Annotated in this window: 57 protein-coding genes and 1 tRNA gene (2 of these 58 running past the window's edge); 33 read left to right on the plus strand and 25 right to left on the minus strand. The window is 66.4% G+C overall.

Annotated elements, in window-relative coordinates:
- From AC6BOR_RS00335 to AC6BOR_RS00345, 3 genes are all read right to left on the minus strand, one after another.
- Positions 1–312 carry the beginning of a dienelactone hydrolase family protein gene (locus AC6BOR_RS00335; RefSeq protein ID WP_498059265.1) on the minus strand. 540 nt of this gene lie to the left of the window's left edge, so 312 of the gene's 852 nt are visible here — the first part of the coding sequence; the start codon lies at positions 310–312; its stop codon lies beyond the left edge, outside the window.
- 69 nt (positions 313–381) lie between these two features.
- Positions 382–1,650, minus strand: coding sequence for an NRAMP family divalent metal transporter (locus AC6BOR_RS00340; protein ID WP_498059266.1), 1,269 nt, complete (start codon positions 1,648–1,650; stop codon positions 382–384).
- Entirely contained in the window at positions 1,647–2,555 is a 909-nt protein-coding gene (locus AC6BOR_RS00345; RefSeq protein WP_498059267.1) for an acyl-CoA thioesterase, read from the minus strand. Before AC6BOR_RS00345 ends, AC6BOR_RS00340 begins: the two co-directional genes overlap by 4 nt.
- Positions 2,556–2,655: 100 nt before the next feature.
- Here AC6BOR_RS00345 and AC6BOR_RS00350 point away from each other — a divergent pair.
- Positions 2,656–2,732 (plus strand) — tRNA-Asp (locus AC6BOR_RS00350).
- 82 nt (positions 2,733–2,814) lie between these two features.
- Here the strand turns inward: AC6BOR_RS00350 and AC6BOR_RS00355 are convergent.
- The 5 genes from AC6BOR_RS00355 to AC6BOR_RS00375 form a co-directional block, all read right to left on the minus strand.
- Positions 2,815–3,150 (minus strand): chorismate mutase, encoded by a 336-nt coding sequence (locus AC6BOR_RS00355; protein ID WP_498059268.1) that lies wholly within the window; start codon positions 3,148–3,150, stop codon positions 2,815–2,817.
- The gene (locus AC6BOR_RS00360; RefSeq protein ID WP_498059269.1) at positions 3,147–3,386 is read right to left on the minus strand and encodes a DUF2842 domain-containing protein; all 240 of its coding nucleotides are present in this window, start codon (positions 3,384–3,386) and stop codon (positions 3,147–3,149) included. Before AC6BOR_RS00360 ends, AC6BOR_RS00355 begins: the two co-directional genes overlap by 4 nt.
- Positions 3,387–3,397: 11 nt before the next feature.
- A complete protein-coding gene (locus AC6BOR_RS00365) occupies positions 3,398–3,955 on the minus strand; it encodes a 5-formyltetrahydrofolate cyclo-ligase (protein ID WP_498059270.1) in 558 nt (185 codons plus the stop codon).
- A 212-nt stretch (positions 3,956–4,167) separates the two neighbouring features.
- Positions 4,168–4,476 (minus strand): cell division protein ZapA, encoded by a 309-nt coding sequence (locus AC6BOR_RS00370; RefSeq protein WP_498059271.1) that lies wholly within the window; start codon positions 4,474–4,476, stop codon positions 4,168–4,170.
- The gene (locus AC6BOR_RS00375; RefSeq protein WP_086117370.1) at positions 4,476–4,679 is read right to left on the minus strand and encodes a hypothetical protein; all 204 of its coding nucleotides are present in this window, start codon (positions 4,677–4,679) and stop codon (positions 4,476–4,478) included. Before AC6BOR_RS00375 ends, AC6BOR_RS00370 begins: the two co-directional genes overlap by 1 nt.
- Positions 4,680–4,875: 196 nt before the next feature.
- Between AC6BOR_RS00375 and tkt the strand changes: the two genes are divergently transcribed.
- From tkt to gyrA, 15 genes are all read left to right on the plus strand, one after another.
- Positions 4,876–6,840: a transketolase gene (gene tkt, locus AC6BOR_RS00380; protein WP_498059272.1), complete on the plus strand. Its 1,965-nt coding sequence runs from the start codon at positions 4,876–4,878 to the stop codon at positions 6,838–6,840.
- A 14-nt stretch (positions 6,841–6,854) separates the two neighbouring features.
- Positions 6,855–7,862 (plus strand): type I glyceraldehyde-3-phosphate dehydrogenase, encoded by a 1,008-nt coding sequence (gap, locus tag AC6BOR_RS00385; protein ID WP_498059273.1) that lies wholly within the window; start codon positions 6,855–6,857, stop codon positions 7,860–7,862.
- A 3-nt stretch (positions 7,863–7,865) separates the two neighbouring features.
- Positions 7,866–9,059 carry a phosphoglycerate kinase gene (locus AC6BOR_RS00390; protein WP_498059274.1) on the plus strand — a complete coding sequence of 398 codons (1,194 nt, stop codon included), beginning with the start codon at positions 7,866–7,868 and terminating at the stop codon, positions 9,057–9,059.
- 14 nt (positions 9,060–9,073) lie between these two features.
- Positions 9,074–9,988 carry a class I fructose-bisphosphate aldolase gene (locus AC6BOR_RS00395; protein WP_498059275.1) on the plus strand — a complete coding sequence of 305 codons (915 nt, stop codon included), beginning with the start codon at positions 9,074–9,076 and terminating at the stop codon, positions 9,986–9,988.
- A gap of 140 nt (positions 9,989–10,128) precedes the next feature.
- Positions 10,129–10,818, plus strand: a complete 690-nt coding sequence (thiE, locus tag AC6BOR_RS00400; protein WP_498059276.1) for a thiamine phosphate synthase — start codon at positions 10,129–10,131, stop codon at positions 10,816–10,818.
- Positions 10,819–10,908: 90 nt separating this feature from the next.
- Positions 10,909–11,706, plus strand: coding sequence for an inositol monophosphatase family protein (locus AC6BOR_RS00405; protein WP_498059277.1), 798 nt, complete (start codon positions 10,909–10,911; stop codon positions 11,704–11,706).
- Between the two features lie 125 nt (positions 11,707–11,831).
- Positions 11,832–12,209 carry an NADH-quinone oxidoreductase subunit A gene (gene ndhC, locus AC6BOR_RS00410; protein WP_086117378.1) on the plus strand — a complete coding sequence of 126 codons (378 nt, stop codon included), beginning with the start codon at positions 11,832–11,834 and terminating at the stop codon, positions 12,207–12,209.
- Positions 12,209–12,751 (plus strand): NuoB/complex I 20 kDa subunit family protein, encoded by a 543-nt coding sequence (locus tag AC6BOR_RS00415; RefSeq protein WP_094474089.1) that lies wholly within the window; start codon positions 12,209–12,211, stop codon positions 12,749–12,751. The genes ndhC and AC6BOR_RS00415 overlap by 1 nt, the downstream gene beginning before the upstream one ends.
- A gap of 5 nt (positions 12,752–12,756) precedes the next feature.
- On the plus strand, positions 12,757–13,401 hold the full coding sequence (locus AC6BOR_RS00420; protein ID WP_498059278.1) for an NADH-quinone oxidoreductase subunit C: 645 nt from the start codon (positions 12,757–12,759) through the stop codon (positions 13,399–13,401).
- Complete coding sequence (locus AC6BOR_RS00425) at positions 13,398–14,642, plus strand: NADH-quinone oxidoreductase subunit D (protein ID WP_498059279.1); 1,245 nt, start codon at positions 13,398–13,400, stop codon at positions 14,640–14,642. The genes AC6BOR_RS00420 and AC6BOR_RS00425 overlap by 4 nt, the downstream gene beginning before the upstream one ends.
- A complete protein-coding gene (locus AC6BOR_RS00430) occupies positions 14,639–14,971 on the plus strand; it encodes a nuclear transport factor 2 family protein (protein WP_498059280.1) in 333 nt (110 codons plus the stop codon). Before AC6BOR_RS00425 ends, AC6BOR_RS00430 begins: the two co-directional genes overlap by 4 nt.
- Complete coding sequence (locus tag AC6BOR_RS00435) at positions 14,968–15,336, plus strand: cupin domain-containing protein (protein ID WP_498059281.1); 369 nt, start codon at positions 14,968–14,970, stop codon at positions 15,334–15,336. Before AC6BOR_RS00430 ends, AC6BOR_RS00435 begins: the two co-directional genes overlap by 4 nt.
- Positions 15,333–15,926 carry an NADH-quinone oxidoreductase subunit NuoE gene (gene nuoE, locus AC6BOR_RS00440; RefSeq protein WP_498059282.1) on the plus strand — a complete coding sequence of 198 codons (594 nt, stop codon included), beginning with the start codon at positions 15,333–15,335 and terminating at the stop codon, positions 15,924–15,926. Before AC6BOR_RS00435 ends, nuoE begins: the two co-directional genes overlap by 4 nt.
- Entirely contained in the window at positions 15,926–17,233 is a 1,308-nt protein-coding gene (nuoF, locus tag AC6BOR_RS00445; protein WP_498059283.1) for an NADH-quinone oxidoreductase subunit NuoF, read from the plus strand. The genes nuoE and nuoF overlap by 1 nt, the downstream gene beginning before the upstream one ends.
- A gap of 214 nt (positions 17,234–17,447) precedes the next feature.
- On the plus strand, positions 17,448–20,132 hold the full coding sequence (gyrA, locus tag AC6BOR_RS00450) for a DNA gyrase subunit A (protein WP_498059284.1): 2,685 nt from the start codon (positions 17,448–17,450) through the stop codon (positions 20,130–20,132).
- A gap of 16 nt (positions 20,133–20,148) precedes the next feature.
- Here gyrA and AC6BOR_RS00455 read toward each other — a convergent pair whose 3' ends face one another.
- Positions 20,149–20,838 carry a lysoplasmalogenase family protein gene (locus tag AC6BOR_RS00455; RefSeq protein WP_498059285.1) on the minus strand — a complete coding sequence of 230 codons (690 nt, stop codon included), beginning with the start codon at positions 20,836–20,838 and terminating at the stop codon, positions 20,149–20,151.
- Positions 20,839–21,004: 166 nt separating this feature from the next.
- Here AC6BOR_RS00455 and AC6BOR_RS00460 point away from each other — a divergent pair, with 166 nt between their 5' ends.
- The 4 genes from AC6BOR_RS00460 to AC6BOR_RS00475 all read left to right on the plus strand — a co-directional run bounded on the left by AC6BOR_RS00460 (position 21,005) and on the right by AC6BOR_RS00475 (position 25,513).
- Positions 21,005–22,255 (plus strand): hypothetical protein, encoded by a 1,251-nt coding sequence (locus AC6BOR_RS00460; RefSeq protein WP_498059286.1) that lies wholly within the window; start codon positions 21,005–21,007, stop codon positions 22,253–22,255.
- A 124-nt stretch (positions 22,256–22,379) separates the two neighbouring features.
- Positions 22,380–23,870 carry an IMP dehydrogenase gene (gene guaB / locus AC6BOR_RS00465; RefSeq protein ID WP_094474050.1) on the plus strand — a complete coding sequence of 497 codons (1,491 nt, stop codon included), beginning with the start codon at positions 22,380–22,382 and terminating at the stop codon, positions 23,868–23,870.
- Positions 23,867–25,012: an RsmB/NOP family class I SAM-dependent RNA methyltransferase gene (locus AC6BOR_RS00470; RefSeq protein WP_498059287.1), complete on the plus strand. Its 1,146-nt coding sequence runs from the start codon at positions 23,867–23,869 to the stop codon at positions 25,010–25,012. Before guaB ends, AC6BOR_RS00470 begins: the two co-directional genes overlap by 4 nt.
- Positions 25,013–25,024: 12 nt before the next feature.
- Complete coding sequence (locus tag AC6BOR_RS00475) at positions 25,025–25,513, plus strand: tetratricopeptide repeat protein (protein WP_498059288.1); 489 nt, start codon at positions 25,025–25,027, stop codon at positions 25,511–25,513.
- A gap of 6 nt (positions 25,514–25,519) precedes the next feature.
- Here AC6BOR_RS00475 and AC6BOR_RS00480 read toward each other — a convergent pair whose 3' ends face one another.
- The 5 genes from AC6BOR_RS00480 to AC6BOR_RS00500 form a co-directional block, all read right to left on the minus strand.
- Positions 25,520–25,978 carry a GNAT family N-acetyltransferase gene (locus AC6BOR_RS00480; protein WP_498059289.1) on the minus strand — a complete coding sequence of 153 codons (459 nt, stop codon included), beginning with the start codon at positions 25,976–25,978 and terminating at the stop codon, positions 25,520–25,522.
- A gap of 32 nt (positions 25,979–26,010) precedes the next feature.
- Entirely contained in the window at positions 26,011–26,832 is an 822-nt protein-coding gene (rsmA, locus tag AC6BOR_RS00485) for a 16S rRNA (adenine(1518)-N(6)/adenine(1519)-N(6))-dimethyltransferase RsmA (protein ID WP_498059290.1), read from the minus strand.
- A 3-nt stretch (positions 26,833–26,835) separates the two neighbouring features.
- Complete coding sequence (gene pdxA, locus AC6BOR_RS00490) at positions 26,836–27,834, minus strand: 4-hydroxythreonine-4-phosphate dehydrogenase PdxA (RefSeq protein ID WP_498059291.1); 999 nt, start codon at positions 27,832–27,834, stop codon at positions 26,836–26,838.
- Positions 27,834–29,192: a peptidylprolyl isomerase gene (locus AC6BOR_RS00495; protein WP_498059292.1), complete on the minus strand. Its 1,359-nt coding sequence runs from the start codon at positions 29,190–29,192 to the stop codon at positions 27,834–27,836. Before AC6BOR_RS00495 ends, pdxA begins: the two co-directional genes overlap by 1 nt.
- A 167-nt stretch (positions 29,193–29,359) precedes the next feature.
- A complete protein-coding gene (locus AC6BOR_RS00500) occupies positions 29,360–31,657 on the minus strand; it encodes an LPS-assembly protein LptD (protein WP_498059293.1) in 2,298 nt (765 codons plus the stop codon).
- 116 nt (positions 31,658–31,773) lie between these two features.
- Between AC6BOR_RS00500 and AC6BOR_RS00505 the strand changes: the two genes are divergently transcribed.
- Both AC6BOR_RS00505 and ndk read left to right on the plus strand, forming a co-directional pair.
- Positions 31,774–33,252 (plus strand): leucyl aminopeptidase, encoded by a 1,479-nt coding sequence (locus AC6BOR_RS00505; RefSeq protein ID WP_498059294.1) that lies wholly within the window; start codon positions 31,774–31,776, stop codon positions 33,250–33,252.
- A 204-nt stretch (positions 33,253–33,456) separates the two neighbouring features.
- Positions 33,457–33,879, plus strand: a complete 423-nt coding sequence (ndk, locus tag AC6BOR_RS00510) for a nucleoside-diphosphate kinase (RefSeq protein ID WP_498059295.1) — start codon at positions 33,457–33,459, stop codon at positions 33,877–33,879.
- Positions 33,880–33,942: 63 nt separating this feature from the next.
- Here the strand turns inward: ndk and AC6BOR_RS00515 are convergent, their stop codons facing one another.
- The 5 genes from AC6BOR_RS00515 to AC6BOR_RS00535 all read right to left on the minus strand — a co-directional run bounded on the left by AC6BOR_RS00515 (position 33,943) and on the right by AC6BOR_RS00535 (position 39,798).
- Positions 33,943–34,977, minus strand: a complete 1,035-nt coding sequence (locus AC6BOR_RS00515) for an alpha/beta hydrolase (protein ID WP_498059296.1) — start codon at positions 34,975–34,977, stop codon at positions 33,943–33,945.
- A 34-nt stretch (positions 34,978–35,011) separates the two neighbouring features.
- Complete coding sequence (gene uvrA, locus AC6BOR_RS00520; protein WP_498059297.1) at positions 35,012–37,972, minus strand: excinuclease ABC subunit UvrA; 2,961 nt, start codon at positions 37,970–37,972, stop codon at positions 35,012–35,014.
- Positions 37,973–38,162: 190 nt separating this feature from the next.
- Complete coding sequence (locus tag AC6BOR_RS00525) at positions 38,163–38,570, minus strand: hypothetical protein (RefSeq protein WP_498059298.1); 408 nt, start codon at positions 38,568–38,570, stop codon at positions 38,163–38,165.
- A 79-nt stretch (positions 38,571–38,649) separates the two neighbouring features.
- Positions 38,650–39,006, minus strand: a complete 357-nt coding sequence (locus AC6BOR_RS00530) for a hypothetical protein (protein ID WP_498059299.1) — start codon at positions 39,004–39,006, stop codon at positions 38,650–38,652.
- An 81-nt stretch (positions 39,007–39,087) separates the two neighbouring features.
- Positions 39,088–39,798 (minus strand): helix-turn-helix domain-containing protein, encoded by a 711-nt coding sequence (locus AC6BOR_RS00535; RefSeq protein WP_498059300.1) that lies wholly within the window; start codon positions 39,796–39,798, stop codon positions 39,088–39,090.
- Between the two features lie 330 nt (positions 39,799–40,128).
- Here AC6BOR_RS00535 and AC6BOR_RS00540 point away from each other — a divergent pair, with 330 nt between their 5' ends.
- Complete coding sequence (locus AC6BOR_RS00540; RefSeq protein ID WP_498059301.1) at positions 40,129–41,676, plus strand: acyl-CoA carboxylase subunit beta; 1,548 nt, start codon at positions 40,129–40,131, stop codon at positions 41,674–41,676.
- A gap of 91 nt (positions 41,677–41,767) precedes the next feature.
- Here AC6BOR_RS00540 and AC6BOR_RS00545 read toward each other — a convergent pair whose 3' ends face one another.
- Both AC6BOR_RS00545 and AC6BOR_RS00550 read right to left on the minus strand, forming a co-directional pair.
- On the minus strand, positions 41,768–42,055 hold the full coding sequence (locus tag AC6BOR_RS00545; RefSeq protein ID WP_498059302.1) for an EF-hand domain-containing protein: 288 nt from the start codon (positions 42,053–42,055) through the stop codon (positions 41,768–41,770).
- Positions 42,056–42,109: 54 nt separating this feature from the next.
- On the minus strand, positions 42,110–42,934 hold the full coding sequence (locus AC6BOR_RS00550) for an NUDIX hydrolase (protein WP_498059303.1): 825 nt from the start codon (positions 42,932–42,934) through the stop codon (positions 42,110–42,112).
- Between the two features lie 102 nt (positions 42,935–43,036).
- On the opposite strand from AC6BOR_RS00550, the gene ispG reads away from it, so the two are divergent.
- From ispG to AC6BOR_RS00580, 6 genes are read left to right on the plus strand one after another with little or no spacing between them, the layout of a single operon-like run.
- Positions 43,037–44,167, plus strand: coding sequence for a flavodoxin-dependent (E)-4-hydroxy-3-methylbut-2-enyl-diphosphate synthase (gene ispG, locus AC6BOR_RS00555; protein ID WP_094472376.1), 1,131 nt, complete (start codon positions 43,037–43,039; stop codon positions 44,165–44,167).
- 6 nt (positions 44,168–44,173) lie between these two features.
- The gene (locus AC6BOR_RS00560; protein WP_498059304.1) at positions 44,174–44,503 is read left to right on the plus strand and encodes a hypothetical protein; all 330 of its coding nucleotides are present in this window, start codon (positions 44,174–44,176) and stop codon (positions 44,501–44,503) included.
- The gene (locus AC6BOR_RS00565; RefSeq protein WP_498059305.1) at positions 44,500–44,664 is read left to right on the plus strand and encodes a hypothetical protein; all 165 of its coding nucleotides are present in this window, start codon (positions 44,500–44,502) and stop codon (positions 44,662–44,664) included. The genes AC6BOR_RS00560 and AC6BOR_RS00565 overlap by 4 nt, the downstream gene beginning before the upstream one ends.
- On the plus strand, positions 44,648–44,809 hold the full coding sequence (locus tag AC6BOR_RS00570) for a hypothetical protein (protein WP_498059306.1): 162 nt from the start codon (positions 44,648–44,650) through the stop codon (positions 44,807–44,809). The genes AC6BOR_RS00565 and AC6BOR_RS00570 overlap by 17 nt, the downstream gene beginning before the upstream one ends.
- Before the next feature lie 47 nt (positions 44,810–44,856).
- Positions 44,857–45,330: a GNAT family N-acetyltransferase gene (locus tag AC6BOR_RS00575; RefSeq protein WP_498059307.1), complete on the plus strand. Its 474-nt coding sequence runs from the start codon at positions 44,857–44,859 to the stop codon at positions 45,328–45,330.
- The gene (locus AC6BOR_RS00580) at positions 45,327–46,727 is read left to right on the plus strand and encodes an NAD(P)-binding protein (protein ID WP_498059308.1); all 1,401 of its coding nucleotides are present in this window, start codon (positions 45,327–45,329) and stop codon (positions 46,725–46,727) included. Before AC6BOR_RS00575 ends, AC6BOR_RS00580 begins: the two co-directional genes overlap by 4 nt.
- A gap of 325 nt (positions 46,728–47,052) precedes the next feature.
- On the opposite strand, the gene ppa is transcribed toward AC6BOR_RS00580, so the two are convergent.
- A complete protein-coding gene (ppa, locus tag AC6BOR_RS00585) occupies positions 47,053–47,634 on the minus strand; it encodes an inorganic diphosphatase (RefSeq protein ID WP_498059309.1) in 582 nt (193 codons plus the stop codon).
- A 110-nt stretch (positions 47,635–47,744) separates the two neighbouring features.
- Between ppa and AC6BOR_RS00590 the strand changes: the two genes are divergently transcribed.
- Entirely contained in the window at positions 47,745–48,071 is a 327-nt protein-coding gene (locus AC6BOR_RS00590; RefSeq protein WP_498059310.1) for a DMT family transporter, read from the plus strand.
- Positions 48,072–48,115: 44 nt separating this feature from the next.
- Here the strand turns inward: AC6BOR_RS00590 and AC6BOR_RS00595 are convergent, their stop codons facing one another.
- The gene (locus AC6BOR_RS00595; RefSeq protein WP_498059311.1) at positions 48,116–50,035 is read right to left on the minus strand and encodes a M61 family metallopeptidase; all 1,920 of its coding nucleotides are present in this window, start codon (positions 50,033–50,035) and stop codon (positions 48,116–48,118) included.
- A gap of 90 nt (positions 50,036–50,125) precedes the next feature.
- Here AC6BOR_RS00595 and hisS point away from each other — a divergent pair, with 90 nt between their 5' ends.
- The 3 genes from hisS to prmC are packed head-to-tail and all read left to right on the plus strand — an operon-like array spanning position 50,126 to position 53,285.
- Positions 50,126–51,394, plus strand: a complete 1,269-nt coding sequence (gene hisS, locus AC6BOR_RS00600) for a histidine--tRNA ligase (RefSeq protein WP_498059312.1) — start codon at positions 50,126–50,128, stop codon at positions 51,392–51,394.
- Positions 51,391–52,455, plus strand: coding sequence for a peptide chain release factor 1 (prfA, locus tag AC6BOR_RS00605; protein WP_498059313.1), 1,065 nt, complete (start codon positions 51,391–51,393; stop codon positions 52,453–52,455). Before hisS ends, prfA begins: the two co-directional genes overlap by 4 nt.
- Positions 52,455–53,285, plus strand: a complete 831-nt coding sequence (prmC, locus tag AC6BOR_RS00610) for a peptide chain release factor N(5)-glutamine methyltransferase (protein WP_498059314.1) — start codon at positions 52,455–52,457, stop codon at positions 53,283–53,285. The genes prfA and prmC overlap by 1 nt, the downstream gene beginning before the upstream one ends.
- Here the strand turns inward: prmC and AC6BOR_RS00615 are convergent.
- On the minus strand, positions 53,253–54,926 hold the full coding sequence (locus AC6BOR_RS00615; RefSeq protein WP_498059315.1) for a serine hydrolase domain-containing protein: 1,674 nt from the start codon (positions 54,924–54,926) through the stop codon (positions 53,253–53,255). The two genes, prmC and AC6BOR_RS00615, sit on opposite strands and share 33 nt — an antisense overlap.
- 69 nt (positions 54,927–54,995) lie before the next feature.
- Positions 54,996–55,137: the end of a nucleoside triphosphate pyrophosphohydrolase gene (gene mazG, locus AC6BOR_RS00620; protein WP_498059316.1), read on the minus strand. Its footprint extends 650 nt past the window's final position; 142 of the gene's 792 nt are visible here — the last part of the coding sequence; its start codon lies off the right edge, out of view — the gene reads right to left on this strand; it ends in the stop codon at positions 54,996–54,998.

A 55,137-nucleotide genomic window follows, 5' to 3' on the forward strand; every position in this document is an offset into this window, starting at 1 on the left:
CGGCGCGATGGCGACATAGCCGGCCTGGGCAAAGCGGCGGCAGACATCCTGGATCCAGGCGTGCACGCCGAAAATCTCGTTCACCACGATGACGGCGGGGTGTTTGCCCTTCTTGGCCGGGCGCGCGACATAGGCGGGCAGACCGCCGGGCAGGGTTTCCCAGCCGGTGACAAGGCCAGTATCGGGCGTGCTGATCGGTTCGGCATTGGCCGCGATGTCAAACGCGGCATAGCCGGCCGCCAGCAGCAGCGCGCGGCGCGACAGGGCGAGATCGGCGGCTTCGGTGCCGTCCGGGCGGGTGAGCGTGGCCATGGTGAAATCCCCCGTGTTTGAGTCGAGGGCAAGATTAGGGCCACGGCCGGCCTGCGCCAATGGGATGCGTCACAACAGCAGCATGCCGGCGCTGGCCGCCGCCATCAGGGCGACCGCACCCCAGCCCAGCAGCGCCTGGCCGCCAGAGACGCGGAAACTGCCCATCACGCTGCGCCGGCTGGCCAGCAGCATGATCGCCAGCATCACCGGCACGGCGACAACGCCATTGGCCACCGCTGTCCAGAACAGGGCCTGCATGGCATCGATGCCGGCCAGATCAATCAGGAACGCGGCCAGCACCGAAACCGCGATGACACCATAGAAGCTGGCCGCCTCGCGCGGTTTCAGCTCCAGCCCGGCGCGCCAGCCCATGAGTTCGGCGAGCGCATAGGCAGCCGAACCGGCCAGCACCGGCACGGCGAGCAGGCCAGTGCCGATGATGCCGCAGGCAAACAGCGCGAAGGCGAATTCGCCGGCGATGGGCCGCAGCGCAGCCGCGGCATCGGCGGCCGTCGCGATCGGGTGGCCGGCGGCGCCGTGCAGCGTGGCGGCGGTGGCGGCGATGATGCACAGCGAGACGATCATGGTGACGAGGAAGCCCGCAGCGCTGTCGATCACCAGACGGTGGAGTTCATGGGCCGCGCCGCGCGGCCGGCGGGACAGCGGGGCGGCCCGGTGCAGCTGCATTTCCTCCAGTTCCTGCGCGCTTTGCCAGAAGAAGAGATAGGGGCTGATGGTGGTGCCCAGGATGGCGACGATGGTGGTGGCGCTGCCGGCCGGCAGGCTGGGCCACAGGCCGGCGGCAAATGCCGGCCACGGCACTCCGGCGACCAGCACCACGCCAACATAGGCAAACAGCGAGAGCGTCAGCCATTTCAGCAGCCCGACATAGCGGTGATAGGGCACGAACACCTGCAGGCCGAGCGACAGCAGGGCAAAGCCGGCCATGAGCGCCGTGCGATTGCCGCCCGCTACCAGCCGCGCGGCTTCAGCCATGGCGGCGATGTCGGCCGCGATGTTGAAGATGTTGGCGCCGAGCAGCAGCACCACCACCGCCCACACGGCGGCACGCGGCAGGCTGGCCTTCAGATTGGCGGCCAGGCCCTTGCCGGTGACGCGGGCGATTTCGGCGCAGGTGAACTGGAAGGCGGTGAGGAAGGGCCAGGCCAGCACCACAGGCCACAACAGGGCATAGCCATGGGTGGCGCCGGCCTGGGCATAGGTGGCGATGCCGGACGGATCATCATCGGCCGCCCCGGTGACCAGCCCCGGGCCCAGCGCCGACAGATAGGCCGGGCGCTTGAGCCGGTGGGCGAGGCCGGGGCGCTTGCCCGTCATGGGCGATAACGGATCAGCCCTTCCTGCATGACGCAGGCGATGGGGCGGCCGTTGATATCGTGCACGATGGCGCGGTTGGTACCGCGCCCGCCGGCGGCCATCGGCGAATCCTGATCAAACAGGTGCCATTGGTTCATGTCTGGCGTCTGGTTGAACCAGATGGCGTGATCGAGGCTGGCCGATTGCAGCGCCGGATTGGCCCAGCTGATGCCATGGGGGGCAAGGCAGGTGTCGAGCAGGGTCATGTCGCTGGCATAGGCGAACAGGCAGCGTTGCAGCACCGGATCGGCGGCCTGGTCGGGTGACAGGGCGGCGGCAAGACGAATCCAGTGGCGCTGCTGCGGCGGGCGTTTCTGCGGATTGAAGAAATCATCGTCGCCTTCGACTGCGCGCACATCGAGCGGCCGTTCGCGGGTGAGCCAGATGGTGCGCCAGGGTTCGGGCGCGTTGGGCGCGTTGCGGCGGGCCCAGTCCGAATCGCTTTCCAGGCCATCGGGGTGCGGCACGTCGGATGGTGGGGAGACGGCATGTTCGAGGCCGTCTTCCGGCACCTGGAAACTGGCGGCCATGTTGAAGATCGGCCGGCCCTTCTGGATGGCAATGATGCGGCGGGTGGTGAAGCCGGCGCCGTCGCGGTCCCGCTCCACCTTGTAGACGATGGGCAGCTTGGGATCGCCGGGGCGGATGAAATAGCTGTGCAGGCTGTGGCACAGACGCGGCTGTTCGACCGTGCGGCTGGCGGCCATCAGCGCCTGGGCGACCACCTGGCCGCCATAGACGCGGATCCAGCCTTCATCGGTGGACTGGCTGCGGAACAGATCGGTTTCCACCTCTTCGAGATTGAGGAGGGAGAGGAGGCGGGCAACGGCGCGGGTGGCGACGGCGTCGGGGGAGTCGGTGGTCATGCCCAACCTCCTAACCGATCGGCATTTGTCCACAACATGATTTGATATGATGCTTGACAGGGCGGCGCGGCGTCCATATCAGCGCGGCTCCGCAAGACACGCGGGTGTAGCTCAGTCGGTTAGAGCGTCGGCCTGTCACGCCGAAGGTCGCGGGTTCGAGCCCCGTCACTCGCGCCACTTGCCCTGAAAGTGGCGGCATGAAAAAGCCCCGCTGCCAGTGATGGCAGCGGGGCTTTTCATTTGGCCGTGTGGCGGCGGATCAGGCAGCGTCGGGCGTTGCCAGATTTTCCATTGGCCGCAGGCGATCCCATTCGCCGAATTCGTGCGCGATGCTGGCCTCCACCAATGTCTCCCACAATGCCTCGGCCAGGCCGGCGGGCAGACCGGCCTCGCTGGCGGCAGCAGCGGCGTTGGCGATGACCTGGGCCTTGCGCGCCTCGTCGCGCACGGCGCTGCGGGTTGGCTTGATGCGGGCAGCGGCGTTCATATAGCCAAAGCGGCGGGCGAGCAGGGCGACCAGTTCGCGATCAAGCGCGTCAACGCCGGCGCGCACCTCGATCATGGTCTGGCACTGCTCGGGCGGCTTCACGGTCATTTCACTCTCCAGCGGCCGGTGTTCATCCACAGCAGCACCGGCTTCAGCGGCGCGATCCAGGCAATGCCGGCCGCGGCATAGACCAGCAGTTCAACGAGACGCGGCATGCCCTGCAGCCAATCGGCCAGCGCCGCGATCAGCAATGCATAGACGACGATATACAGCACGATGCCCAGCATGCCGACCGGCTTGCGCCAGCTGGGTTCAGGGGGGATGCGGTGCGGGGACACGCTCATGGTGGGCGGCCTTAGCGATATTTGCGGCAGTCCACCAGCCGCTCCGGTGTCGCGATCAGGTCCAGCGGCATGTCCCACGGCTCGGCCGGCAGGGCCGGGGCAATCTGGCATTCCCAGGCAAGGCCGATGGCCCGAACCGGGCGGTGCTGGCGCAAGGCCACCAGCGCCCGGTCATAATAGCCGCGGCCCTGGCCCAACCGCACGCCGCCCAAGGTGACGGCGACCAGCGGCACCAGCAGCAGATCGGGTTCCACTTGGCGAGCGCTGGCTGGCGGTTCGGGAATGCCCTGAAACCCGGGCACCAGCGCGCTCCATTCCGCCTGGTGGAAGCTGATGTTGGGGCCGGCGACGCGCGGAAAGGCGTGCGGGCCGAGCTGCTTTTCGATCCACACCGGGTCAATCTCGTCGGCAACGGCGGCATAGCTGCCGGCCATGCGCACACCGGCCAGCGCCGGGGCGACCATCGCGGCCAGCTGGCGTTCCAGCCGTTCCCGCTCACCGGGGCCAAGGCTGGCGACAAAGGCCTTGCGGGCGGCGCGATATTGGCGGCGAAGGTCGGTCTTGGTCACTGGCTGCTCATGAAGGGTGTGGCGGGACCACCATGGGCCGTTGGACTTGAAGATCCTCTGACGCCAGTAACGTCAGGTGGGAACCAGTTGTGGTGAACCACGGTTCACCCAGGGCCAGCCCCCAATAGGATGATTATCGCCTCAGGGATGCTTGCTTGCTCGTACCGGGCAGTGCCCGCCACGTCTGGCTATAGGCGCTTGGGGCCGCCCGCTCAAGTGCGGGCAATCGCCTCAAGCCGTTCGACCAGCGCCGCCAACCGCGACAGGTCGAGGGCAGGGGCATCGACCGCCACCGCCGGGGGTGCCGGGGGATTGGCGCCGCGCGCTTCGGCCAATTCATCGGCCAGCATCAGGGACACCAGCACCAGCAGCTGGTTTTCCGGCAGCACGCCCAGCGCCGTCGTCAGCCGGTGGGCACGGGCCGACAATTCGTCGCCCAGGCGCGAGATGCGCGCTTCGTCGCCGTCGCGCGCCGGGATGCGATAGCTGCGGCCGGCGATGGTGAGCAGCGCCTGTCCCATCAGCCGTTCCCGGCCAGCAGCGCATCCAGCGCCGCCACGGTGTCGCTGGCCGCCGCCTCGATCCGGGCAAGGCGGGCGCGGTCGCCGGCCTGGGCCGTGCGCAGATCATTCAGGGCGGCCGCATCGGTGAGGCGGCGCCGCTCGATGGCACCAATTGCGCTTTCGAGTCGCGCCAACAGGCTTTCCAGCTCGGAAATGGCCATTCTCCCCGCCAAGCTCAACGGCTTGCACCGCGGACATAAGAGCAATTGTCAACGAGCGTCAAGAATCGCGCCGGTCAATTTCGCCGCGCGCCGCAGCAAAAGGTTGACGTTGCCGCCATGCTTCGGCCAAAGCCGCCCACGTCAATCCGTACTGCACTGCCACCCACGGTGGCGCCACACACAAGGACCGGCCGCGATGACCGATCTGAACCGCTGCGCCAATGCCATCCGGGCCCTGGCCATGGACGCGGTGGAGGCCGCCAACAGCGGCCATCCCGGCATGCCGATGGGCATGGCCGATGTGGCGACGGTGCTGTTTGCCAATCACCTGAAATTTGATCCGGCCGCGCCGCGCTGGCCGGATCGTGACCGGTTCGTGCTGTCGGCCGGCCATGGTTCGATGCTGATCTATGCGCTGCTGCACCTGACCGGCTATGCCCAGCCGACGCTGGATGACATCAAGCGCTTCCGCCAATGGCATTCGCCTTGCGCCGGCCATCCGGAAAACACCGAACTGCCCGGCGTGGAATGCACCACCGGGCCGCTGGGCCAGGGCCTGGCCATGGCGGTGGGCATGGCGATGGCCGAACGCCATCTGAACGGCGTCTTTGGTGACGGCCTGGTGGATCACCACACCTGGGTGATTGCCGGCGATGGCTGCCTGATGGAAGGCGTGAGCCAGGAGGCGATCAGCCTTGCCGGCCATCATCGCCTCGGCAAGCTCAAGGTCATCTGGGACGACAACCGCATCACCATCGATGGTGCCACCAGCCTTTCGACCTCGGAAGACATGGCGGCGCGCTTCGTGGCGGCCGGCTGGCATGTCGTGGCCTGCGACGGGCATGACATGGCCGATATCGACCGGGCGTTGACCGAGGCCAAGGCCGATCCGCGCCCCAGCCTGATCGCGGCGCGCACCACCATCGGCTTTGGCGCGCCGAAGAAGGCCGGCACCAGCGGCAGCCATGGCAGCCCGCTGGGCGCTGAGGAAATTGCGGGTGCCCGCGCCGCGCTGAACTGGCCGTATGGCCCGTTCGAGATTCCGGCCGATGTGAAGGCCTGGTGGGAAGGGCTGGGGGCGCGCGGTGCCGCCGCCCACGCCGCCTGGGCTGCGCGCCATGCCGCCGATCCCAACGCCGCCGAATTTGACCGCCGCATGGCCGGCCTGCCGGCGCCGGGCGATGCGCTGCCGCCGTTCACCGCCAGCTTGATCGCCAACCCGCCCAAGGTTGCGACCCGCAAGGCCAGCGAAATGGCGCTGGAGGTGTTGACGGCGGCCGTGCCCGAACTGGTTGGCGGCTCGGCCGACCTCACGGGGTCGAACAACACCCGCACCAAGGCCACCACCGCTTTCACGCCGGACACGCCCGACGGGCGCTATGTCTATTGGGGCATCCGCGAATTCGGCATGGCCGCCGCGATGAACGGCATGGCGCTGCACGGTGGCATCATTCCTTATGGCGGCACCTTCCTGGTGTTCAGCGATTATATGCGCAACGCCATCCGGCTTTCGGCCATTCAGCGCTGCCGCGTTGTCTATGTGCTCACCCACGATTCGATCGGTCTGGGCGAGGACGGGCCGACCCACCAGCCGGTGGAACATCTGCTGAGCCTGCGGGCCATTCCCAATCTGGCGGTCTATCGCCCGTGTGATGCGGTGGAGACGGCCGAGTGCTGGGGCCTGGCGCTGTCTGATGCCAGGCGGCCGTCGGTGCTGGCGCTGTCGCGCCAGAATCTGCCGCAGCTGCGCGGTGATGCCAGCGAGAACCGTTCGGCCAAGGGTGCCTATCGCCTGATTGCCGCCACCGCACCGCGCGCCGCCGTGCTGATCGCCACCGGTTCGGAAGTGCATATCGCGGCCGAAGCGGCGAAGCTGCTGGAAGCCGATGGCGTTGGCTGTGATGTGGTGTCCATGCCGTGCTGGGAAGCGTTTGCAGCGCAGGATGCCGCCTATCGCGCCGATGTGCTGCCGGCGGGCGTATTGAAGGTGTCGGTGGAAGCCGGCGTCACCCTGGGTTGGGAGCGCTGGACCGGCAGCGATGGCCTCAACATCGGGGTTGATCATTTTGGCGCTTCGGCGCCGGCCGAGCGGCTTTATGCCGAATATGGTTTGACCGCGCCGGCGATTGCCGCGCGGGTGAAGGCCCAAATGGGCCGCTGAGGAAGGACGAAGACATGGCTGTGAAGGTTGCAATCAACGGTTTCGGGCGCATCGGCCGCAACGTGCTGCGCGCCATCATCGAATCCGGCCGCACCGATATCGAGGTGGTGGCGATCAACGATCTGGCCAGCGCCCAGGCCAATGCCCGGCTGCTGGCGCGCGACAGCGTGCACGGCGCCTTCCCGGGCAGCGTGAGCGTGGATGGCGACGCCATCGTGGTGAATGGCAAGCGCATCGCCGTGACCGCCGAGCGTGACCCGGCCAAGCTGCCGCACGCGGCCATGGGTGTGGACGTTGCGCTGGAATGCACCGGTTTCTTCACCGATGCCGCCAAGGCCGGCGCCCATATCACGGCTGGTGCGAAGAAGGTGCTGATCTCCGCCCCCGGCAAGAATGTCGATCTGACCGTGGTGTATGGCGTCAACCACGGCAAGCTGGCCGCCGAGCACAATATTGTTTCCAACGCCTCGTGCACCACCAACTGTCTGGCGCCGGTGGCCATGGTGCTGGACCGCGAGTTCGGCATCGTGAAGGGCCTGATGACGACGGTGCACGCCTATACCAACGATCAGAAGATCCTCGACCAGATCCATGACGATCCGCGCCGCGCCCGCGCTGCCGCCCTGTCGATGATCCCCACCACCACCGGTGCTGCCCGCGCCGTGGGTGAGGTGCTGCCGCAATTGAAGGGCAAGCTGGATGGGTCGGCCATCCGCGTGCCGACCCCGAATGTGAGCGTGGTGGACCTGACCTTCGAAAGCGCCAAGGCGACGACGAAGGAGGAGATCAACGCCGCGCTGGCTGCGGCCGCCAATGGCGAACTGAAGGGCGTGCTGGACTTTGCCGTCGAGCCGCTGGTGAGCATCGATTTCAACCACAGCCCGGCCTCGTCCACCGTGGACAGCCTGGAAACCGCGGTGATCGGCGGCAATCTGGTGCGCGTGCTGGCCTGGTATGACAATGAATGGGGCTTCTCCAACCGCATGGCCGACACGGCGGTTGCCATGGGCAAGTTCCTCTGAACCATGGCCGGCTTTCGCACCATCGATGACATGCCGGCGCTGGCCGGCAAGACCGTGCTGGTCCGCGCCGATCTGAACGTGCCGATGGCGGACGGTGTCGTGGGCGATGACACCCGCCTGCGCGCGGCCGTGGCCACCATCGCAGGGCTCGCCGATGCCGGCGCGCGTGTGGCGGTGCTGTCGCACTTTGGCCGGCCCAAGGGGCGCGACGCGAAGAACAGCCTGAAGCCGGTGGCGGCTGCCCTGGCCGGCGTGCTGGGCCGCGATGTGGCCTTCATCGATGATTGCGTGGGCGAAGCCGCGGCGGCGGCGCTGGCCGCCCTGCCAGAAGGCGCGGTGGCGGTTCTGGAAAACACCCGCTTCCATGCCGGGGAGGAGGCCAATGATCCGGCCTTCGTGGCCGAACTGGCGAAGCTGGGCGATTTTTATGTGAACGATGCCTTTTCGGCCGCGCATCGCGCCCATGCCAGCACCGAAGGCCTGGCCCATCATCTGCCGGCCTTTGCCGGCCGCACGATGGAGGCCGAGCTGAAGGCGTTGCAGGCGGCGCTTGGCACGCCGAAGCGGCCGGTGGCGGCCGTGGTCGGCGGTGCAAAGGTGTCGAGCAAGATCGATGTGCTCACCAATCTGGTTGGCAAGGTTGATCATCTGATGATCGGCGGCGGCATGGCCAACACCTTCCTGGCGGCGCGCGGCATCGATGTCGGCAAATCGCTGTGCGAGCATGATCTGAAGGCCACTGCGCTCGACATCATGGCGCGGGCCGAGGCAGCGGGCTGCACCATCCATCTGCCCTATGACGTGGTGGTGGCCAAGGAATTCAAGGCGCAGGCCGAGAACCGCGTTGCCAATATCCATGACATCGCGGCCGACGAGATGGTGCTGGACATCGGCCCGGCGGCGGTCGAGGCCCTCGCTGATGCCCTGAAGACATGTGCGACCTGCGTGTGGAACGGGCCGCTGGGCGCGTTTGAAATCGCGCCGTTCGATGCCGCCACGGTGGCGCTCGCCCGCACGGCCGCCGCGTTGACGCAAGGCGGCACGCTGCTGACCGTGGCCGGTGGTGGCGACACGGTGGCGGCGCTGGCCCATGCCGGCGTGACCCAGGATTTCAGCTTCATTTCGACTGCCGGCGGCGCCTTCCTGGAATGGATGGAAGGCAAGGCTTTGCCCGGCGTCGTTGCACTTCAGCATTGAGAAGAGGGGGATTTATGTCGATCACGCCGACCGTGAAGGCCATCCTGGCCAATTATGAGAGCGACAATCCCGGCACCAAGGCCAACATCGCCCGCATGCTGATGCAGGGCCGGCTGGGCGGCACCGGCAAGATGGTGATCCTGCCCGTGGACCAGGGCTTCGAACATGGCCCGGCGCGCAGCTTTGCGCCCAACCCCGATGCCTATGACCCCCACTATCACTACCAGCTGGCCATCGATGCCGGCCTGTCGGCCTATGCCGCGCCGCTGGGCATGCTGGAGGCCGGCGCCGACACGTTCGCTGGCCAGATCCCGACCATCCTGAAGGTGAACAGCAGCAACAGCTGGGCCACCGGCATCAACCAGGCCGTCACCGGCACCGTGCACGATGCGCTGCGCCTGGGCTGCGCCGCCATCGGCTTCACCATCTATCCGGGTGCGGATGATGTGTTCGACATGATGGAGGAATTCCGCGAACTGGCCGCCGAAGCCAAGTCGGTGGGCCTCGCCACCGTGCTGTGGAGCTATCCGCGTGGCGGCAAGCTGTCGAAGGATGGCGAGCTGGCGCTCGACGTCGGCGCCTATGCAGCGCACATGGCGGCGCTGCTGGGGGCGCACATCATCAAGGTGAAGCTGCCGACCGCGCATATCGAGCAGAAGGATGCGGTGAAGGCCTATGAGGGCGGCGACTGGTCGACGCAGGCCAAGCGCGTTTCCCATGTGGTCAAATCCTGCCTGAACGGCCGCCGGCTGGTGGTATTCTCGGGCGGCGCCACCAAGGGCACCGATGCCGTGTATGACGATGCCTATGCCATCCGCGACGGCGGCGGCAACGGCAGCATCATCGGCCGCAACACCTTCCAGCGCCCGCGCGCCGAAGCCATGGCGATGCTGGACAAGATCATCGACATCTATCTCGGCAAGGCGTGAGGGCAGGGCGCTCGCAGAACAAGCGCTCGTCATCCTGAACTTGTTTCAGGATCCATTGGAGTCAGCCCCCAGGTGCCCGCTTCTGGAGTCGCCCGCCCATGGATGCTGAAACAAGTTCAGCATGACGAAGGTATGATGTGATGACCGACAACGACGAACTGATCCCGCTGCCGGCCGAGTTTGCTGATCGCTTCGATCAGGAAGACCGTCCGGCGTGCCAGCTGTATGTCGTCTCGCCCGCGCGCATAGAAATCCCGGCCTTCATTGACAGCCTGAAGGCGGCGCTGGACGGCGGGCCGGTTGCGGCGTTCCAGTTGCGGTTGAAGGATGTTTCCGACGACATGGTGCTGCGCGCCTGCGAGGCGTTGCTGCCGGTCTGCAATGATCGCGATGTCGCCTTCATCCTGAACGATCGCGCCGATCTGGCCAAGCGCGCTGGCGCCGATGGCGTGCACCTGGGGCAGGGCGATGGCAGCCTGGCCGAAGCGCGCGCATTGCTGGGCGCGGGCGCGCAGATCGGCCGCACCTGCCACGACAGCCGCCATCTGGCCATGGAAGCCGGCGAGCAGGGCGCCGATTATGTGGCGTTCGGCGCCTTTTACGATACCACCACCAAGCCCAGCCATTATCGCCCGCAACCGGAAATCCTCAGCTGGTGGATCACGCTGAGCCAGCTGCCCTGTGTCGCCATCGGCGGCATCTTCCCGCACAATGCCGCGCCGCTGGTGGATGCCGGCGCCGATTTCATCGCCGTCGTCCGCGCCGTGTGGGAGCATGAGGGCGGGCCCGGTGCCGGTGTGGCGGCGTTCGGCGAGGTGCTGGGCTGGTAATCGGCGACGGCTTCGGTTAAGGGCCGCCCGTTCTTTCGCATTCCCGTTCCCCACGCCCGGCCGGCACTTGCTGGCCGCAAGGATTTTGCCATGGTCGCCCATTCGTCCCTCATCACCGTCATGGAAAAGGCCGCGCGCAAGGCGTCGCCCAAGCTGCGGCGCGATTTCGGGGAGGTGGATGCGCTGCAGGTCAGCCGCAAGGGCCCGGCCGATTTCGTGTCCAATGCCGACAAGGCCGCCGAAGCCGCCGTGGTGGAGGTGTTGCGCCACGCCCGGCCGGATTGGGGCCTTTGCCTAGAGGAGGGCGGCGAGATCAAGGGCGCCGATGAACGCTGCCGCTGGATTGTCGATCCGCTGGATGGCACGTCCAACTTCCTGCACGGCATCCCGCATTTCGCCATTTCCATCGCCGCCGAAGTGGATGGCGAGGTGGTGTCCGGCCTGATCCACCAGCCGCTGACGGGCGAAAGCTATTGGGCGGAGAAGGGGCGGGGGGCCTGGCTCAGCGACCGGCGGCTGCGCGTGTCGGGCCGGCGCGATCTGAATGATTGCCTGATCGCCACCGGCATCCCCTATCAGGGCCATGGCAACCGCGCCCAGTTCTCCGCCATCCTGGATGCGGTGATGCCGGAAGTGGCCGGTGTGCGCCGCTTTGGTGCCGCCAGCCTGGATCTGGCCTGGGTGGCGGCCGGGCGCTTTGACGGCTTCTGGGAAACCGGCCTGTCTTATTGGGATATTGCCGCCGGCATGCTGGTGATCCGCGAGGCCGGCGGCTTTGTGTCGGATTTCCGCGGTGGGCAGGACATGGTGACCCGGCGCGAGGTGGTGGCGGGCAACCAATCCATCCAGTCGCGCCTGCACAAGCTGGTGGCCGGCGCGCTGCGCTGAGGCCGGGCACCACCGGCCGAAATGATGACAAAATGTCGCATTTTTTGGGCTTGAGAGGTTGCCCCACCGGCAAGGGGCCGCTAATCATGGTGCATCGCAACAGCTGTTGAAGGCGCCCCCAGGCCATGTCGGCCATCGCATCTGAATATCTGCCGGTGCTGCTGTTCTTTGCAGTGGGCATCGCCTTTGCGCTGATCTTCGTCAGCGCCCCCATCGCCGTTTCGGCGCTCACCGGCACGGCCAAGCCCGAAGCGGTGAAATTGTCGGAATATGAAAGCGGTTTTCCCGCCTTTTCCGATGCGCGCGCCAAATTTGACGTGCAATTCTATCTGGTTGCCATCCTGTTCATCGTGTTCGACCTGGAAGCGGCCTTCCTCTTCCCCTGGGCGGTGAGCCTGCATTGGGGCGGGGAAAGCGCCTGGTGGGCGATGATGGAATTCCTGGGCGAACTGGCCATCGGCCTCGTCTACGCCTGGAAGGTGGGAGCGTTGGAGTGGGAGTGATGACGCCTCAGGAGGGAACCGGCGCCATCGCCCTGCCGGAAAACAACCGCGACCTGTTCCTGCGCGATGTCTCCCAGGAAGTGGCGGACAAGGGCTTTCTCGTCACCTCGACCGAGGATCTGTTCCACTGGGCCCGCACCGGCAGCCTGTGGTGGATGACGTTCGGCCTCGCCTGCTGCGCGGTCGAGATGATGCACACCAACATGCCGCGCTATGACATGGAGCGTTTTGGCATCGCGCCGCGCGCCTCGCCGCGCCAGTCGGACGTGATGATCGTTGCCGGCACGCTGTGCAACAAGATGGCCCCGGCGCTGCGCCGCGTCTATGACCAGATGGCCGAGCCGCGCTATGTCATCTCCATGGGCAGCTGCGCCAATGGCGGCGGCTATTATCACTACAGTTATTCGGTGGTGCGTGGGTGTGACCGGATCGTGCCGGTGGACATTTATGTGCCCGGCTGCCCGCCGACGGCCGAAGCCCTGCTTTATGGCATCCTCGCCCTGCAGCGGAAGATCCGCCGCGTCGGCGTGTTCGAACGGTAAGCAAGATGACGATCATAGCGCCTGAGGTGGGCAAGCACAGCTGGCCGGTGATGGCCCGCCATGCCGAAATGCACGGCCGGCTGGCCGAACTGCTGGGCGATGCATTGATCCATGTGGTCGATCATGCCGGTGAGACCAGCGTGACCGTGGTGCGCGAACGGCTGGTCGACTGCGTGACCGCATTGCGCGATGCCGAGGATTTGCGCTTCAACCAGCTGACCGATATTTGCGGCGCCGATTATCCCGACCGGGCCGAACGGTTCGAGGTGGTGGTGCAGCTGCTGTCGATGGCGAAGAATCTGCGCCTGCGGGTGAAGACATCCACCGACGGCGCCGCCCCGGTGCCCAGCCTGACGGGCGTGTTTGCCAACGCCGGCTGGTATGAGCGCGAGACCTGGGATTGTTTCGGCGTGATGTTTGCCGGCAACCCCGACATGCGCCGCATCCTCACCGATTATGGCTTTGAAGGCCATCCGTTCCGCAAGGATTTCCCGTTGACCGGCCATGTCGAGCTGCGCTGGTCGGAAGAGCACAAGCGCGTGGTCTATGAGCCGGTGCGGCTGGCGCAGGATTTCCGCAGCTTCGATTTCCTCAGCCCCTGGGATGGCACCGATTATGTGCTGCCGGGTGACGAGAAGGCTGGACAATGAGCAGTCTTGGTTCCGCGGGGGCCGCCTGGACGGCCGAAGACACGATCGACGTGCTGCCGGCGAAGGACGGCAACGAGATCCAGAATTACATGATCAACTTCGGGCCCCAGCACCCGGCGGCGCACGGCGTGCTGCGGCTGGTGATGGAGCTGGACGGCGAGATCATCGAGCGGTGTGACCCGCACATCGGCCTGTTGCACCGCGGCACCGAAAAGCTGATCGAATACAAGACCTATCTGCAGGCGCTGCCCTATATGGACCGCCTCGATTATGTGTCGCCGATGTGCATGGAGCACAGCTATGTGCTCGCCGTCGAGAAACTGGCGGGCATCGAGGTGCCGCTGCGGGCCAAGTATATCCGCACCATGTTTGCGGAAATCACCCGCATTCTGAACCACATCCTCAACACCACCGCGCATGCCATGGACGTGGGCGCCATGACGCCGATGCTGTGGCTGTTTGAAGAGCGCGAAAAGCTGATGGAGTTTTACGAGCGGGTGTCGGGCGCGCGTTTCCACGCCGCCTGGTTCCGCCCCGGCGGCGTGCACCAGGATCTGCCGGCCGGGATGCTCGATGATATTGCCGCCTGGTGTGATGGCTTCCCGCGCCTTCTGGATGAATTCCAGGGCCTGGTGGCGGATAACCGCATCTTCAAGCAGCGCAATGTCGATATCGGGGTGATTTCCAAGGACGAAGCCATCAACTGGGGGTTCACCGGGCCGTGCATCCGCGCCAGCGGCGTCGCCTGGGATCTGCGCAAGGCCCAGCCCTATGACGCCTATCACCTGGTCGATTTCAATGTGCCCGTCTCCAACGACGGCGATTGCTATGCCCGCTTCATGGTGCGCATGGAAGAAATGCGCGAGAGCGTGAAGATCATCCGCCAGTGCGTGCGCGACATGCCGGCGGGCCCGCACATCACCGAAAACCGCAAGGTGGCACCGCCGTCACGCCGCGAGATGAAGCGCTCGATGGAGGCGCTGATCCACCATTTCAAGCTCTACACCGAAGGCCTGCACGTGCCGGCCGGCGAAGCCTATGTGGCGACCGAAAGCCCCAAGGGCGAATTCGGGATCTATCTGGTCGCCGATGGCACCAACAAGCCGTGGCGCTGCCATATCCGCGCCACCGGCATGGCGCACCTGCAGGCGATGGATTTCCTGTGCAAGGGCCATCTTCTCGCCGACGCGCCGGCGGTGCTGGGCAGCCTGGACATCGTGTTTGGTGAGGTGGACCGGTGACGAAGCTGGCCATCGCCGAGGCGATGATCGCGCATTACAACGCGCAGGATGCCGATGCCTATGTCGCGCTGATGACCGATAATGCGGTGGAGGCCGGCTATCGCGGGGCGGTGTTGCGCGATGGCAAGGAAGGCGTGCGTTCGGGGCTGAAGGCGATGTTTGCCCAGTTCCCGGAGAACCGTGCCGAAATCATCACCGGCTATGAGCTGGGCCCATTTGCCGTGCTGCACGAGAAGGTGTGGCGCACCGCCGACGGCGCGCCGTTCGAGGTGATGAGCGTTTACAGTTTCGAGGGCGACCTGTGCAATCGCGTGGAGTTCATCCGGTGAGTGCGCCGCAGCCCATATCACTGTCCCACAAGCTGGCGGGTATTTCCGACCATTGGAACCCGCGCATCGTCGCCGGCTACAATGGCAACGAGCTGCGGCTGGTGAAGCTTGCCGGCGACTTCACCTGGCACAGCCACCCCGATACGGACGAGCTGTTCCTGGTGTTGAAGGGCCAGATGCGCATCCTGTTTCGCGACGGCGTGGCCGAACTGGGCGAGGGCGATCTGCTGGTGGTGCCGCGCGGAGTCGAACACTGCCCGCAGGCCGACGCCGAATGCCATGCGCTGCTGATCGATCGCGAAGGCGAGCCCAACACCGGCGACACGCCATCGCACCGCACCCGCACCACCCTGGAACGCGCATGACCGACTTTTCCAACTTCAGCTGGACCGCCGAGAACGCCGCCGAAGCGCAGCGCATCATCGGCCTCTATCCGCCCGGCCGCCAGGCCAGCGCGATCATGCCGTTGCTGTGGCTGGCGCAGTATCAGATGCGCGACGAAACCGGCGTCGCCTGGCTGCCGGTGCCAGTGATCGAGTTTGTCGCCGCCCAAATCGGCATGCCCTATATCCGGGCCTACGAAGTGGCGAGTTTCTACACCATGTACAATCTGAAGCCGATCGGCCGCTATCATGTGCAGGTCTGTGGCACGACGCCGTGCATGCTGCGCGGGTCTGACGACATCATGAAGGCCTGCAAGGACAAGGGCCTGAAGAAATATGGCACCACCGATGACGGCCTGTTCACCCTGACCGAGGTGGAATGCCTGGGCGCCTGCGCCAATGCGCCGATGGTGCAGATCAACGACGAGAATTATGAAGACCTGACCTATGACAGCATGACCGCGATCCTGGAGATGCTGGCGCGGGGCGAGGCGCCGAAGGTGGGCAGCCAGATCGGCCGCACCGCTTCGTGCCCGGAAGGTGGCCCGACGACGCTGAAGGAGATGGTGTGATGCTCGCTGACAAGGATCGCATCTTCACCAACCTCTATGGCTTCCAGCCGTGGACTCTGGATGCCGCGAAGAAGCGCGGCGACTGGGCTGATACCAAGGAGTTGATGAGCGTTGGCCCCGATGCCCTGATCGATGCGGTCAAGGCCAGTGGCCTGCGCGGGCGCGGCGGGGCCGGCTTCCCGACGGGGATGAAGTGGAGCTTCATGCCCAAGACGCCCAATCCCGACCGGCCATCCTATCTGGTGGTCAACGCCGATGAATCCGAGCCCGGCAGCTGCAAGGACCGCGAGATCATCCGCCACGATCCGCACAAATTGATCGAAGGCGCGTTGATCGCCGGCTTTGCCATGCGCGCGCGCGCCGCCTTCATCTATATCCGCGGCGAATATATTGCCGAAGCCAAGGTGCTGATGGCGGCGGTGCAGGAAGCCTATGCCGCCGGCCTGATCGGCAGGAATGCCTGCGGCACCGGCTATGATTTCGATGTCGTCGTCCATCGCGGCGGCGGCGCCTATATCTGCGGCGAAGAAACCGCGATGATCGAAAGCCTGGAAGGCAAGAAGGGCCAGCCGCGCCTGAAGCCGCCGTTCCCGGCCGGCGCCGGCCTGTATGGCAACCCGACCACGGTCAACAATGTCGAGAGCATTGCCGTGGTGCCGACCATCCTCAGGCGCTCGCCCGAATGGTTTGCCGCCATCGGCCGGCCCAAGAACGAAGGCACCAAGCTGTTCCAGATCAGCGGCCATGTGAACCGCCCCTGCGTGGTGGAGGAGGCGATGAGCATCCCCTTCCGCCAGCTGATCGATGAACATTGCGGCGGCATCCGCGGCGGGTGGGACAATCTGCTGGCCGTCATCCCCGGCGGTTCATCAGTGCCGTTGGTGCCGGCACATCAGATCATGGATTGCCCGATGGATTTCGACGCGCTGCGCGATCTGAAATCCGGCCTGGGCACGGCCGCCGTCATCGTGATGGACAAATCGACCGACATCGTGCGGGCGATCGCGCGCCTGAGCTATTTCTACAAGCACGAAAGCTGCGGCCAGTGCACCCCGTGCCGCGAAGGCACCGGCTGGATGTGGCGGGTGATGGAACGGCTGGTGACGGGTGATGCCGAACCGCACGAGATCGACATGCTGCTGGACGTCACCACCCAGGTGGAAGGCCATACCATCTGCGCCCTGGGCGACGCTGCCGCCTGGCCGATCCAGGGCCTGATCCGCCATTTCCGCCCCGAGGTGGAAGCGCGCATTGCCCGGCGCAAGGGCTTTGTGCAGGTGCCAGGGATGGCAGTCGCGGCGGAGTAACCGTCCTCACTGTCATGCTGGCGAAGGCCAGCATGACTGTGCCGCCAGCGCTCTTGTGACTGCCGAATAGTCCCCCGTCCTACGGTGGATGCTGGCCTTCGCCAGCATGACGGGAGAACGGCGGGAAACTACCCTTTCCACTGGCCTTTTCCGGCCCAATCCCCTAATCGGGTCATGCATTTGCAACACGCCAAGCTGAGCCGATAAAAAGCCAATGGAATCAACCATTCAGCCACCCGCCGGGGCACCCGATATCCAGCCGGTCTCCATCGTCACGGAGATGCGGACGAGTTTCCTCGATTATGCCATGTCGGTCATCGTGGCGCGCGCGCTGCCGGATGTGCGCGATGGCCTGAAACCGGTGCACCGGCGCATCCTGTGGGGCAGCCACGAAAACGGCTTCACCCACAACAAGCCATATCGCAAATCGGCCCGCATCGTTGGCGACGTGATGGGCAAATATCACCCGCATGGCGACAGCGCGATCTATGACGCCCTGGCGCGCATGACCCAGGATTGGTCGATGCGGCTGCCGTTGATCGACGGGCAGGGCAATTTCGGCTCGATGGACCCGGATGCCCCGGCCGCCATGCGGTACACCGAAGCCCGACTGGCAAAATCGGCCGATGCCCTGCTCGCCGATATCGACAAGGACACGGTGGATTTCGTCCCCAATTATGACGGGTCCGAACATGAACCGTCGGTGTTGCCGGCGCGCTTCCCCAATCTGCTGGTCAATGGCGCCGGCGGCATTGCCGTGGGCATGGCCACCAACATCCCACCGCACAATCTGAGCGAGGTGGTGGATGCGGTGCGCGCCTATCTCGATGATCCGTTGATCACGGTGGAAGGGTTGATGGCGCACGTGCCGGCGCCCGATTTTCCCACCGGTGGCCTGATCCTGGGATCGAGCCAGCTGCGCGCCGCCTATGAGACCGGGCGCGGTTCGATCCGCCTGCGTGCCCGCCACGAGATCGAGGAGGGCCGCGGCGACAAGCGCGCCATCGTGCTGACCGAAATTCCCTATCAGCAGGGCAAGAACGCGCTGGTGGAGAAGATCGCTGAGGCGGTGAAGGACAAGCGCATCGAGGGTGTGTCTGATCTGCGCGACGAGAGCAACCGCGAGGGCGTGCGCATCGTGCTGGATCTGAAGCGCGACGCAACGCCTGATGTGGTGCTGAACCAGCTGTGGCGTTACACCCCGGCGCAGCAGAGCTTTGCCATCAACATGCTGGCCATCCGCGGCGGCCGGCCGGAGCTGATGGGCCTGAAGGACGTCATCAGCGCCTTCGTGGAATTCCGCGAAACGGTGATCACCCGCCGGTCCAAGCATGAGCTGATGAAGGCGCGGGAACGCGCGCATCTGTTGATCGGCCTGGTCATCGCGGTGGCCAATCTGGACGAGGTGGTGCGCATCATCCGCGCCAGCGCCAGCCCGGCCGACGCCCGCGAAACCCTGATGGCGCGGGATTGGGATGCGGCCGAAATCCGCCCCTATCTGGCGCTGGTGGAAGCCGGCACGGTGGATGCGGATGCACCCTCCATCCGCCTGACCGAGGCCCAGGTGCGCGCGATCCTGGACCTGCGCCTGCAGAAGCTGACGGCGCTGGGCCGCGATGAAATCGGCAATGAACTGAAGGAACTGGCCGACAGCATCGCCGATCTGCTGGATATCCTGACCAGCCGGGTGCGGCTGCGCAGCGTGTTGCGTGCCGAGCTCGATGCGGTGTCGGACGAGTTCCAGTCCAAGCGCCGCACCGAGATCGTGACGGCGCATGACGATATCGACGACGAGGATCTGATCGAACGCGAGGACATGGTGGTGACCGTGACCCGCGACGGCTGGATAAAGCGCGTGGCGCTGGCCGAGTATCGGGCGCAAGGGCGCGGCGGCAAGGGCCGCAACGCCATGGGCACCAAGGATGAGGATGCGGTGACAACGCTGTTTGTCACCTCCACCCACAATCCGGTGCTGTTCTTCTCCACCGCCGGCAAGGTCTATCGCCTGAAGGTGTGGCGCCTGCCGCAGGGCAGCCCGCAGGCCAAGGGCAAGCCGATCAACAATCTGCTGCCGCTGGCCGACGGCGAAACCATCATCACCACGCTTGCCCTGCCGGAGGATGAGGCCGAATGGGGCCGGCTGCACGTGATGTTCGCCACCGCCCATGGCAGCGTGCGCCGCAACGCCATGGATGCCTTCACCAGCGTGCCCACCGCCGGCAAGCTCGCCATCCGGTTCGAGGATGGCGATGACGACCGGCTGATCGGCGTGGCGCTGTGCGATGCCGCCGACGATGTGTTCCTGGCCGCCAGGAGCGGCAAGGCCATCCGCTTTGCCGTGGATGATGTGCGTGAGTTCGTGTCACGCACCTCCACCGGGGTGCGCGGCATGACGCTGGCCGACGGGGACGAAGTTGTCTCCATGGCCATTCTGAAGGGCTTTGAGGCCAGCACCGAGGAGCGGGAGGATTATCTGAAGGCGGCGGCCTGGAAGAGCGATCCGGGTGAGCGCATCCTGTCGGAAACCCGCATGGGCCAGTTCGCGGCGGCCGAGGAGTTCATCCTCACCATCACCGCCAATGGGTTTGGCAAGCGCAGCTCGGCCTTTGAATATCGCCAGTCGGGCCGCGGCGGGCAGGGCATCCGCAACATTGGCGAGAATGATCGCAACGGCGATGTGGTCGCCAGCTTCACCGCGCACGATGATGATGATGTGATGCTGGTCACCGATCAGGCCAAGCTGATCCGCATCCGCGCCGCCGATATCCGCATCATGGGCCGTGCCACCAACGGCGTCACCCTGTTCAAGGTGGCCGATGATGAGCATGTGGTTTCGGCCGCGCTGATCCCGGCCGATGGTGAGGACGCAGGCGATGCCCCGGCGGGCGAAGCTGCCTGATTGTTGGGGTGCCTGATTATTGCCCGTGCGCGGCCTTGGCCAGCAGGCCGCGCGCCACGCCCAGTGTGATCAGCCACTGCCCGCTGAAATAGCTGGCCCACACCAGCGCGCCATCAACCAGCGGATCGATCAGCGTCACATCGCCCATGCGCAGCACCAGCAGCGTGTCTGATGCGATGAACAGCAGCGCGCCAATGGCGGCCAGGCGCGGAAAGCGGCTGAGCCACAAGGTGGCCGCCATGGCACAGAGCAGCAGCGCATAGACCAATGTCGCGCCAAAGCCCTGCCCCGGCGGGGTGAGCAGCACCGGCATCGCCAGACCATAGGCCATCAAGGCCGCCATCACGATCAGATCGCCGATGGCGGCATCCCGCCGGTGGCGCAGATAAAAGATGATGGCAGTGGCATGACCCAGCGCAAAACAGGCCGCGCCGGCGATGAACAGGCCGGGAATGGCCAGCAGCATGTCGCCGCTGGCACCCAGCAGCATGATCAGCACCAGCCACCCCGATCCGGCGCAGCGCAATTGCAGCGCCGATCCGGCCAGCAGCAGCACGCCGCTGCCCTTCAGCAGCACATGCGCCGGCCCGGTGGTGAGCGGGCCCAGCAGCAGATAGGCAAGGCCCGCCAGGCCCGCCATTGCCAGCACCGCCCGGAACCGGATGGGCAGGCCGGTGCTGCCATCGATCGAAAGGAGGGCTGTCATGTTAACCATTGTCGGCGTTTGGGGGGTGAACGGCAAGGCTGCATCCCGTCTCTCACCGATTGTTCATATTGGCGGCGCTACACGCCGGCGCCATCGATGCGTGTGACCGGTTGACGCGGCAAGAGTCGCGGCTTAGCCCAAGGCAACTTGCTTGAGGGAGGCATGAATGAGGATACTGACGACTGCGCTGGCGATTGCCTTGATGGCCGGCACCACCCTGGGTGCGGCCGCGCCGGCCTTGGCCCAGAAAAAGGATGAAAAGGGCAAGCCGCAGCCGCCGGCGCCGCCCAAGTTGTCCAAGCCGATCATGGCCGTGGTGATCGCCGTGCAGAAGCTGCAGCAGGCCGGTGATCATCCCGGCGCGCTGGCCAAGCTGGCCGAAGCCGCCGCCGTGCCGCGCACCGAAAAGGATGACGCGCTGATCATGGCCAAGCTGAAGCTGTTTTCGGCGCAGACGCTGAAGGACAATGCCAAGTTGGAAGAAGGCCTGACTGAAGCGGCTGAAGCCCCCAGCATCACGCCCGAGGAAAAGGTCACCTTTTCCAAGTTCATCGCTGGCCTCGCCAGCAACCGCAAGGATTATGGCAAGGCCTGGACCTGGTATGATTTCTACCTTGCTGCCAAGCCGGACGATGTGGATGTCACGGTGCAGGCTGCCAGCGTGGCCGCCGCGCTGAAGCAGCCGGCCCGCGTCTATGATCTGCTCACCAAGGCCATCGACCTGCGCGAAGCCAAGGGCGAGACCGGCGACCGCAGCTGGTATGAATTCCGCGCCCAGACCACCATCGACAACAAGATGGACGACAAGCTGCTGCCGTCGCTGCTGGGCTGGGTGAAGGCCTTTCCGGAGCCCAAGAGCTACAACCTCGCCATCGAGCTGGTGAAGCAGCGCCAGGGCAATCTGGACAACAATGTGCTGATCGATTTCGGCCGGTTGATGGCCGCGGCCGGCGCGCTCACCACCGCCAACAATTATCTGGAATATGCCGATGCGGCACTGGATCGCGGCATGCCGAACGAAGCGGAACAGGTGCTGAAGGAAGCGATTGCCAAGCAGCTGCTGGATCCCGCCAAGCAGAATATCAAGGAATTCGTGGCCCAGGCCGCCAGCAAGAATATCGAAAGCAAGGCGGGCCTGGCCGCGCTGGAAAAGGATGCCAAGACCAGCCCGCGCCTGGCGCTGGTGGTGGCCGATACCCATGCCAACCTGAAGCAGTATGACAAGGCGGTGGGCTTCTACAAAGGCCTGATTGGCAACGCCATGATCGATCAGGACACGGTGAACCTGCGCCTTGCTTTTGCCCTGAAGGGCATGGGCGACACCGCCGGTGCCAAGGCGGCGCTGGCCAATGTGAAGGCCGGCCCGCGCGCCATCATTGCCAAGTTCATGGAAGTGGTGATCGGCGACGCCGCCTGATCGGCCACCGCACGTGACACGGGAGCGCGCCGCACGCCATCGTGCGGCGCGCTCTTTTCATGTGCGCGCCTTGCCCCTATAGACGCGCACCCTTTTTCGCAGCCCGCCCGCCACGGAGTCGTTCATGCCCATTCGTCCGGAACCCCGCCTTGGCCTCACCTTCGATGATGTGCTGCTGGTGCCGGCCGCGTCGGCGGTGCTGCCGAGCATGGCCGACACCTCAACCTTCGTCACCCGCAGCATCCGGCTGAACATCCCGATGCTGTCGGCGGCGATGGACACGGTGACCGAAGGCAGCATGGCGATTGCCATGGCCCAGATGGGCGGCCTCGGCGTGCTGCACCGCAATCTCACCGTGGAGCAGCAGGCGCTGGCCGTGCGGCAAGTGAAGCGGTTTGAAAGCGGCATGGTGGTGAACCCGGTGACGCTGACTCCGGATCAGACGCTGGGCGATGCCCGCGCCCTGATGGCCAGCCACGGCATTTCGGGCTTTCCGGTGGTGGAAAAGGTTGGCCCCGATGGCGCGCCGGGGAAATTGGTCGGCATCGTCACCAACCGCGATCTGCGCTTTGCCGAAAATGATGGCCAGCCGATTGCCGAGCTGATGACGCGGGACAATCTGGTGACGGTGCGCCAGGGCGTGACCGAAGCCGAAGCCCGCCGCCTGCTGCACAGCCACCGCATCGAAAAGCTGCTGGTGGTGGATGATGCCGGCCATTGCATCGGCCTCATCACCATGAAGGATATCGTGCGCGCGGTGAACCATCCCGACGCCACCAAGGATGCCGCCGGCCGCCTGCGCGTCGCTGCCGCCACCACCGTGGGCGATGCCGGGTTCGAGCGCACCGAAGCGCTGCTGGATGCCGAATGCGATCTGATCGTGGTGGACACCGCCCATGGCCACAGCGACCGCGTGGCCGAGGCCGTCAACCGCATCAAGAAGTTGAGCAACAATGCCCAGGTGATCGCCGGCAATGTGGCCACCGCATCGGCCGCCATGGCGTTGATCGACGCTGGCGCCGATGGCATCAAGGTGGGCATCGGCCCCGGCTCCATCTGCACCACCCGCGTGGTCGCCGGGGTGGGCGTGCCGCAGCTGACGGCGGTGATGGACACCGCCGAAGCCGCCTGGAAACAGAATATCCCGGTGATCGCCGATGGCGGCCTCAGGACCAGCGGCGATGTTGCCAAGGCGTTGGCCGCTGGCGCCAGCGCGGTGATGGTCGGCAGCCTGCTGGCCGGCACCGAGGAAGCGCCGGGCGAGACCTTCCTGTGGCAGGGCCGCACCTACAAGGCCTATCGCGGCATGGGCAGCGTCGGCGCGATGGCGCGTGGCAGTGCCGACCGTTATTTCCAGCAGGACATCAAGGATCAGCTGAAGCTGGTGCCGGAAGGCATCGAAGGCCAGGTGCCCTACAAGGGCCCGGTCGCCAATGTGCTGCACCAGCTGGTCGGCGGCGTGAAGGCGGCCATGGGTTATACCGGTTCGCCCACGCTGGCCGATTTCCGGGAGCGGGCCGAGTTCATCCGCATCACCAACGCTGGCCTGAAGGAAAGCCACGTGCACGACGTGACGATCACCCGTGAGGCCCCCAATTATCCGACCGGCGGGTGACGCCGGCAGCGCGGTTGCAGGCCGCCATCGAGATACTGGACCAGGTGATTGCCGCTGCCCGTGATGGCGGGGCTGCGGCCGACACCATCATCCAGCGCTATTTCAGCACCCGGCGCTATGCCGGATCGAAGGACCGGCGGGCGGTGCGCGATCTGGTGTTCGCCGTGGTGCGATCGCTGGGCGAACGGCCGGTCAGTGGCCGGGCCGCGGTCATCGGCCATGCCCGTGCCCATGATCCGGCCCTGCTGGCGCTGTTCGGTGCCGCCGGCCACGCGCCGCCGCCGCTGGTGCATGGCGAGCCGGCGGCCAGCACCGGCCTGGCGCCGGCCTGGCTGGAGCGCATGTTGATCGAACGCTTTGGTGATGATGCAGAACGGCAGGCGCGGGCACTGCTGGAACGCGCCCCGCTCGACGTGCGGGTGAATGGCCTGAAGGCAAGGCGGGATGACGTGCTTGCCGCCCACCCCGATTGGGCCGCGCTGCCTTCCACCCGCCATGGCGTGCGCCTGCCACCCGGCACCAATGTCGAGACGCTGCCCGACTTTGCCGAGGGCCGGATCGAGGTGCAGGACGAAGGCAGCCAGATCGCCGCAGCAGCGCTGGCGGTGCGCCCCGGCGAGACGGTGGTGGATCTGTGCGCCGGGGCCGGGGGCAAGACGCTGGCGCTGGCGGCGGACATGATGGGGCAGGGGCGCCTGATCGCCTGCGACACCGATCGCGCCCGCCTGCAGCAATTGCCACCGCGCAGCGAACGGGCCGGCGCGGCGGTGGAAAGCCGCCTGCTCAACCCCGGTGCCGAAGCGCAGGCCCTGGCCGATCTGTTGGGCGCCTGCGATGCCGTGCTGATCGATGCGCCCTGTTCGGGCAGCGGCACCTGGCGGCGCAACCCGGAAAGCCGCTGGCGGCTGACGCCGGACCGGCTCGCCCGGCTGGTGGCAACACAGGCCATGCTGATCCGGCTGGGCACCGCGCTGCTCAAACCCGGTGGCCGGCTGGTTTACATCGTCTGCTCGCTGCTGCCGGCGGAAGGCGAGGCGCAGCTGGCCGACACGCCGGGCCTGGCGCCGTGGACCAGCCGGGTCCTGACGCCCGCCGATGATGGCTGCGACGGCTTTTTCATCGCACAGTCATCCCGGCTCTGATATTGGCAGGGCATGATGATGCGCTCTGCTCTGCTTTCCCTCGCCCTGGTTTTGGCCGCCCCGGCAGCGGCGGTGGGCCGTGATGACCAGTTGAAGCCTGCCTCCACCCAGTTTGCCGCCGCCGGCCAGGCTGCACTGGCCGCCGGCAAGGCGCAGGACGCCATCGACAGTTTCGAGGCCGCGCTGGCGGTGGACCCGCGCAATGTCACCGCCTTTGCCGGCATTGCATCGGCCTACGAAAAGCTCGGTCTGCCGGGCAAGGCAGTCAAATATTATCGTGAGGCCCTCGCGCTCAACCCGTCCGACATTGGCTCGCTGGAAGGGCAGGGCCGGGCGCTGGTGGCGCGGGGCGCGACGGCGCGGGCGCAGATCAACCTCGCCCGCATCAAGGCGCTGTGCAAGGCCGATTGCAGCGCGGCGGCGCGACTGGAAGGCGTGATCGGCAAGGCGGCGCAGCAGACGGCCGCCGCCACCCCCAAGGCCGCCCCGGCCCAGAATTGAGGCGACTCAGCCGGCCAGCGATTTGGTGAAGATCACCTTGCCCTCGCCGGGCTGATAGAAATCGGCGATGCGGCCGGTTTCGCGATAGCCGACATGGGCATAGAAGCGGCGGGTGCGGGCAAACGCCGGCAGGTCTGACGTTTCGACCAGCAGCAGATGCGCGGCGGCGCCGCGCAAATCAGCCTCCACCCGCGCCAACAGCGCGGCCCCCAGGCCCTGGCCATGGCAATCGGCGGCAACCGCCAGCAGCAGATTGTTCCAGGTTCCGCTCGTCATGCGTTCGGGTGCGGCATAGAGCAGGCCCTTCACGCCATCGCGCTCGGCCACCAGCCAGATCTCGCCGGATGTGGGCGTGGCGAGGAAGGGGGCGGCCATGTCGGCCAGCATTTCGGAGGGAAACAGGCCGACACTGTCGATGATGGCGCGGGCGGCGGCCAGGTCGCCCGCTTGCAATGGTCTGATCATGGTCGGAAATTTCGTGCTGCGGTGCCAAAAGGTTACAGCCGCGCCGCCGCCCGGGCAAAGGCTGCCACCGGCACGGTTTCGGCGCGGGCTTCGGGCTTGATGCCCTCGGCCTCCATCGCCTCCAGCGCGCCCGGCAGGCCCTTCAGGCTGGCACGCAGCATCTTGCGGCGCTGGCCAAAGGCAGCAGCCGTCAATGCGGCCAGCTTGGCCGGCTGTGCACTGCTCATCGGTGTGGCCGGCACCAGGTGCACCACCGCCGATTCGACCTTGGGCGCTGGCACAAAGGCCCGCGCCGGCACGGTGAGCGCAATCCGCGGCGTGGACCGCCACTGCGCCAGCACGGCAAGCCGGCCATAGGCGGCACTGCCCGGCTGGGCGGTGATGCGCTGCGCCACCTCCTTCTGGAACATCAGGGTCAGGCTGGCCCACCACGGCGGCCATAGCGGTCCGTCAAGCCAGCCGGTGAACAGCGCGGTGCCGATGTTATAAGGCAGGTTGGCCACGATATGCGCGCCGGGGCCCGCCAGCGCTTCCGGGTCCACCGCCATGGCATCGCCGGCCACCACCTGCAGCCGTCCATCGGCGGCGGCCGCGAGTTCCGCCAGCGCCGGCAGCGCGCGGTCATCCCGCTCCACCGCCACCACATGCGCGCCGGCCCTGAGCAGCGCGCGGGTCAGCCCGCCGGGGCCGGGGCCAACTTCATAAACACGGGCGCCGGCCAGATCGCCGGGCACCCGGGCAATCCGGTCGAGCAGATTGGTGTCGGTGAGGAAATTCTGGCCGAGCGATTTCTTGGCGTTGAGCCCGTGCGCCGCGATCACCTCACGCAGGGGGGGCAGGTCGGCCAATGCCATCGGTCAGCGGCGACGGGCGGCGCAATCGGCCGCCATGCGGATGGCGGCGATCATCGCACCGGGAGAGGCCAGGCCCTTGCCGGCAATGTCAAAGGCGGTGCCATGATCGGGCGAGGTGCGGATGATCGGCAGGCCCAGCGTGGTGTTGACCCCATCATCGAAATGCAGCGCCTTCAGCGGGATCAGCGCCTGGTCATGATACATGCACAGCGCCGCGTCATATCGGGCGCGGGCATGGGCGTGGAACATCGTGTCGGCCGGCAGCGGGCCGATCACGTCAATGCCCTCCTCGCGCAGCGCCTCGATCGCCGGGCGGATGATCTCGATCTCCTCCCGCCCGATGGTGCCGCTTTCGCCGGCATGGGGGTTGAGGCCGGCAATGGCCAGGCGCGGCGCTTCGATGCCGAAATCGCGGGCCAGGCTGCGCGCGGTGATGCGGGCCCGGCACAGGATCAGATCGCTGGTGATCAGCCGCGGCACCTCGGCCAGCGGCACGTGCACCGTCAGCGGCACGGTACGCAAGGTCGGCCCGGCCAGCATCATCACCGCATTGCTGGCGGCCACGCCGCAGCGTTCGGCAACAAATTCGGTTTGGCCCGGATAGCTGAACCCGATGGCGGCCAGCTGCGATTTCGCCACCGGCCCGGTGACCAGCGCCGATGCCATGCCCTGCCGTGCCAGCCCGCAGGCCAGTTCCAGGCTGTCGAGCGCACAGCGGGCGCCGGGCAGATTGGGCTGGCCGGGCACGATCTCGCCCGGGTCATCCACCTGGATCAGCGGCAGCGCATCGGCAAAGGCGGACGCGGCATGGTTGGGATCGGAAAGCGTCGCGATCGGCCCGCTCCACACCGCGCGCAGGGCACGGGCATCGCCGATGGCGAGGAACGGCGGCAGGCCCGCGCTGTCACGCCGTTCCCAGGCGGCCGCGATGATTTCCGGGCCAACCCCGGCCGGATCGCCGAGCGAAACCGCCAGCGGTGCCGAAGGGGCGGGATCGGCCATCAGCGATAATCGACGATGGCGTCGCGCCGCAGATCGCGCAGATAGCGGCGGGCGCGCATGCCCACCCGCTCTTCGTTCATCTGGTTGTAGATCTCATCGAAATTGGGGGCTCGGGCCTGCACTTGGCTATCATCGCGGCCACACAGCACCAGCACGCGCAGGCCTTCCTCGGCCGAACCAAAGGCCGGTGTGGCCTCCCCGATCGACATGCGGCCCAGGATATTCTGCAGCGCCGGCGGCAGATCCTTCATGCGGATGGCGTCGTTGGTGGCAACATCGCCGCCCACCTGCTTGGCCAGCGCCTCCACCCCGCCGCAGCCGCCCATTTTCTGGGTGAGCGCGCCGATTTCGGCCACCTTGGCGCGGGCCTGTTCCTCGGTGGTGTTGGCCTTCAACGGAATGGTCAGCTGCTTCAGGCTGAGCACGGCCATGAGCGGATCGGCGGCCAGCACCTGGCGCTTTTCGATCAGCGACATGATGGCAACGCCGCCGGGCACGGCGATGGGATCGCTGATCTGGCCGGGCTGCAGGCTGGCCAGCGCCGGTGCCAGCGCATCGCTCAACTGTTCGGCGCGCACCCAGCCCAGATCGCCGCCCAGGCCGGCGCTGGAGCTTTCGGAGAATTGGCGGGCATAGGCGACAAAGCTGGCACCGCCGCGCACCTGGCCGACGATGCGCGCGGCATCCTCCATCACCTGATTGAGATTGTCGGTGGTGGCGGTCAGGAAAATCTCGCCAACATGATATTCGTCCTTGCCCTTGGCGGCATTCAGCTTGTCCACCACGGCCTGCACTTCATCATCGCCCACGTTGACGAGCGGCTCCACCTTGCGGCGCAGCACGCGGCTCCACGCCATTTCGGCGCGGATCTGCGATTTCAGGCTGTTGGCCGATGATCCGTTCTGCGCCAGATAGGCTTCGAACTGGGCCGGCGTGCGCTTGAAATTCTGGGCGATGCGATCGAACGAGCGCTGCACTTCGGCTTCCGGGATGCGGATGTCGTTCTCGCTGGCTTCCTGCAGCTGCAGCTTTTCATCGATCAGGTTGCGCACGATCTGCAGGCGCAGGCGCTGGCGTTCGGCCTCATCGATGCGGCCGCCATTGGCCGCCAGCACCAGCGCCAGCCGGTGATCGATATCGGTATCGGTGATCACATCGCCGTTCACGATGGCCTGGGCCTTGCGCAGGGCGGGATCGACATTGCCGAGCAGCACGATGTCGGGCAGGTCGTCGGCGGAAAAACTGCGCTCGGCCGATTGGGCATCGGCACGGTCCGCCACCACCAGGCCGGTGGCCAGCGGCGACGCGGCAGCCAGGGCCAGGGCAAGGATGTGGCGCTTGATCAACTGAAACCGCATTCCGACACTCCGAAGAACTGCATTCGCCTTAGCGCATGGCTGCGCCGGGGGGAAAGCACCATCTTGCCCGCTGTGCCTTCGCTGGGCTGAACCAAAGGTGAAATAAAGATCAGACGGGCCGGCTGACCAATGCCGGATCACCGGCCAAGGGTTTTGCCCCGGCCGGTTTACCGGCCAAGTGTCTTGAACGCGATGCTGATCTGGAATGCGTTGCCGGGCCGGAAATCGCGGTCCCCCACATAATCGCGCCGCCAGCCAACACCAAAGCGGAAACATTCATCCTCATATTCCAGGCCAAAGCGGTGCCGGATGCCGCGGAAGCCATTGCCGGTGGCCAGCGGATTGTCGGCCTTGGTGGTGAGATCGATGATGCCGTTGCCAAACAGCGTCCAGTATCGGGCAAAGGCCACGCGCCCGGCCAGCCGCAGTTCCTGCCGGTCTTCCAGATCCTCCAGCGTGACGTTGCGGTTGAGCCTGATATAGGCCGCCGAAACATAGGTGCGCCGGCCGCCGACGGTCAGGTCAATCTCGTTGCGGCGCACGGCCAGATTGTCCTTGTCGAGCCGGAAGCGGTGGGTCAGCTCGATCAGGCGGCCGAATTTCAGCGCCACGCGGCCCACCACGTCCGACAGGCGGCCCTGGTACCCGGTGCCGGCGGAAAATTCACTGCCGTCCCCGCTGAGCCGCACGGATTGCCCCAATTCGGCCTGCAGCTGGAACCCCGGCCGGTTGACGCTATATTCCGCGCCATAGGTAACCCGGCTGCCGCTTTCGAACCGGTCCAGCCCCGGCGCGCGGTTCAGATCGAACAGGCTGACATCATCCAGTTCAAAGGCGCGGGCATCCTCGTTGGGGAAGCCCAGGTTGCGCACCTTGGGTGCCGCGATCAGCTGCAGGCGCGGCGTGATCGACTGGTCCCCGCCAAAGGCCGGCCCGGCAAAGGGCCAGCTGATATCCACTGCCGCCAGCGCCAGGCCGCGTCCGCGCCAGCCATCGCGGCCGGCATAGGCCGGGAAGGTGGCGAGCGCCGCATTGCGCACATCATAAAGATCGCCGCGCACCAGGCCGGTGAAGGCCACGCGCTGGCCCAGCGTGGTCAACAGGCTGCGATCCCAGCGGGCCCAGCCCAGGGCGCGATACATGTCCTGCCCGCTGGCGCGGATGATGCTCGTGCTGTTGGCGCCCAGCCGGAAGCGGCCGCCGGCAAATTGCCAATCGGGCCGCCAGTCATAATCGATCAGCGGCAGCACCAGCGGGCTTTCGCCGGCACGGTCGCTGGCGCGCAGGCCCTGGAAATACCAGGCCGAGATCGACAGCCAGCTTTCATCGGTGATGCGTTCCAGCGCATAGCTTGAGCGCAGCGTGTCATCAAAGCCGAGGCCATAGCGGCGGTTGAACGTGTCGTCGCTGGTCAGCCGCAGCGAGAACACCGACCGCCACAGCCGGTTGTGCTGCAGCCGGCCCTTGATGCCCAGATAACCGCGGAACCGCTCCCCCATGTCGATCTCGGTGGTGCCATTGGGCGCCAGATCGAAGCGGCGCGACACGGTGACCATGCCATCGACCTGGATCGGGCCATCAGCCAACAGCCGCCGGGCCTGGAACGCCAGCGCCGGGTTGGTGGCGGTGTAGAGCCAGGGCGTGAGCGTGAGATCATGATCCGGCCCGAAGGCGAAATGGATCGGCGCCGACACGCCAAGGCCCAACTGGCGCTGGATTTCAATCGCCGGCACCAACAGGCCGCCCGCCCGCGGCGCATCGCCATCCGGGTGTGACAGGCGCGGCAGGTAGAACACCGGCACGCCAAACATTTCCAGGCTGGCATCGCGATAGGAAATGCGGTGGCGCCGCTGATCATAGCTGATCTTCACCGCCTTGATCTTCCACACCGGCACCTGCGGACAGCCCTCGCTGTTCACCACCGCGCAGGGCGAATAGGCGGCGTGATCCAGCGTGTAATTGCCATCATTGCGGGTGGCGCCGCGCGCGCCCAGCCGGCCGCCATCGTTCAGCACCAGCAGCATGTTGGCGATGGCGCCATCCTTCAGACTGTCGGTAAGGGTGATCCGGTCGCCCAGCGCCTGGTTGCCGGCCGGATCGGTGATCGAGACATTGCCGATGGCGATCACCTCGCCGGCATCACCATCGGCGCCGCGGCGATATTCCACCCGATCGGCGACCAGCGCATAGCCATCGCGCGACACGCGCACCCGCCCCTGCGCCGTCACCAGCCGGGCGGCCTCGTCATAGCTCATCTGATCGGCTTCGAAATCGACCATGTCGCCGGCGGCGGGCAGGGCGGATTTGCGCACCGGCGCATCCGGATCGGCGTTGCGCGGTTCGGGATTGCCCCACAGCGCCGGGTTCATGCGCTGCGCCTGCGCGGCCTCTGGCAGCAACATCGCCAGCGCCACGCCGGCAAGGCACAGCGCGCGGCGCGGGAACGGGTGGCAGAGCAGGGTCACCCGGGTGGATTAGCCGGGCCGCCCCGAGCCTGCAACCATCTCCCTGCAACCATCTGCTTGGGTTCGGGCGCATCCCGCCCTATTTGAAGCATCTGCCGAATCGAAAGGATGTTCTGATGCTTGCCGTGTCGTTCCTGCCCGCCATTGCCGATGCCGCCCACCCGCTGGTGGTGCTGGCCGGCCCCGGCGATGGTCTTGCCGGCCCGGCTGCGGCGCTGGATGCCGCCACCGGCGGTGCACTGGCGCGGGCGGCAAAGGCCGCCCGGTTTGAAGGGGAGGCTGGCGCCATCGTCGAACTGCTGGCCCCCGCTGGCCTTGAGTGCCACCGCCTGCTGCTGGTCGGCACCGGCCCGGCCGACAAGCTGGACGCGCTGACCGCCGAGCGCATTGGCGGCGCCATCACCGCCCGGCTGCTGACCAGTGGCGAAACCCAGGCCAATGTGGATGTGACCGGCGTGCTCACGGCCGAACAGGCCGCGCATCTCGCCCACGGCGCCCAGCTGCGCAGCTGGCAGTTCAACCCCTATCGCACCCGCCTGAAAGACAAGCAGAAGCCCAGCCTGACCCATCTGGCCGTCATTGGCGCCGCCGATGCCGCCGGCCCGCATGCCCGGCTGGCGGCGATTGCCGGCGGCGTCGCCCGCACCCGCACGCTGGTCAGCGAGCCGCCCAACATCCTCTATCCCGAAAGCTTTGTTGAAAAGGCGCTGGATCTGGCCGGCCTGGGTGTCGAGCTGATCGTGCTCGATGATGCCGAAATGAAGCGGCTGGGCATGGGCGCGCTGCTGGGCGTGGCGCAGGGTTCGGTGCGGCCGGCGCGCCTGCTGGCCATGCGCTGGAACGGCACTGGTCGCGATGACGTGAAGCCGGTGGTGTTCGTCGGCAAGGGCGTGACGTTCGACACCGGCGGCATCAGCCTGAAGCCGGCGGCCGGCATGGAAGACATGAAGTGGGACATGGGTGGGGCAGGGGCCGTGACGGGCGCGATGCACGCGCTCGCTGCCCGCAAGGCCAAGGCGCATGTCATCGGGGTGGTGGGCCTGGTTGAGAACATGCCCGACGGCAATGCCCAGCGCCCCGGCGACGTCGTCACCACCATGAACGGGCAGACGGTTGAGGTGATCAACACCGATGCCGAAGGCCGGCTGGTGCTGTGTGATGCCATGTGGTGGGCGCAGGAGACGTTCGAGCCGGAAATCGTCGTCGATCTGGCGACGCTCACCGGTGCGATCATCATCAGCCTCGGCCACGAACATGCCGGCATGTTCTGCAACGATGATGGCCTCGCCGAACAGCTGCGCAGCGCCGGCGCGGCCGTGGGTGAGAAGCTCTGGCGGATGCCGATCGGCGATGCCTATGACAAGCTGATCGACAGCGACGTGGCCGACATGAAGAATGTCGGCCCGCGCGAAGGCGGCTCGATCAGCGCGGCCCAGTTCCTCGCCCGCTTCCTGAAGCCCGGCGTGAAATGGGCCCATCTCGATGTCGCCGGCACCGTCTGGTCGAACAAGCCCGGCGCGGTCCACGACAAGGGCGCCACCGGCTATGGCGTGCGCCTGCTCGACCGGTTCATCGCCGACAATTTCGAAGCCTGACAGCCCGATCCTCCCCCTTTGGGGGAGGTGGCAGCCGAAGGCTGACGGAGGGGGCGGGCACGCCGATACACATGCGCCCCCTCCGCCCTGCGGGCACCGCCCCCAGCGGAGGCGGATCATTGCCGTCCCACCCTTGCCATTTCCCGCCTCGCCCTGTAGGGGGCCGCGCATCCGTTTCCCCTATCAACCGAGTGGACTTTTCTCATGGCCATCACCCGCACCTTCTCGATCATCAAGCCCGACGCCACCCGTCGCAACATCACCGGCAAGGTGAATGCGATGATCGAAGCCGCCGGCCTGCGCATCGTCGCGCAGAAGCGCCTGCAGCTGACCCAGGCCCAGGCCGAAGGCTTCTACGCCGTCCACCGCGAGCGTGGCTTCTTCGGTGAACTGGTGCAGTTCATGATCTCCGGCCCGGTCGTGGTGCAGGTGCTGGAAGGCGAAGACGCCGTTCCGGCCTATCGCAAGGTGATGGGCGCCACCAACCCGGCCAACGCCGATGCCGGCACCATCCGCAAGGAACTGGCCGAATCGATCGAAGCCAACACCGTCCACGGTTCGGACAGCGACGAGAACGCCGCGATCGAAATCGCCTATTTCTTCTCGGCATGCGAAATCGTCGGCTAAGCCGACCCAGGTCGAACGATCGAGGGCCGCAGCGCAAGTTGCGGCCCTTTTTCGTTGCCTACTTCAGGGCGTGGTCACGCCCAGACCGCGCCGCAGCGCCGCGATGATGGCGGCATTGAACTGCCGGCTCACCCGGGCGCCCGGCACGATGTTGATGAAGGCATGATAGGCCCCCGGCACCACCAGCAATTCCACCGGCACACCCGCGGCGTTCAGACGCCGGGCATAGGCAATATCTTCCTCGACAAACAGGTCGAGACCGCCAACCGCGATGAAGGCCGGCGGCAAACCGGCGAGATCTTCAACCCGGCCCGGCACCGATCCCGGCGGCACCGTCGGCAGGCCCGGCGGTTGGCCCAGCAGGGCGCTCCAGCCATTGCGGTTCGCGTCCACCGTCCAGACATAGGTGCCAATGTGCGGCGGCACCGGCGTGCCTGATCCGGTGCGGTCGTCCAGCATCGGATAGACCAGCAATTGGAAGGCAATCGGGAACTCGCCGCGATCACGGGCAGCGATGGCCAGCATCGCCGCATGGCCACCGCCGGCGCTGTCACCGCCAACCGCGATCCGGGCCCGATCAATGCCAAGCGCGTCCGCCTCGCGGTGCAGCCAGCGCAACACGGCATAATTATCTTCAAGGGCGCCCGGGAAGCGGGTGGCCGGCGCCAGCCGATAATCGACGGACACCAACATGCAGCCACTATCCCGCGCGCGCACCTGCAGCCGCTGCAGATTCTGATCGAAGCGGCCACCGATGAAGCCGCCGCCATGCATATACAGGTAAACCGGCTTGCCGCGCTGCAGGGGGGAACCGTCGATGATCATCACCCGCACATCCGGGCCGCCAGGCGGGCCGGGCACGGTCCTGATCACCGGCTGCGGTGCCGTCGGGGGCAGGGGCACCGGGTTCGGCGGCGGTGGGCGGTTGGGTGGCGGGCTGGTACGCGCGGCGTTGCGGGCCGATGCCATCGCTGCCGCCCGCAATTCCGGGTCCACCAGCAGCAACGGGTCGGTGCCAGCCCGCGCACCGCTGCCAAGCAGCAGCCCGGCACCGCCAACAGCAGCCAGCAATTGTCGCCGGTTGAAATCATGCTGCATCGGTTTGCCCCGTTTCAAACCGCGCCGGCCAATCTCACCCCTTGGCCTTGCGCCCCTTCTTCACCGGTGCCGCCTCCACCCGCGGTGCCGCTGCCAACAGTGGTGCCAGATATTTGCCGGTCCAGCTACCCTCGCACGCCGCCACGGCTTCGGGGGTGCCGGTCACCACCACCTGGCCGCCCTTGTCGCCGCCGTCGGGGCCCAGATCGATGATGTGATCGGCCGTCTTGATCACATCCAGGTTGTGCTCGATCACCACCACGCTGTTGCCCTGGTCCACCAGCGCGTGCAGCACTTCCAGCAGCTTGCGCACATCTTCGAAGTGCAGGCCGGTGGTTGGTTCATCAAGGATATAGAGCGTGTTGCCGGTGGCGCGGCGGGAGAGTTCCTTGGCCAGCTTCACGCGCTGCGCCTCGCCGCCCGACAGGGTGGTGGCCTGCTGGCCAATCTTCACATAGCCAAGGCCGACTTCGAGCAGCATGGCAAGCTTCTCGCGGATCGGTGGCACCGCCTTGAAAAACTCCACGCCGTCCTCGATCGTCATGTCCAGCACGTCGGCGATGCTCTTGCCCTTGAATTTTACCTCCAGCGTTTCGCGGTTGTAGCGGGCACCGTGGCACACATCGCAGGTCACATAGACATCGGGCAGGAAGTGCATCTCGATCTTCAGCACGCCGTCGCCCTGGCAGGCCTCGCAGCGCCCGCCCTTCACGTTGAAGCTGAAGCGGCCGGGCTTGTAGCCGCGCGCCTGGGATTCCGGCAGGCCGGCAAACCAGTCGCGGATGTTGGTGAAACAGCCGGTGTAGGTGGCCGGGTTGGATCGCGGCGTGCGGCCGATCGGTGACTGGTCGATGTCGATCACCTTGTCGAGATGGCTGAGCCCGTCCAGCCCGTCGTGCGGCGCCGCGAGCACCCGCGCACCGTTCAGCTCGCGCGCGGCGGCGTTGAACAAAGTGTCGATGGTGAAGGTGGACTTGCCGCTGCCCGAAACCCCGGTGATGCAGGTGAAGGTGCCCAGCGGAATGCTGGCCGTCACCCCGGTCAGGTTGTTGCCGCGGGCGTTCTTCACCGTCAGCTTCTTGCCTGAACCCTTGCGGCGCATGGCCGGCACCGGAATGGCGCGCCGGCCCGACAGATAATCGCCGGTGATGCTGCCTTCGGTGGCCAATATGTCGGCCAGCGTGCCGGCCGCCACCACCTTGCCGCCATGCACGCCGGCGCCCGGCCCCATGTCGACGATATGATCGGCCAGCCGGATGGCATCCTCGTCATGCTCCACCACCAGCACGGTGTTGCCGAGATCCCGCAGCCGCTTCAGCGTCGCCAGCAGCCGGTCATTGTCGCGTTGGTGCAGGCCGATGGAGGGCTCGTCCAGCACATAGAGCACCCCCGACAGGCCGGAACCGATCTGGCTGGCCAACCGGATGCGCTGCGACTCCCCGCCCGACAGCGTGCCGGATTTGCGGTCGAGGTTGAGATAATCGAGGCCGACATTGTCGAGGAAGCCCAGCCGCTCGACGATTTCCTTCAATATGCGGTCACCGATGGCGCGCTGCTTGGGGGTGAGGTGATCGGCGACGCCACGCGCCCAGGCCAGCGCCTGGCCCACCGGTCGCCGCACCGCCGTCGCAATGGTTTCGCCGGCCACCTTCACGCTCAACGCCTCCGGCCGCAGCCGGTCGCCGTTGCATGCCTCGCAAGGGGAAGGGGACTGGTAACGCTCCAGCTCCTCGCGCATCCAGGCACTTTCGGTGTTCAGCCGCTTTTCGAGATTCTTGATGACGCCTTCAAACGGCTTCATCACCTCATAGGCCTTGCGCCCGTCTTCAAAACGCAGCGCAATCGCCTTGCCGCCGGTGCCATGCAGGATGGCATGGCGCGCCGCCTCCGACAGGTCTGCCCATTTCTGCTTCAGCGTGAAGCCATAGGCGCGGCCCACGCTGGCCAGCACCTGCAGATAATAGGGCGAGGGCGGGTTGGATTTGGCCCATGGCGCCACCGCACCCTTTTCCAGGGTCAGCGCATGGTTGGGCACGATCAGCTCGGGATCGAAATGCAGCTTCTCGCCCAGGCCATCACAGGCCGGGCAGGCGCCCTGTGGGGCGTTGAAGCTGAACAGCCGCGGTTCGATCTCCGAAATGGTGAAGCCCGAAACCGGGCAGGCGAATTTCTCGGAGAAGAGGATGCGATTCCCCTCCCCTTCAGGGGAGGGGCCAGGGGTGGGGACGTTGGCACGGGCGTCAGCCTTCCCCACCCCCGACCCCTCCCCTGAAGGGGAGGGGAGAATCTCGACAATCGCCAGCCCCTCGGCCAGTTTCAGCGCGGTCTCGAAACTTTCGGCGAGCCGGGATTCCAGCCCCTCCTTCACCGCCAGCCGGTCCACCACCACATCAATGTCGTGCTTGTATTTCTTGTCGAGCGCCGGCGCCTCCTCGATGGCGTAAAAGGCGCCGTCGATCTTCACGCGGGTGAAGCCATCCTTCTGCAGCTGCGCCAGCTCCTTGCGATACTCGCCCTTGCGGCCGCGCACGATGGGGGCGAGCAGGTAAAGCCGGGTGCCCTCGGCCAGCGCCATCACCCGGTCCACCATCTGGCTCACCGTCTGCGCGGTGATCGGCAGGCCGGTCGCCGGGCTGTAGGGCACGCCCACGCGCGCCCAAAGCAGGCGCATGTAATCATAGATTTCCGTCACGGTGGCGACGGTGGAGCGTGGGTTCTTCGATGTCGTCTTCTGCTCGATGCTGATCGCCGGGGACAGGCCCTCGATATGGTCCACATCGGGCTTGGACATCATCTCCAGGAACTGGCGCGCATAGGCGGACAGCGATTCCACATAGCGGCGCTGGCCTTCGGCGTAGATGGTATCAAAGGCGAGGGAGGATTTGCCCGAACCCGACAGGCCGGTGATCACGGTGAGCGCGTTCTTGGGCAGATCGACATCCACCCCCTTCAGATTATGTTCCCGCGCGCCGCGCACCTGGATCTGGTTCAGCATCTTGGCAATGTTCCACATCTGTTCACTGCGCGCAACCCAGCGCAGATCTCACATCGCGGCGTAGGCGCAGGGCCCGCGCCGGGCAAGCGCAGGCTTGTCGCAACGGCGGAAGGCCGCTCCGGAACAACCGGAGCGGCCCTGCCATGTGAAGCCCTATCAATGACTGATAGGTGCCAAGGATTTCAGCCTGTTACAGGCCCAGCATCCGTCGGCTGCGGCCTTCCAGCCAAGTGCCGGCCATCAGCGCCGCCATCACCGGATAGGACCAGAAGACGAGGCCAACCGCATAGGCCCAGGCGAAGTCACCGGTCTCGGTCATGCTGCCGACATGCACCAGCGTGCCGACAAACTGGAACGCGGCGGCCCACATCGGCCAGAAGCGGTCAGACCGCAGCGCCAGCACGAGCAGCCCGGCCAGCAGCGCCATGTCCACCCACAGCACGCCGGTTTCGGTGTGCTTGTAATTGGTCTGGACGATGCGCGACACGATCGTGGCGACAACGAAGGCAGACGCCGTGACTTGCTCGTCCCAGCCGCCGTAGCGAAAGGCGAGGTAGCAGGCCGCCACCAGCGCCAGAATACCCATCAATGCAAACATCAACGCCTCCCTGTTGGTATGGCGGCCCGGCGAATGACATCATCCACCAGGCGGCCATGCTTGGGCGAGGGGTGCTGCCTCAGGCAGCGACGGTGAGGTGGCGGCGGGCCGGGCCGGTTTCGGTCAGCGCGGCTTCTTCCGGCGGGCAGGTGCCGTTGAAGTTCACGGCGCCCAGGCCAACCTGGGTCTGCGCGGCGCGCAGCGAGGCATGGGTGGCGATGATGCGGGCGCGGGCTTCGACCAGCTGCTGGCAGGTCTGCATGGCGTTCATCAGCGCGTCCTGGCCGATGCAGGCGGAAAGATTGGCTTCCTGGCGCGCCATCGGCATCACTGCGGTCAGCTGGGCAACGGCGGCAACAGCGGCGTCGATGGCGGCCTCGGCGGCAAACAGCTGCTCGGCGATCTTGTTGGCGGCGAAACGGCGTTCCTTCAGCATGGCAATATCCTTCCGGTTGCGGCGCGCCGGGGGGCGGCCGGTTGGTGGGTCGTCCTTCCGGACGACGACCGTCCGGAAGGGCTAAATCAGCGTCTTGAGCGCGGCCAGGGCGGCAAGAACACCGCCAAACGTGAGCGCGGACGCAAGGGCGATGAACAACATCCACCCGAGTCGGTGGCCGATCGCCAGATCATTTCGTTGGCCCCAGGGACGCGTGTTCAGGAAAGGCCGGGCATCAATGCCAGGGTCGGGGGCTGCAATGCCCGGCCTGTCCGTTGCAAACGTCGGCCCTTGGGCCGTCTTGCCTGTCAGTGCACCGGGGTGAGCGAGGATTCCACCAGGCGGACCAACATCCAGCCTGTGCGGAGGAGGCAGCGTCCGTGCGAGGGATCCTTGTTCGAGCAGATTGGGGTCGCTGGAACGGGAGGATGCTGCACCGATCTCCGCAGAAGCCGGTGCCCCAAACATCGCCGAATCCGCTGCCGCCGCAATCTCCGACGCTTGGTATATCAATGGCTGATATGCGCTTGAGACAGCCAAATCATTGATAACGCCCGATTCCACTTCATGGGCATGCAGCAGCATCGCCGCTTCGGTGCGGTTGGAAACACCCAGTTTGCGGATGGCGGTGCGCAACCGCATGTCCACTGTGTGGTGGGAAATGCCCAGTTCGCGCGCGATATCCTTGGAGGTGAGGTGGGCATAGACCAGGCGCAGGCAATCGCGCTCTGCATCGCTGAGCGTGGCCAGCCGGTGATTCACCGCTGGTTGCGAGTCTGGCCGTGTTGTCACAGTAGGACACATTGGTCTGGACGCGCGAAAGTCAAGCGCAAGTGCGCTGCCGCGTCCATATTCATGACTCAAGGTTCCACTCAACATCGCGACCCCATGCGACCACCAGCTACCCCAGCCACACTTATCCACCGTTGTGGCCGTGAACACAAGTGTTAACCAAGGTGGATCGGGTGGCGAGATGACACATAGCGGGCAAAATCCTAACGAATCCGAAACCAATCCTGACAGCTGCTGGCCCCTGCCACGAACTATTCACGCACCTCGCGGCTTTTGCGGCTTTTGCCGCGCCAGGCGGCCTGCCACGATGGTGGCGGGCATGGAGGCAGGATGAGCTGGGACGACGAAATCGCGGAACTGCAGCGGCGCGAACAACTGGCACGCGCCATGGGCGGGCCCGACAAGCTGGCCCGCCAACGCGACCAGGGCCGGCTGAACGCCCGCGAACGCTTGGCGGCGCTGGTCGATGCCGGCAGCTTCCGCGAGATTGGCGCGCTGGCCGGCTTTGCCAGCTATGATGGCGATGGCGCGATGACGGCGTTTCAACCAGCCAACTTCCTCTTTGGCCGGGCCACCATCGCCGGCCGGCCAGTGGTCGCCACCGCCGATGATTTCACCGTGCGCGGCGGCGCCGCCGATGCCAGCCTGCACCGCAAATTGTCCGATGCCGAACGGCTGGCCAGCGAATATGGCCTGCCGCTGATCCGCATGATCGAAGGCACCGGCGGTGGCGGCAGCGTGCGCACGCTGGAAAGCGCCGGCTACACCTATATCCCCGAAATCCCGGGGTGGGAGCATATGACCGCCAATCTGGCGCGCGTGCCGGTCGTGGCCATGGGCCTGGGCGCCGTCGCCGGGCTGGGCGCCGGGCGTATGGTGATGGCGCATTATTCGCTGCTGGTCGATGGCATGGCCCAGATGTTTGTCGCCGGCCCGCCGGTGGTCGCCGCTGCCGGGGAAAAACGCACCAAGGAGGAACTGGGCGCCGCCGCCATCCATGCCGGCAATGGTGCCGTTGATGATCGTGTCGCCAGCGAGGCCGAGGCGTTTCTGCGCACCCGCTGGTTCCTGTCCTATCTGCCGTCCTCGGTCGATGAGTTGCCGGCCCGCGCCCCTTGCCATGATCCCGTCACCCGCGCCGAGGAGTGGCTGGTCGGCGCCGTCCCCCGCGATCCGCGCCGGCTCTATCCGGTGCGCCCCATCGTGGAGGCGATTGTTGACAAGGGCAGCTGGTTCGAGATCGGTCGCGAGTGGGGCACCGGCGTCGTCACGGGCCTGGCCCGGCTGGATGGCTGGCCGGTCGCCGTCATCGCCTCCAACCCGGAATGCCTCGGCGGCCTGTGGACCGCGGCCACTGCCCGCAAGGTCGAACGCATGGTCGATCTGGCCGACACTTTCCACCTGCCGCTGGTGCAGCTGGTCGATAATCCCGGCTTCCTGATCGGCCGCCGCGCCGAGGAGGAGGCGACAATCCGCTGGGGTTCCAGGGCCTTGGCCGCCATATATCAATCGTCCGTACCCTGGGCCTGCGTGGTGTTGCGCAAGGCCTATGGCATGGCCGGCAGCGGCCACGCACCCGCCGATCGCTTCCGCTGGCGCATGGCCTGGCCCTCGGGCGATTGGGGCAGCCTGCCCATCGCCGGCGGGCTGGAGGCTGCCTACCGGGCCGAACTCGAAGCTGCCGAAGACCCCGCCGCCAAGCTGGCCGAGATCCGCGAACGGCTGGAACGCGTGCGCTCGCCGTTCCGCACCGCTGAAAAATATGGCGTCGAAGCCATCATCGACCCGCGCCAGACCCGCGCCGAACTCTGCCAGTTCGCCAACCTCGCCCAGCGCGCACTGAAACCCGGCACCAAGGGCAGGGGCCTCAGGCCCTAGAGGCTGCCTGACCATATGTGCGGCAAGAACAAATCCTCCCCAAACTTGTTTGGGGAGGTGCCGAGCATCGCGAGGCGGAGGGGCGCCGCCCTCACTGCGGCGGCGGTGTCATCCCCATCGTCCGCATGCGCTTCATGCCCTCCATCAACTCCGGCTGGGTGACAAAGCCATCCTTGTCGCCGTCCAGCATGTTGAAGCCCATCTCGCGGCGGCCGGCGGCCAGCCACTCTTCCTTGCTCCACTTGCCATCCTTGTTGGCATCGGCCGCCATCAGCCGTTCGCGTGGCGAGGCCGGCGCGGCGGGCGGCGGCGAGGCCGGCGGCGTCTGGGCCAGGGCGGGTGCCGCGGCCAGCAGGGCAATCAGGGGCAACAGGCGCATGTTGGTCTCCTCTATCTCTATCGTCTCAACGGGCGGCCCGGCCAAATCCCCCGCTCACTCCCGCCGCAAGCTCGCCACCCGGTCCCGCGTCACCGGATAGTCAATGCCTTCGGGGATGGTCAGCCACGGCTCGCCATCGATGGTCACAAACTGTGGCTGCACATAGGGTGCGGGCAGGGCGCCCACGCGGTCAAACAGCCCTATCAATGATTGATATTGCGCCAGCCGGTGCATGTTGCACCAGGTGGGAAACACCATGGCGGCGCGCCCGGCATCATAATCGGCCAGCGCCGCGGCCGCCGTCGTCCAGCGCAGCGCCTTGGCCTCGAACCCGTCGGGCGTGATCGTCGCGTTGGCGCTGCGCCCGGCATCCGCCAGATAGAATCGCGTGTCAAAGCGCCGGGCAATGGCGGCGGCGGCCGGCGGCTCCCAGCGCGCGAACGGCAGGAAGCGCGCCGCATCCACCTTGTGCGCCATCGCCCCCAGCATGCCGGCAAAGCCCACCGCCTCCGCCTCATCCGGCCCGGCGGCGAGCAGGCTGCGGGCATAGGCCAGGGCCGCCTCGTCCGGATGCGGCCCGTCGGTCAACAGCACGCCGGTTTCCTCCAGCGCCTCACGCGCGCAGGTCACGCGCGCGGCCGCGTCCACATCGCTCAGGCCGTCAAAGCCCAGGGCCAGTTGTGGGTTGCGGGCAATGTGGATGTCGCTGGCATCCACCCGCCCGCCGGGAAACACCAGCGCGCCGCCGGCAAAGGCCAGCTGCTCGCCGCGCTGCACCAGCAGAAACTCGGGAATGCCGCCCGGCCCTTCGCGGGCCAGGATCACGGTGGCGGCGGGAATGGCGGCAGGGTTTTCAGGCGGCAGATGAAAATCGGTCATGCTGCCATGTTATGCCGCGTCTTGCGCGGGCGCATCCCTGTGCTATCGGGCAGGGCGAAATTCGCGCCGGGCAGGGCGAACCAGTCAAGGGAGCCAAGTGGCATGAGCGTGCGTCCGTGGCGCGACATCACCCGTCGCAAGAGCCGGCAGATCATGGTGGGCAAGGTGCCGGTGGGCGGCGATGCCCCCATCGCCGTGCAGACCATGACCAACACCCCCACCGAAGATGCGGCCGCAACCATCGATCAGATCCGCGCCTGTGAAGAGGTGGGCGCCGATATCATCCGCGTCTCCTGCCCCACGCCGGAAGCCACCGCCGCCTTCCGCCAGATCACCCGCGCCGCCCGCGTGCCGATCGTGGCCGACATCCATTTCCACTACAAGCGCGCGCTCGAAGCCGCCGATGGCGGCGCCGCCTGCCTGCGCATCAATCCCGGCAACATCGGCAGCCGCGCCCGTGTGAAGGAAGTGGTCAACGCCGCCAAGGCCAATGGCTGCGCCATCCGCATCGGCGTCAACGCCGGCAGCCTCGAAAAGCATCTGCTCGAAAAATATGGCGAGCCTTGCCCCGAAGCGCTGGTCGAAAGCGCGCTCGAGCATATGAAATATCTGCAGGACGAGGATTTCCACGAATTCAAGATCAGCGTTAAGGCCAGCGACGTGTTCCTCGCCGTCGCCGCCTACAATGGCCTCGCCGAAGTCTGCGATTATCCGCTGCACCTGGGCATCACCGAAGCCGGCGGCCTGCAGGGCGGCACGGTCAAATCCTCCATCGGCCTTGGCATGCTGCTGTGGGCCGGCATTGGCGACACCATCCGCGTCTCGCTCTCCGCCGATCCGGTGGAGGAGGTGAAGGTTGGCTATCACATCCTGAAATCGCTCGGCATCCGCGCCCGCGGCGTCAAGATCGTCTCCTGCCCGTCCTGCGCCCGCCAGGGCTTTGACGTGGTGAAGACGGTGGACGCGCTGGAACGCCGCCTCGCCCATATCACCACGCCGCTGTCGCTCTCCGTGCTCGGCTGCGTCGTCAACGGCCCTGGCGAAGCCCGCGAAACCGATATCGGCCTCACCGGCGGCGGCAACGGCCGCCACGCCGTGTTCCTCTCCGGCATCTCCGATCATGTGATCGATGATGAGCGGATGCTCGAGCATATCGTCGGCCTGGTGGAGGCCAAGGCCGCCGAGATCGAGGCCGCCAACGAAGCTGCGGCCGCCGCCGTCGCCGCGGAATAAGCCGCCATGCACGGCGGACCTCCCCGCCCGCGCCGGGTGGAAGAACCGGTGCGCCAGCAGGCGGTGGCCTATGGCTATCGCGTCGCCATGTGGTGCTTCGGGCTTGGCGCGCTGGTCGTCCTGCTCGAAGCCATTGGCCTCGGCTTTGACGCGGACCGGCTGACCTGGCTCGCCGGCCTCACCGCCCCGGCTGCCACCGCCTTCGTCCTTCTGCGCCTGTGGCTGCCTGATCGGGTGGACCGGGGCGCGCGCTACTGGCTGTTCGCCGTCCCCTCCGTCAGCCTCGCCTTCTTCAGCGTGATGTGGATGTTCCGCGCCATGGGCCGCATGTTGTGAAGCGCGGCCTGGCCGGCCTGCTCTGGCTGGGCGTGGGGCTGGCCAAGATGGCGGCGCTGGTGCTGCTGATCGATGGCGATTGGCGGCAGGCCCTGCTGGCGCTGCTGGCGGCCTGGGCCATGGCGGGGCTTGCCATATGGACCCGTGCTGCGACGCGTTGACACCTGCCCCCGCCGCAAACATCATGACAATCTCGTAACCAATTCGGGGGAGGTCGTCATGAAGAATGTCAACATGAAGCTCGCCTTGGGCTTGTTTGTCGGGTTCTTCCTGTTCGGGATTGGCAGCGTCTATCTCGGCTTCTGATCGCCCGGCCTTGCCAGCCGGCGCAACCGCGGCCATGGCTGGCAATCATGATCCGCGCCGCCACCCCGTCTGATATTCCCGCCATCCACCGGCTGATCGTCGAACTGGCGATCTATGAAAAGGAACCGGATGCGGTGAAGGCGAGCCACGATGATCTCGCTCGCGCCCTGTTCGGGGACAAGCCCGCCGCCGAATGCGTGCTGGCCGAGCAGGATGGCGTGGCCGTCGGCCTGGCGCTGTTCTTCACCAACTTCTCGACCTGGACCGGCAAGCCCGGCCTCTATCTCGAAGATCTGTTCGTCTTGCCGTCGGCGCGCGGCGCCGGGCTGGGCAAGGCGCTGCTGGTGCATCTGGCCGGCATCGCGGTCGCCCGCGGCTATGGCCGGTTCGAATGGTCCGTGCTCGATTGGAACACGCCTGCCATCGGTTTCTACAAGGCGCTGGGGGCAAAGCCGATGGACGAATGGACGGTGATGCGGGTGGATGGGGACGCGCTGACCGCGCTGGCCAACAGCCAATGAGCGGCCAGCACCACAGCGATTATCTGCTCATCGGCGCGGGCGCCATGGGCCTCGCCTTTGCCGATACGCTGCTCACCGAACTGCCCGATGCCACCATCACCATCGTCGATCGCCACGCCAAGCCGGGCGGCCACTGGAATGATGCCTATGGCTTCGTGACGCTGCACCAGCCCTCGGCCTTTTATGGCGTCGCCTCGCTGCCGCTGGGATCGGGCCAGATCGACACCCAAGGCCTCAACGCCGGCCTTTATGAACTGGCCTCGGGCGCGGAGGTCAGCGCCTATTTCGAAACGGTGATGAACCGGGTGCTGCTGCCCACCGGCCGCGTGCGCTATCTGCCGTTCAGCAACCATGTCGGCGATGGCCGCATCGTCAACCTGGTCAGCGGCGCCGAAACCCAGGTCAGCATTGGCCGCAAGATCATCGATTCCACCTATCTCGCCACCAGCGTGCCGGCCACCCACACGCGCAAATTCGCCGTCGCCGATGGCGTGCGCATCGTGCCGCCCGGGGAGCTGCCGCACCTCTGGCGCAATCCCGATGCCATGCCGCGCCATTATGTCGTGCTCGGCGCCGGCAAGACCGGGATGGACACGATCCTGTGGCTGCTCGCCGCCGGTGCCACGCCCGACATGATCAGCTGGGTGGCGCCGCGCGCCTCCTGGTTCTTCAACCGCAGCGCCGTGCAGCCCGGCCAGGCCTTTTTCGAAGAATCCATCGGCGGGCAGCTAAGGTTCATGGCTGCGCTGGGCGCGGCCAGCGATGCCGCCGATCTCTTCGCCCGGCTGGAAGATTGCGGCTACATGCACCGCATTTCGCGCGATCATTGGCCGGAAATGTTCCACTATGCCATCGCCTCCACCGCCGAAGTGCGCGAACTGCAGCGCATCACCGATGTGATCCGCCTGGGCCGGGTGCAGGCGCTGGAGCCGGACCGCATGCTGCTGGACGGCGGCAGCCGCGCCACGCCGCCGGGCACATTGTTCATCGATTGCACCGCCTCGGCCGTGGAGCGGCGGCCGCCGGTGCCGGTGTTCCAGCCTGGCAAGATCGTGCCGCAGATGGTGCGCGTGCCGCAACCGGCGTTCAGCGCCGCGCTCATCGCCTGGGTGGAAGCCCATGTGGAGGGGGAGGCGGCGCAGAATGCCCTCACCATGGCGGTGCCACTGCCCGATGCCATCACCGATTTCCCGCGCGCCGCACTGGTCAACCTGTTCAACCAGGGCGCCTGGTCCCAGCACCGCGACCTGATGCAGTGGATCATCAATTGCCGGCTGGATGGCTTTGGCGCCGTGATGCGCGATGTGCAGCCGCACGAGGCGGACAAGATCGCCATCCTCCAGCAACTGCGCCCCGCCGCCATGACCGCCATGGCCAATCTGCAGCGGCTGCTTTAGGGCGTCACCCGCGCAAGAAGCGCGGTCACCCGCGCGCAATATGCGGTCACCAGCCCGCAGCCTGCGGTCACCGCAGCGCCAGACGCGGGCACCAAATCACACGCTTTTGCCACGCCAAAATGCCGCCGAATCAGCCAGTTGGGCCTCAAAACCGAAACACCGGTGGAAATTCCAGAACAATTGCAGATGCTTGGCTACCGGCCTGTCCTACAGCCACCGCCCCATGGCAAAATCGGCCTGTTCCTTGAAAATTTCATCACGCCGCCGGCCAACATGAAAAGGGCGGCCACCGGGGCCGCCCTTCGCATCGTCCGGAACGCGCGTCTCAGCGCGGTGCGCCGGGGTGTTCCTTGTGCTCCACCGCCAGGCGGCCGGCCTTCTCGGCTTCATAGCGCTCGATCGATTCCAGGATCAGCTTCTCGGCCGTGGCCCGGCCTTCCCAGCCCGAGCACTTCACCCACTTGCCCGGCTCCAGATCCTTGTAATGGGTGAAAAAATGCTCGATCTGGTCGAGCACGATCTTGGGCAGATCGCTATATTCCTCGACGTCGGAATAATAAGGGTAGACCTTGTTCACCGACACGCAGAGCAGCTTGGCATCGCCGCCGCCATCATCTTCCATCATCAGCACGCCCACCGGCCGCACGCGGGCGATGGAGCCCGGCATGAACGGCGTGCGCGCCACGATCAGCGCATCGATGGGATCGCCATCATCGGCCAGCGTGTGCGGGATGAAGCCATAGTTGCACGGATAACGCATCGGCGTGTGCAGGATGCGATCGATGAACAGTGCGCCCGATGCCTTGTCCAGCTCATATTTCACCGGCTCGCCGCCCAGCGGGCATTCGATGATCACGTTGACATCATGCGGCGGGTTCACGCCAATCGGGATCGCATCGATACGCATCGCTCTGAAAACTCCTGTTGTTCGGTTTGAGGGCGGGTTACGGGGCTGCGGCAATATTGTCCACGGTCCAAATGACGCGGACGATGGGACTTTGGGCGGAGGGCAGGAAAATGAACGCAAACTGGGCCTGGGTGGCATTGCTGGCCGGCGGCCTGTGCGAAGCCGGCTTCACCACCGCGCTGCGCCACATCGATGGCGGCCGCAACCTGGTGGCGCTCGCCGGCTTCCTCGTCGCCGTCACCGCCTCCATGGGCCTGTTGGCGCTGGCCGGCCGCCATATCCCGATGGGCACCGCCTATGCCGTGTGGGCCGGCATCGGCGCCGGCGCCACCGCGCTTATCGGCATCGCCTTCTACGCCGAACCATTGAGCCTCGCCCGCGCCCTGCTGCTCATCACCCTGATCGCCTGCATCGCCGGCCTGAAGGCACTGGGCTAAGTCCTCCCCTCCCGCATGCGGGAGGGGTTGGGGGTGGGCAGTGGCTACTTCGCCGTCAGCAACCGCTCCAGCCCGGTCGGGTTCTTCGCATCCAGCGGCGCCAGCCGCTCCAGCCGCGGATAGCGCAAGCCGCCGTTCCACGCCCAGTCCACGCTGCGCACCCGGTCATCCGTCTTCACCAGCAGCCGGATCGGCGCCGTGCCACCTTTCGCCGCCGTCACCGCCGCACGCAGGGCATCATCGCTGTAGGGGATCTCGTTCACCGCGATGATCACGTCCCCCACCACCAGCCCTGCATCGAACGCAGCACTGCCCCACAGCACCTGGTCCACCTTGCCATTGGTGCCGAGCAGCAGCCCGCCCGAAAACATCAGATTGACCTGGCGCCGGTTGGCATCGGTGAAGGCGCTGCTCGGCTTGTCCTGATAGACCAGCTTCCAGCCCAGCATCTCCAGCCCCTTCAGCGGCGCGCCACCGGCCTTTTCGGTGAGCCGCGTCGTCAGCAGACCAGCCCAGTCATAAGGCTGCACCGCATTCAGATCAGCAACCAAGCCATTGAAATCATAAGGCTTCACGCCCCAGTCGCCATCGCCCGTGCCAAAGAAGCGCCGGGCAAAATCATCCAGGCTTTTCAAGCCCTTGCTCTCGCGCCGGATGATGCCGTCCACCTCCAGCCACACCAGCATGCCCTCGGCATAATAATCCTCGCTGCGCTGGAAGCTCAGCCAGCCCTTGGGCGCGCGCGGCGTGATGATCGGATCATTGGTGGTGTCATCCAGGCTGCGCCAGCCGCGCGCCGGCCGATTGTCCAGCGTGGCGGCGATTCCGGCAATCTGATCAATGGTTTCGGCAACGGACACCAGGCCCGAGCGCGCCTGCAGCACATAGCCCCAGAACTGCGTCTGCCCTTCATACACCCACAGCATCGAATTGCGCATCGGGGTGCGGAAATCCGGCGTCACCAGATCGGCGCCGCGCCGGTGCTTGCCGTTCCAGCTGTGGGTGAATTCGTGCGGCAACAGGTTGCGCCGGCCCGGGCCCCGCTCCCAATCGGTGAAATAGCCGGTGTCCACCCCGTTCTCGGAACTGCGGTGATGCTCCAGCCCGATGCCGCCCATTTTTTCGGTGAGGGAGAGCAACAGATCATAATGGTCAAACTGGCGGGTGCCAAAAAGCTTGATTGCCTGGCTGACCAAGGCCTTGTGCTTGCCGATCTGCTCGTCGCTGGCCTTCAGAAAGCGCGCCTCGTCGGCCACGACATTCAGGGTGACATTCTGGCCCAGATCCCATTTGGCAAAATGCCGCCCGGCAAAGAAGGGACTGTCCACCAACGCTTCATAATCAGTGACTTGGTAGGTGATCCGGTTGCCATCGCGGCGTGCCTCCCGCATCGCCGAACCGGCCTGCCAGCCGTCGGGCCAGGTGACCGACATTTCCACCGGAATCTGGCGCGTGAACCAGCCCGCCGGATAAAGCGACACGCTGTTCGGCTGCAGGTTCAGCATGTCGCTGGTCACCACGATGCGCCCCTGCGGCCCGTCGGTGGCCGACAGGAAATCGAACCGCACGTCAAGCGCGGTGGCACCCGCCGGCACCTCCACCCAAAAGGCGAACACATCGAGCGGATCCCGCTTCCACATCAAGGGCTTGCCGCCGGCACTGATCTCCAGCCCGGCCAGCTTCTCGATCTCGCCGCGCGGCGCATGCTTGCCGGGCAGCCATTTGGGGAACAGCAGCGCCATGCGCTTGCCAGCCAGTTCCGCCGGCACCGGGATCGCCTCGGCCACCCGGAACACCCCCCGCTGCGTGTCGGTCGCATCCACATGCAACTTGATGGTACCGGGGAAGGGCGTGTCGCGGGCGGCCGGGACGGCATCCACGATCGGCAAGGGTTGCGGCAGCGACCGCTGGGCCAGGGCCGGCGCAGCAATCAGGGCGGAGGCAAGGAGCAGAATAGCGCGCATGCCCGCTGGTTAGCGAAGCTGCGGCCACCGGGGAAGGGGGGACAGGCCGCCCCGTTGCGCCACGCCGCGCACTCGCCTATTCCGCAGGCCATGAGCAAGGCCCCCCAGAAACCCCGCGGCACACAAGACATGATCGGCGAGGCTGCCGCCCGCTTCGATCATGTCATCGAAACGTTCAACCGTGTCCGCAAGCTCCACGGCTTTGGCCGGGTGGAAGTGCCAGTGTTCGAAGCCACCGCCGTGTTCGCCCGCAGCCTTGGCGAAACCACCGATGTGGTTTCCAAGGAAATGTATGAATTCACCGATCGCGGCGGCGATGCCATGTGCCTGCGGCCGGAATTTACCGCTGGGATCGCAAGGGCTTATATCGAAAATGGCTGGCAGCAGCTGGCGCCCTTGAAGCTGGCGGCCTGGGGGCCGCTGTTCCGCTACGAACGCCCGCAAAAGGGCCGTTTCCGCCAGTTCCACCAGCTCGACGCCGAAATCCTCGGCGCTGGTGAGCCGGCGGCCGATGTGGAGGTGATTGCGCTCGGCCAGCATCTGCTCGACGAACTGGGCATCGCCGATGATGTCGTCGTCACCCTGAACTCCATGGGCGATCCCGCCACCCGCGCCGCCTGGAGCGCCGCCGTCGCCGCCCATTTCGCCGCCCACCGTGGCGACCTCTCCGAAGACAGCCAGCGCCGGCTGGAGGTCAACCCGCTGCGCATCCTCGACAGCAAGGATGCGCGCGATCAGGCGCTGGTGGCCGAAGCCCCGCAGATCGATGCATTCTTCACCAGCGAGGCTGGCCAGTTCTTTGAAAAGCTGCAGGCTGGTCTGCAGGCCAGCGGCATCGCCTGGACCCGCAACGCCCGGCTGGTGCGAGGCCTCGACTATTATCGCCACACCGTGTTCGAATTCGTCACCCAAAGCCTGGGCGCGCAGGGCACCGTGCTGGGCGGCGGCCGTTACGACGGCCTGATCGGCCACATGGGCGGCCCCGAAACCCCGGCCGTTGGCTGGGCCGCCGGCATTGAGCGGCTGGCGATGCTGGTGGCCGAACCGGGGGCCAATCCGGTGCAGGTCGCCGTGGTGGCGGTCGGCGCCGAGGCGGAGGGGTCAGCGCTCAATCTTCTCAACGGCTTGCGCCGTGCCGGCATCGCCGCCGAACAAGGCTGGCGCGGCAGTCTCAAGAAGAAGATGGAGCGTGCCGGCAAATCCGGTGCCCGCATCGCCGTGCTGATCGGCGGTGATGAGGTTGCCGGCGGCATTGTCACCATGCGCGATCTGGGCAGCGGCGAGCAGGTGCCGGTCGCGATGGCTGAAGCCGTGTCCGCCATCCAGGCCAGGCTGGCCGGCGGTGGCCTGAAGGGATGAGCCTGCCAGTCGAGCGCATCGCCCAGATCGAGCGCCGCCACGAACAACTGGCGCACGACATGGGCAATCCGGCGTTGCCACCGGAACAATTTGTTGCGCTGTCAAAGGATTATGCCGAACTGACCCCGGTGGTGGAGGCGGCGAAAAGCTGGCGCGCGCTGCTGGCCGAACAAGCCGAACTGCAAGCCATCCCGCCAAGCGACGAGATGCACGCGCTGGCACAGGAAGAACTGGCCAGCATCGCCGAGCGATTGCCGGCCGCCGAACGGGCGCTGGCCTTGCAACTGCTGCCGCGCGATGCCGCCGATGACCGGTCGGCGGTGCTCGAAATCCGCGCTGGCACCGGCGGGGATGAGGCTGCGCTGTTTGCCGGCGATCTAGCCCGCATGTATGAGCGCTATGCCGCAACCCATGGATGGCGCTGGGAAATCCTCTCGCAAAATGCGGCTGATCTTGGTGGCTTCAAGGAACTGGTCGCCAGCGTTTCTGGCCCCGGCGTGTTCGCCCGGCTGAAATTTGAAAGCGGCGTGCATCGGGTGCAGCGCGTGCCCGTCACCGAAGCCGGCGGCCGCATCCACACCAGTGCCGCCACCGTCGCCGTGCTGCCCGAGGCCGAGGACGTTGACATCGCCATCGACGAGAAGGACCTGCGCATCGACGTGTTCCGTGCCAGCGGCGCCGGCGGCCAGCATGTCAACGTCACCGACAGCGCGGTCAGGATCACCCATATTCCCACAGGCACCGTGGTGGCAGTGCAGGATGAGCGGAGCCAGCACAAGAACAAGGCCAAGGCCCTGAAATTGCTGCGTGCCCGCCTGTTCGATGCCGAGCGCGAACGCCTCGCCAGCAGCCGCAGCGCCGATCGCAAGGCCATGGTCGGCAGCGGCGACCGCTCCGAACGGATCCGCACCTATAATTTCCCGCAAGGCCGCGTCACCGATCACCGCATCAACCTCACCTTGCACCGCCTGCCCGAAATCCTCGAAGGGCCGGGGCTGGACGAAGTGGTGCGCGCCCTGGTCGCCGAAGACGAAGCCGCCCGGCTGGCGAGCCTGGGCTGATGCACGCCATCGCCGCGCTCAACGCCGCCGCCAGCCGGATTGGCGGCGACACTGCGCGGCTGGATGCCGAAGTGTTGCTGGCCCATCTGCTCGGCATTTCCCGTGGCGAGCTGTTGCTGCATCCGGATCGCAGGATTGACGCCCAAGCCTATGATCTGCTTGTTGAACGTCGCGCCAAGGGGGAGCCCGTGGCGCACATCACCGGCAGCCGCGAATTCTGGTCGCTTGACCTGAAGGTCACGCCCGATGTGCTGATTCCGCGCCCCGACAGCGAAACCCTGATCGATCTGGCGCTGCGCCTGTGCCAGCCGGCGCCCACCCGTATCCTCGATCTCGGCACCGGTTCCGGCGCCCTGCTGTTGGCCGCGCTGAGCGAATGGCCTGATGCCAGCGGCCTCGGCATCGATGCCAGTCCGGCCGCGCTGGCGGTGGCATCCGAAAATGCCGTCCGCACCGGCCTTGCCGATCGCGCGCGCTTCATGCGCGGCAATTGGGGGCAGGGGGTTGATGAGCGCTTCGATCTCATTCTCAGCAACCCGCCCTATATCGCTGAAACGGAAACGCTTTCAGCCGAGGTTCGAGACCATGAACCCGCCAGCGCCCTGTTCGCCGGCGCGGACGGGCTGGATGATTATCGCCGCATCCTGCCGCAACTGGCCGGCCTGATGCAGCCCGGCGCGCTCGCTCTGCTCGAAATCGGCCACACCCAGGGCCCGGCCCTGCTGGATTTGGCCGCACAGCACGGCCTTTGCGCCAGCCTCCATCCCGATCTCGCCGGGCGGGACCGTTGCGTGGCGTTACGGGTCGCGCCTCTCCAGCCGCCGGCCTGACCAGATCAGCACCTGCGGCACGCCGTTCACAAAGCCATCAAACAGCAACCGTTCCGGATTGTCTTTCGAAGAGGCTGGGGTCCATTCATCCTTGCCGGTGGGCCGCAGCGGCTCCACCCCGCCAAGATACAGCCGGTCGCCGCGCGCCACGATGGCGATGCCGCCGATCCAGGGATCATCGCTTTGATAATGGCCGGCCAATGCGGACAGTTCTGGCGGGGTTGGTGGCAGGGCCGCATTGGCACCGGAACGGACAAAGCGCCGTTCGCCATGATCGATGGCGATCACCGCGCCCTCATCGCCCTTCTTGCCGCCGCGCACCACCACCAGTGGCCATTCCACCAAGGCGGGATGGGCCGTGGCCATCACATCCCCCTGCGCCTGCAGGCCGGCGCGCTGGCCATCAATCTCGGCGATCAGGCCGGGCAGGATGGTCAGGCGCCGGTCACCATCCGTGTAGCTGCCAACAAAATCACCGGCATTGTCGGGCAGGGCGCCCAACGGCGGCGGTGCCGGCATGGCGCCACCGCTCGCCGCCGCCCGCAGCGTGCGCAGCGCATAGAGCGTGATCAGGCGCGGCCGGTAATTGATCCCGCCCACGGCGCAGCTGGCAAAGGCACCAACGCCAGCGGCGGCATCCACATGAAATGACGAGGAAAAACTCACCATCCCGCCAGTGTGGTGGAGGAGGGGGCGATCCTCATCCAGCCGGTGCATCAGGCCCAGGCCATAGGTTTCGGCCGGCAGCGCCGGGTCTTGCGGCACCGGGCTTTCCAGCCACAGCCGCGCCTGCGCATCGGTCAGCAGCGGGGCGCCCTTGCCCTGGCCGACCGCGATCAGGAACTTCAGGTAACGGGCCATGTCGGGCAGGGGGGCCGCGACAGACCCGGCCCCAAGATCGGCATCCACCCAGGGCGCCGGCGCCAGCGCCATGGCGGTGAGCACCGGCCTGTCAGGCCGCACCGGGCTGAAGCTCGCCGGATAACGGGTGCGGTCGCGCCACTGGATGGCGCCGCGCGTGGCCGTCATGCCCAATGGCTTGCAAACCCGCTCCTCGATCACCTGATACAGCGGCTTGGCTTCGATCCGGGCGATCATCTTGCCCAACAGATCATAGCCGGTGTTGCTGTAACTCCAACCCTTGCCGGCGCCAAAGCCGCGCCACAGCTTGATGCCAATGGCCGGGGCAAAATCTGGCAGGCCAGTGGTGTGATCCAAAAGGCCCCGAATGGTGAACGGCCCGCCCGACGACACACCGGGCAGCCGCGCTTCGGGCAGATGCTGGCGCAGTTCATCATCCAGGGTCAGCTTACCCTCTGCCTGCAGCGCGAGGCAGATAAGGGCAATGAAGCTTTTGGAAATGCTGCCGATCTGCCACAGCTCGTCGCCGGCCAGCGCTTGCGTTTCGCGATAATCGCGCGTGCCCGACAGGATGGTGAAGCTTTTGGCGCCGCTCACCAGCACCATGCCCATGGCTGGCAGGCCAAAGTGGCGCCGATGCGCTTCCAGATAGGCTGCGATGGCCTCCAGCGCCCGCGCTTCGGCCGCGCTGGCGCCGGCGGCAAGGATGCTGGCATTGGCGGCACCGGCCAGGGATGCCCCGGCGGCTCCAGCCAGAAACACGCGGCGATTCAGCGACATGCCCGATTCTCCCCACCAGAGCCAAGTGGGGCGGATCATGCGGCGGCCATGGCCGCTGTGCAAGCCGGATCAGCGCCGCTCGGCGGCCTTCACCTGCTGCCAATATTCCTCCTGGCGTTCCAGCGGCAGTGTTGCAAATGCCGGGCCGGCCAGCGCCTCCATGGCACGGAACCGGCGTTCGAACTTGGCATTGCCGGCGCGCAGGGCCGCT

Source organism: Sandarakinorhabdus sp. FBCC-B8862 (assembly GCF_059745315.1).

Excerpts from the sequence above, each read along its gene's own strand:
- guaB (WP_094474050.1), top strand. The coding sequence starts at position 22,380 with ATGCCCATTCGTCCGGAACCCCGCCTTGGCCTCACCTTCGATGATGTG.
- prfA (WP_498059313.1), top strand. The coding sequence starts at position 51,391 with ATGAGCCTGCCAGTCGAGCGCATCGCCCAGATCGAGCGCCGCCACGAA.
- AC6BOR_RS00595 (WP_498059311.1), bottom strand. The coding sequence starts at position 50,035 with ATGCGCGCTATTCTGCTCCTTGCCTCCGCCCTGATTGCTGCGCCGGCC.
- AC6BOR_RS00425 (WP_498059279.1), top strand. The coding sequence starts at position 13,398 with ATGAGCAGTCTTGGTTCCGCGGGGGCCGCCTGGACGGCCGAAGACACG.
- AC6BOR_RS00420 (WP_498059278.1), top strand. The coding sequence starts at position 12,757 with ATGACGATCATAGCGCCTGAGGTGGGCAAGCACAGCTGGCCGGTGATG.
- AC6BOR_RS00355 (WP_498059268.1), bottom strand. The coding sequence starts at position 3,150 with ATGACCGTGAAGCCGCCCGAGCAGTGCCAGACCATGATCGAGGTGCGC.
- ispG (WP_094472376.1), top strand. The coding sequence starts at position 43,037 with ATGAGCGTGCGTCCGTGGCGCGACATCACCCGTCGCAAGAGCCGGCAG.
- gap (WP_498059273.1), top strand. The coding sequence starts at position 6,855 with ATGGCTGTGAAGGTTGCAATCAACGGTTTCGGGCGCATCGGCCGCAAC.
- AC6BOR_RS00495 (WP_498059292.1), bottom strand. The coding sequence starts at position 29,192 with ATGCGGTTTCAGTTGATCAAGCGCCACATCCTTGCCCTGGCCCTGGCT.
- AC6BOR_RS00415 (WP_094474089.1), top strand. The coding sequence starts at position 12,209 with ATGACGCCTCAGGAGGGAACCGGCGCCATCGCCCTGCCGGAAAACAAC.
- ppa (WP_498059309.1), bottom strand. The coding sequence starts at position 47,634 with ATGCGTATCGATGCGATCCCGATTGGCGTGAACCCGCCGCATGATGTC.
- AC6BOR_RS00360 (WP_498059269.1), bottom strand. The coding sequence starts at position 3,386 with ATGAGCGTGTCCCCGCACCGCATCCCCCCTGAACCCAGCTGGCGCAAG.
- ndhC (WP_086117378.1), top strand. The coding sequence starts at position 11,832 with ATGTCGGCCATCGCATCTGAATATCTGCCGGTGCTGCTGTTCTTTGCA.
- AC6BOR_RS00505 (WP_498059294.1), top strand. The coding sequence starts at position 31,774 with ATGCTTGCCGTGTCGTTCCTGCCCGCCATTGCCGATGCCGCCCACCCG.
- nuoF (WP_498059283.1), top strand. The coding sequence starts at position 15,926 with ATGCTCGCTGACAAGGATCGCATCTTCACCAACCTCTATGGCTTCCAG.
- AC6BOR_RS00455 (WP_498059285.1), bottom strand. The coding sequence starts at position 20,838 with ATGACAGCCCTCCTTTCGATCGATGGCAGCACCGGCCTGCCCATCCGG.
- tkt (WP_498059272.1), top strand. The coding sequence starts at position 4,876 with ATGACCGATCTGAACCGCTGCGCCAATGCCATCCGGGCCCTGGCCATG.
- ndk (WP_498059295.1), top strand. The coding sequence starts at position 33,457 with ATGGCCATCACCCGCACCTTCTCGATCATCAAGCCCGACGCCACCCGT.
- hisS (WP_498059312.1), top strand. The coding sequence starts at position 50,126 with ATGAGCAAGGCCCCCCAGAAACCCCGCGGCACACAAGACATGATCGGC.
- nuoE (WP_498059282.1), top strand. The coding sequence starts at position 15,333 with ATGACCGACTTTTCCAACTTCAGCTGGACCGCCGAGAACGCCGCCGAA.
- AC6BOR_RS00540 (WP_498059301.1), top strand. The coding sequence starts at position 40,129 with ATGAGCTGGGACGACGAAATCGCGGAACTGCAGCGGCGCGAACAACTG.
- AC6BOR_RS00515 (WP_498059296.1), bottom strand. The coding sequence starts at position 34,977 with ATGCAGCATGATTTCAACCGGCGACAATTGCTGGCTGCTGTTGGCGGT.
- thiE (WP_498059276.1), top strand. The coding sequence starts at position 10,129 with ATGACCGACAACGACGAACTGATCCCGCTGCCGGCCGAGTTTGCTGAT.
- AC6BOR_RS00530 (WP_498059299.1), bottom strand. The coding sequence starts at position 39,006 with ATGCTGAAGGAACGCCGTTTCGCCGCCAACAAGATCGCCGAGCAGCTG.
- AC6BOR_RS00340 (WP_498059266.1), bottom strand. The coding sequence starts at position 1,650 with ATGACGGGCAAGCGCCCCGGCCTCGCCCACCGGCTCAAGCGCCCGGCC.
- pdxA (WP_498059291.1), bottom strand. The coding sequence starts at position 27,834 with ATGGCCGATCCCGCCCCTTCGGCACCGCTGGCGGTTTCGCTCGGCGAT.
- uvrA (WP_498059297.1), bottom strand. The coding sequence starts at position 37,972 with ATGCTGAACCAGATCCAGGTGCGCGGCGCGCGGGAACATAATCTGAAG.
- AC6BOR_RS00545 (WP_498059302.1), bottom strand. The coding sequence starts at position 42,055 with ATGCGCCTGTTGCCCCTGATTGCCCTGCTGGCCGCGGCACCCGCCCTG.
- AC6BOR_RS00345 (WP_498059267.1), bottom strand. The coding sequence starts at position 2,555 with ATGACCACCGACTCCCCCGACGCCGTCGCCACCCGCGCCGTTGCCCGC.
- AC6BOR_RS00475 (WP_498059288.1), top strand. The coding sequence starts at position 25,025 with ATGATGATGCGCTCTGCTCTGCTTTCCCTCGCCCTGGTTTTGGCCGCC.
- AC6BOR_RS00395 (WP_498059275.1), top strand. The coding sequence starts at position 9,074 with ATGTCGATCACGCCGACCGTGAAGGCCATCCTGGCCAATTATGAGAGC.
- AC6BOR_RS00390 (WP_498059274.1), top strand. The coding sequence starts at position 7,866 with ATGGCCGGCTTTCGCACCATCGATGACATGCCGGCGCTGGCCGGCAAG.
- rsmA (WP_498059290.1), bottom strand. The coding sequence starts at position 26,832 with ATGGCATTGGCCGACCTGCCCCCCCTGCGTGAGGTGATCGCGGCGCAC.
- AC6BOR_RS00560 (WP_498059304.1), top strand. The coding sequence starts at position 44,174 with ATGCACGGCGGACCTCCCCGCCCGCGCCGGGTGGAAGAACCGGTGCGC.
- prmC (WP_498059314.1), top strand. The coding sequence starts at position 52,455 with ATGCACGCCATCGCCGCGCTCAACGCCGCCGCCAGCCGGATTGGCGGC.
- AC6BOR_RS00590 (WP_498059310.1), top strand. The coding sequence starts at position 47,745 with ATGAACGCAAACTGGGCCTGGGTGGCATTGCTGGCCGGCGGCCTGTGC.
- AC6BOR_RS00525 (WP_498059298.1), bottom strand. The coding sequence starts at position 38,570 with ATGTTTGCATTGATGGGTATTCTGGCGCTGGTGGCGGCCTGCTACCTC.
- AC6BOR_RS00615 (WP_498059315.1), bottom strand. The coding sequence starts at position 54,926 with ATGTCGCTGAATCGCCGCGTGTTTCTGGCTGGAGCCGCCGGGGCATCC.
- AC6BOR_RS00575 (WP_498059307.1), top strand. The coding sequence starts at position 44,857 with ATGATCCGCGCCGCCACCCCGTCTGATATTCCCGCCATCCACCGGCTG.
- AC6BOR_RS00550 (WP_498059303.1), bottom strand. The coding sequence starts at position 42,934 with ATGACCGATTTTCATCTGCCGCCTGAAAACCCTGCCGCCATTCCCGCC.
- AC6BOR_RS00375 (WP_086117370.1), bottom strand. The coding sequence starts at position 4,679 with ATGGCCATTTCCGAGCTGGAAAGCCTGTTGGCGCGACTCGAAAGCGCA.
- AC6BOR_RS00580 (WP_498059308.1), top strand. The coding sequence starts at position 45,327 with ATGAGCGGCCAGCACCACAGCGATTATCTGCTCATCGGCGCGGGCGCC.
- AC6BOR_RS00460 (WP_498059286.1), top strand. The coding sequence starts at position 21,005 with ATGAGGATACTGACGACTGCGCTGGCGATTGCCTTGATGGCCGGCACC.
- AC6BOR_RS00405 (WP_498059277.1), top strand. The coding sequence starts at position 10,909 with ATGGTCGCCCATTCGTCCCTCATCACCGTCATGGAAAAGGCCGCGCGC.
- AC6BOR_RS00370 (WP_498059271.1), bottom strand. The coding sequence starts at position 4,476 with ATGGGACAGGCGCTGCTCACCATCGCCGGCCGCAGCTATCGCATCCCG.
- gyrA (WP_498059284.1), top strand. The coding sequence starts at position 17,448 with ATGGAATCAACCATTCAGCCACCCGCCGGGGCACCCGATATCCAGCCG.
- AC6BOR_RS00480 (WP_498059289.1), bottom strand. The coding sequence starts at position 25,978 with ATGATCAGACCATTGCAAGCGGGCGACCTGGCCGCCGCCCGCGCCATC.